Here is a 55,488-nt window from a genome sequence, read left to right as displayed (position 1 = left end):
CTCCCGGCGCCTCGCGCAACAGCGGGTTGCGGTTGAACTGGCGGATGTCGTTCCAAGTGAACTCCGGTTCGGCGAAGTATTTGTAGTATTCCGGGTAGGTCCGAATGATGTGGCGGGCGAGCTTGGCCATGTCGCGCACCGACATCAGATGGTCGGGGTCCGGCAGTCCGGTGGCGTTGCGGAAATTGGAGTTGGTCAGTCCGAGCTCGCGCGCACGCGCGTTCAACAACTGGGCGAACGCTTCCTCGGTGCCGGCCATGCCCTCGGCGATGGCGATGCATGCGTCGTTGCCCGACTGGACGATGACGCCCTGGATAAGGTCGGAGAGCGCGATGTCCGAGTTCAGTTCGGCGAACATGGTCGAGCCGCCGGACGGCGCGCCGCCCTTGCGCCAGGCATTTTCGCTGATGTGAAATCTGTCGTCGAGGCTGAGGCGGCCCTCTTCCAGCGCCTGGAAGACAACCTCAACGGTCATCAGCTTGGACAGGCTCGCGGGCGGCACCGGCGTATCGGCGTCCTTTTCCAGAAGCACCGTATTGGTGTCGCTGTCGATCATGATGACGTGCGGCGCGCTGGTCTCGATCGTCTGCGCCCGCAAGCCTGGAACCCACGCAATCAGGGCGACGGCCAGCAACAAAAGTCGGCCGATTCGAAGCACCGTTACAGGATTGCCGCACACCGATTTTGCCTGACCGTGCGTATTCATTGACAATCCGGCCTGCGCCGCCGCACGCCGGTACGTCAGCAATACCAAGGCGACCGGAGCCAATCAACCGCAGCTTGGGATTATTGCGGATTTCGCAATGAAGAAAGAGGCGATGTCACTGCATCATGATCAACCGGGCGTCGCCGACGCCTGCCGCCTGGACGCGGCTGAGCGAGTCACGCGCGTTCTGGCCGTCCGGTATCGGGCCGACGCGGACCCGGTAGTAGGTCACGCCGCCGACCGTGACCGGCGTCACCTCCACCGGGCCGACCGACGCGAGCGCCGATTTCAGCCTTTCGGCGTTATCGGGGTCGCGAAACGAGCCTGCCTGAATCATCGCCGTCGCCGGTGCCGCGGATGCATGGGACATGGGGGGACTGGGAGGTTCCGCGGCGCTGCTGGGTGCCGCTAGGCTGGGGGGTGCCGCGGAGGCCGGCACGGAGCGCAGCGCCAAGAGCGCGTCCGGCGCGGCGCTGGCGAGAAGGATCGGGCGTGTTTCAGCCGGTTTCGGTTTATTGCCGTTCGATTTGTTTCCGGCAAACTGGACATTGACCGGCCAGCCGTCGTCGCCACTCAACGGCGCCGGCCCGAGATAGCTCACCTGCACCTTGGCGGTCCCCTTGTTCTTGAATGCGAGCAGCTCGGCGGCGCGCTTGGACAGGTCGATCTCGCGGCCGCGCGCATAGGGCCCGCGATCGTTGACGCGCACGACGACTTTACGCCCATTCTCCAGATTCTCTACCTTGACGTAACTCGGCAGCGGCAGCGTCGGATGGGCGGCGGACAGCGAATCCATGTCGTAGATCTCGCCGTTCGCGGTGAGTCGGCCGTGAAAATCGAGGCCGTACCAGGAGGCGACGCCGACATTGGTGTAATTCTCGTCCTCCTTGGGATGGTACCATTTGCCGCCGATCTGGTAGGGCTTGCCGACCTTGTAGATGCCGCCGCCCTTTGGCACCGGCTGGCCATATTCCACCAGCCGCGGATTGCCCGCATGATCCAGTTCCTCTTTCCACAGGCTGCAGCTTGCGAGCAGCAAGCTGGCTGAGAGAAGAATGGACAGGCGCGTGAGGTAACGCCCCCGCCCCGGCCGCTCCCAAGATGCGCGGAACGCGACGTGATCGGGCCGGCACGGAAATCCTCGCCGGGACATTCGCAGATTTTTCATCACCAATAAGACCCCTGGCGCCGAGGCCCGGCGTGCCCAATTCCCTGCCGGTCCGCCTGGCGCGAATGGCACCGACGTTTCGGAGGGTCAGAAAATTTTGGAGTTACGCCGTGTTACGCCGCTTGCCTCCCGCGCCCCATGCTACACCTACACCCATGCTGTGGCGGCAAACCTCGCCAATCGTCGCCGCCAAACGGTTAATAAAGCGATAACCGGCGCGGTGCGCGCCAATGCCGGCAAGCAACGCGGGCGAACGCTTTAGAGGGCGGAATGAGCCTGAGCGGAGAACTTTTCGACCTTGTGGCGTCGAAGGAGATTTCGCGGGAGGATTTGGAAGCGGCCGCCCTGTTTACGCTCGACGCGGTGGCAAGCGTGGTCGCCGGCACCAGAACCCCGCAGGGCGAGATTCTGGTGGCCTGGGGACGCAGGATCGGCGCCTGCGGCGAGAACGCGGCGCGCGACGCCGGCCGGCGTGCTTTTCTCTTAGGGGGACTGACCCACATTCTCGAGGTCGACGATCTGCACCGCGAATCGGTGGTTCATCCGGGCTGCATCACGATTCCCGCGGTGTGGGCCGCGGCGGAGTCCGGACTCGGCGAGAGCAGCGGACGCGAATTTCTGTCGGCGATCCTGTGGGGCTTCGAGGCGACGACACGCGTCGGCATGGCCGCGGGGCCTGCCCACTACCGCATCTTCCACAATACCGCGACCTGCGGGCCGTTCGGCTCGGCGATGGCCGTGGCCCGCCTCATCGGACTCGCACGGGCCCAGGCGGTCGACGCCCTCGGCAATGCCGGCACCCAGGCTGCGGGCCTGTGGCAGTTCCTCGATACTGGAGCCATGTCGAAGCATCTGCACGCCGGCCGCGCCGCGGAAGCGGGCCTGGTTGCGGCCGAACTTGCCGCGCTCGGCTTCACCGGAGCGCCGGAAATTCTCGAAGGCGCGCGTGGCTTTTTCGCCGCTCTTTGCCCCGATGCGGAGCCGGCGCGCCTCATCGCCGACCCGCAAGCGCCCTGGCAGCTCAGACAAACCTCAATCAAGCCGTGGCCCTCCTGCCGCCATACCCACCCGGCGATCGACGCGGCGCAGGAAATCCGGCAAGCCCTCGCCGGCGATGGGCGCAAGGCGGACGAGATCGCGAGCATCGAGGTGGAGACCTACGGCGCGGCGCTTGCGCTGTGCGACCGCGCCGAGCCGAAGACGGTCTATGACGCGAAATTCTCGCTCCAGCATACGGTCGCCGCGGCCCTTTGCCGCGACCGGGTTGATTTCGCCGCCTTCGATGAGGAAGCGCGCTGCGAATGCGCCAAGCTGCGCGGACGCGTGAAGGTTGCCGAGACGCCGTCGTTCGAGGGCGCCTATCCGGCCCATTGGGGCGCCCGCGTCAGCGCCCGCCTCGAGAATGGCCGCGTCGTTTCCGCCGAGCGTGGCGACGCCATGGGCGATCCGGAAATGCCGCTCAGCAGCGAACAGATGGTCGACAAGGCGCGTGGCCTGCTTGATTTCGGGCGATATCCCCGGTCCGAGGCGCTGATCGAAGGCATTCTGGCGCTGGCCGACGGCGGCCCTTTGCCGCGGCTTGCGATCTGAACCTCTCTAGCGCGGCCTGCGAGGGTTGCGCGTCGCTGCCCGAATGGTCTAACGCTGAGACATTGCGGCGGAGCGGCGACGGATGGGTGGCCGAGTGGTTGAAGTTGAGGGCGGAAAAGCGAAAGATCCGGTGAATCTTTCGCCCGCTCGAAAGGTCTTGAAAACCGGGCGCGCCAGCGCCTCGCGATAGGGCCACGGGGTGCGGACCTGCGGATGGGTGGCCGAGTGGTTGAAGTTGAGGGCGGAAATGCGAAAGATCCGGTGAATCTTTCGCCCGCCCGAAAGGTCTTGAAAACCGGGCGCGCCAGCGCCTCGCGATAGGGCCACGGGGTGCGGACCTGAGGATGGGTGGCCGAGTGGTTGAAGGCACCGGTCTTGAAAACCGGAAGGCGGGCAACCGCCTCGTGGGTTCGAATCCCACCCCATCCGCCAAACTGGGCATGATATTGATCGCCATGCGGCGTTGGCGACAATGCAGCCGGAAATGAGGGGGCCATGGCCGAATTCGTGAACTATGCCCGCGAGGGGAACGTCGGCGTCATCACCATCACAAACCCGCCCGTCAACGCGCTCGGCGTCGGTGTGCGCAAGGGGCTCGTCGACTGCCTCAACAAGGGCAACCAGGACCCCGAAACGGCGGCGCTGGTGCTGATCGGGGCCGGGCGAACCTTTCCGGCCGGCGCCGACATCACCGAATTCGCCAAGCCGCCGGCCTCCCCGACGCTTCCCGAGGTCGTTGCCGCCTGTGAAGACAGCGCCAAGCCGGTGATCGCGGCGCTGCACGGCAACGCACTTGGCGGCGGCCTCGAGGTCGCGCTCGGCTGCGACTGGCGCTGCGCGAGCGAAAACGCCAAACTCGGCCAGCCCGAAGTCAAGCTCGGCATACTGCCCGGTGCCGGCGGCACGCAACGCCTGCCGCGGCTGATCGGCGCGGAGCGCGCGCTTACCGCCATCGTGAGCGGCGATCCCATTTCCGCGCCCGAGGCGCTGGAATGGGGTCTCGTCGACAAGGTCGTCGAGGGCAATCTCCTCGCGGGCGCGGTTGCGTTCGCCGAAAAGATCGTCTCCGAGAAACGCCCGCGCCGGCGCGTCCGCGACATGACCGTCGCCGCGCGCCCGGAGCTGTTCGAGCGTTTCCGCCAAACCGTCGCGAAAAAGCAGCGGGGCTTCATCGCGCCGCGCGCATGCATCGATTCGGTGGAGAACGCGACGCAGCTTTCCTTCGACGACGGCTTGGCCGCGGAACGCGCCATGTTCGCCGAGCTGGTCGCATCGCCCCAGGCGGCGGCGCTGCGCTACATGTTCTTCGCCGAGCGTGATGTCGCCAAGGTCCCCGGCATCGACAAGGACACGCCGCTGCGCCGGATCGCCTCGGTCGGCATCGTCGGCGCCGGCACCATGGGAGGCGGCATCGCCATGAATTTCGCCAATGCCGCCATCCCCGTGACCCTCGTCGAGGCGGCCGAGGATGCACTCGACCGCGGCGTTTCCATCATCTCCAGCAATTATGCGGCAAGCGTCGACAAGGGGCGTCTGACCGAGCAGCAAGCCGACGCCCGCCTTGGGCGGCTGACGGGATCGCTCAATTTCGAGGATCTTGCCACCGTCGATCTGGTGATCGAGGCGGTGTTCGAGGATATGGCGCTGAAAAAGGAGGTTTTCGCCATTCTCGACGGCATCTGTCGGCCCGGGGCCATCCTCGCCACCAATACCTCCACTCTCGATCTCGATGAGATCGCCGCGTCGACCGGCCGCCCGCAGGACGTGGTCGGCACCCATTTCTTCAGCCCCGCCAACGTGATGAAGCTCTTGGAGATCGTCCGCGGCGAAAAGACCGCCGACGATGTGCTGGCCACGGTGGCGCAGCTTGCGCGCAAAATTTCGAAAATCGGCGTCGTGGTTGGCGTCTGCGACGGCTTCGTCGGCAACCGCATGCTGCACGCTTATTGGAATCAGGCCTATTCGCTGCTTCTGGAAGGCGCGTTGCCGCAGACCGTCGACAAGGTGCTCTACGACTGGGGCTGGGCGATGGGGCCGTTCGCGGTCATGGACCTTGCCGGCACCGACGTCAGCTGGCGCGTCCGCCAGGCCAAGGAAGCGTCCCGCGACAGGTCCAAGCCCTATCCCGCCGTCGTTGCCGACCGGCTGTGCGAGCGGGGTCGCTACGGCCAGAAGACCCGGGCCGGCTGGTACCGCTACGAGGAGACGAGCCGCGCCCCCCTGCCCGACCCGGCGGTGGCGACGCTGATCGAAACCCTGTCGCAGGAGATGGGCGTAAAACGGCGCCAGATTGCGGCTGAGGAGATCGTCGAGCGCTGCCTCTATGCGCTGGTCAACGAGGGCGCGCGCATCCTCGAGGAGGGCGTTGCCGCGCGGGCGAGCGACATCGATATCATCTATCATTACGGCTATGGCTTTCCGAGATATCGTGGCGGGCCGATGTTCGCAGCCGATGCGATCGGTCTCGACAAGGTGCTTGCCGGCATCCGCACCTATGAGAAGCGCCAGCCGGGCTTGTGGACGCCGGCACCGCTGATCGAGCGCCTCGCCGGAGAAGGAAAGAGTTTCCGCGATCTGTGAGCGGTTCGCCATGGCGAAAAATCCAAGCGTGGTGCGGCGGCTGGGGGCACTGCAGAGCAAGGTCGCGGCCTGGCGCACGACCGGCGAGCGCATCGCCCTCGTGCCGACCATGGGCGCGCTGCACGAGGGCCATCTTGCGCTGGTGCGCCTCGCGACCCGCCGTGCCGCCCGCACCCTGGTCTCGATCTTCGTCAACCCGACCCAGTTCGCGCCCAATGAGGACTATGCGCGTTACCCCCGCGACCAGCGCGGCGACCTCGCCAAGCTCGCGCCGCTCGGCGTCGACCTGGTGTTCGTGCCGTCGGCCGCGCTCATGTACCCGGAGGGCTTCGCCACCTCGGTCCACGTCGCGGGCCCTGCGGAAGCCGGGCTTGAGGACAAGTACCGGCCGCATTTCTTGGGCGGCGTTGCCACGGTGGTCTGCAAGCTGCTCACCCAGTGCCGGCCGGACATAGCCGTCTTCGGCGAGAAGGACTATCAGCAGCTTCTGGTAGTGCGGCGAATGGCCCGCGATCTCGATCTCGGCGTTCAGATCGTCGGCGCCAAGACGGTGCGCGAGGCCGACGGCTTGGCGCTTTCCTCGCGCAATGCCTATCTCGACGCCGGCGAGCGCGCCATCGCGCCGGGTCTCAACGCCGCCCTGCGCGACGCGGCCAGGCGCATCGCCGCGGGTGGCGATGTCGAAAGCATCATGGCTGCCGCCCGCGCCGGCCTGACCCGCATGGGATTCCGCGTCGATTATGTCGAGGCGCGCAACGCCGAGACGCTCGCGCCGATTTCCGAGCCTCGGCGCGAACCGATCCGCCTGCTTGCCGCCGCTTGGCTCGGCAGGACCCGGCTCATCGACAATATCCCCGTCGGAACAAAATCTTAGAGAAGTCCCAACGCGGCGAGCTGACGCCGCAGCTCGGCCGGCATTTCGTCCGCCCCCTTGGCCGCCATACGCAGGTCGAGTGGCGCGTCCTTCGCCGGATAGTAGCGCCAGCCCTGAAACGCCCGGAACGGCCGCGGCGCCACGGCGACGAGATCGGAGTCGAGCACCAGATGGCAGCGGCGGATGCCGTCTGCATCGGTGAACGGCCGGATGTCGACCAGCCGCTGGCGGGCCTGCACGAACCCCTTGATGACCCAGTAAAGCGAGCCGCCGCCGAGCAGCTCGTCGCGGCGGCGCGGCATCATCCGCGTGGTGTGCTTTAGCTCCGCCGGCTCGCCCCGGCGCCGATAATCCGCAAGCCGCGCCGCCTGCCACTGGGCAAGATCGTCGATCGACTCGCAACCGACGCAGAGCTTGATGAGGTTGAGCGCCATGACAGCAGTCTATCCCAGCCTTCGTGCGACAATCTATGGCTTGACGGCGGCGGCGATCGTCGCCAAGTCTGAATAGCATCTGGGATGACCCTGAACTCGGAGGAACTGGTCATGAGCATTGCCCGCGTCACCGAAATAATCGCCTCCTCGCCGACGAGCATGGAGGACGCAATCCGCGTCGGCATCGAGCGCGCCTGCAAGACCCTTGAAAACGTAAAGGGGGCGTGGGTGCAGGAGACCACGATTCAGGTCGAGGACGGCAAGATCGCCGAATACCGGGTCAATCTGAAGGTCACCTTCATCCTGACCGATTAGCGCCTTTCCGGCCCAGCTTGGCTCGTTTGATCGGGAAGGGCTTTAGCCTGCGCCAATCTCGTCATATTTGGAAATCGGCGGCTCGGCACGCGCGGCCTCAGTGAGTTCGTTCCATTCCGGCAGCGCCATTACCGCGTTCATATAGGCGCGGCTTTCGGCGGTCACCGGGACCTTGTAGACGTGGAAGCGGCTGACAACGGGTGCGTAGACGGCGTCTGCGGCTGACAAGCGGCCGAACAGGAACGGCCCGGCCGCCCCCTCCCCGGCCCGGCAGTCGCTCCACATTTGCTCGATGTGGGCGACACTCGCCTTGACCTCGTCCGACATGGCGATCGGTTTCGGCGTGCGCCGTAGATTCATCGGGCATTCGCGCCTCAGTGCGGCGAATCCCGAATGCATTTCAGCGCAAATCGACCGCGCCCGCGCGCGCGCCGCCGCATCGGCCGGCCACAGGCCCGCTTGCGGATGGCGCTCGTTGAGATATTCGATGATGGCAAGCGAATCCCAGACCGCCAGCGCGCCGTCCTTGAGCACGGGCACAAGGCCTGACGGCGAATGTGCGGCAACCAGCTCGGCCGTATCCGACTTGTCGAGCCGGATAACGATCTCGGTGAATTCCGCCCCGACCATCTTCAGCGCCAACCAAGCGCGAACCGACCAGGAGGAATAGTTCTTCGACCCCATCACCAGAACGTACATGGCCTTCTCCCTCGTTCCGCCGTCTTTCCCGCGGTCAATCCCAGTAATCCCGCGTCAGGATCACATAAAGCGTAATCAGCTCGAGCCGGCCGACCAGCATCGACAGCACGAGCAACAGCTTCGCGGAATCGGGAATGCCGGCAAAGGTCGTCGCCGGGCCGACCAGCGGGCCGAGGCCGGGCCCGACATTGCCGATGGCCTGGGCGACCGCGCTTGCAGCGGAAACGAAATCGAGCCCGGTCGCCATCACCGCCAAAGACAACCCGGCATAGGTCAAAAGATAGAGGAAAAAGAAGCTGTTGATGGAATTCCTCATCGGCGGATCGACGGATTGCCCGCGGTAGCGAAGGATCACGATCCGGTTGGGCGAAAGCGTGGTGCGAAGCTGGTTCGCGACCGCGCGCAGCATGATCTGCCAGCGGAAGATCTTGATGCCGCCGGCGGTGGAACCGGCGCAGCCGCCGATGAAGAACAGAAAGAAAAAGACGCCAGCCGCGAAGCTCCCCCAGGCGCTGAAGTCCACCGTCGAATAGCCGGTGCCGGTCAGGACCGCGGTGACGCTGAAGGCGGAATCGCGCAGGGCGTCGGCAAGTGGCACGCCGCGAAACAGGAAATTCCATGCGGTGACAACGAGGATTGCCGCCAACAGTGTCATCAGCAGGCCCCTCACCTGCTCGTCCCGGAACGAGGCGGCGCGCGGCTCGATCACGATCCGCGCGAAGAAGATGATAGGCATGGCGGCCAGCGCCATGAACACGATGGTGACCGTCTCGATGGCGACCGAATCGTAATCGCCGATCGAGGCGTCGTGGGTCGAAAAACCGCCGGTCGACAGCGTCGTCAGGGCGTGGTTGACGGCGTCGAACGCCGACATGCCGGCAATGTGAAGCGCGATCGCGCAGATCAGCGTCAGGCTCACATAGGCCGCGGCCATGACGGTCGCGATCTGGCGGGCGCGCGGCAGGATCTTGCCCGAAATATCGGAGGATTCGGTTCGGAATAGCTGCATGCCGCCGACCCTCAGCGCCGGCAGCACGACCATCGCCATGACGACGATGCCGATGCCGCCGAACCACTGCAAAAGCGAGCGCCACAACAGCAGGCCGGGCGGCAGATGGTCGAGACCGACTAGGATCGTGGACCCGGTCGTCGTCAGCCCCGAGACAGTCTCGAAATAGACGTCGACGATGTCGATGCTGAGCGAGGAAAGCGCCAGCGGGATCGAGGCGAAGATGCTTACGATCAGCCAGATCGAAACGGTCAGGAGATAGAAAAGAGTCCGCCCCGGCGGCACTTTGTCTGTCTTGTTGGCGATCGCCAGCAATGCGCCGAGGGTGAAAGTGAGGAGCGCCGAAACGGCGAAGACCATCGCATCGGGATTGTCGAAGGCCAGATCGACCAGCGCCGGCAGGATCATCAGCATCGCCAGCAGGCAAAGAAGAAGCCCGTTGACGTAGAGGATGAACTGGATGCTCGCCCGAAGCATGGCCCTCGTCCCGGATGAGTGTCCCGGCGAGGGGCGCCGGCGGGGACGCGGCGGAGACTAGAACCTAATTCGGCTTCGCAAAAGCATTCTGTTTCGATCCGGTGGAAGCGCTGCAAAGGCGCCGCAAGCGGCGCCCGCAAGACAGGGTCGGGCGCGGCCGGCGGGCCTTTCCGCCGGAGCCGAGAAGCCTAGAGCGGTTCATGGTTATAGGGAACCATTTGACCGGGATGATTTTGCGCCGTGGCCAGGCGCGGCTCGCCGGGCGATGCGGTGCATCGGTCAAGAGCCGCAACACCGCCACGGCGCAAAAGAACCCGGCCTTCGGTGGGCCAAATCGGCCCACCGGGTTCGTTGCGGCGCTCGCCCGATATCCCGTATCGCGCGTCGCGGCCCGCGCCTGCCCGGATGAACCGACTTGGCCCATCGAATCGATCCCCTATAACCATGAACCGCTCTAGCCACCGCGCCGGCGGTAACAGCAGCAGCACGCCAGCGACTGCAACAAGGAGATGTTGCAGCATGTTAGGAGTCCTTCCCGCCCTGGTCGACGCAATCGACCGGGAACTGTCAATAATGCGGCTCCCGGTCGGGAAAGGGCTGCGTCGTGCGACCCAAATTGGCCTCCGGCAGCATATTGACGGCGTCGGCGGTCAACACCAGCTCGACCCCGTCCTCGTTTTTCTCGTACATCCTGGCGGGAATGCGGACGGTTTTCGTTCCGAGACCGAGGAATTCCGGTATTTCCACATAGAGATGTCGGATTTCCCCGTTTGCGGCGGTGGAGACCTTGACCACGTCACCCACCTCACGGCCGTCGGTGCTGTAGACCCGAAGGCCGACTAGAGTGCTCGGATACACTGGCTGCCCGCCTGTGCCTTCCGCCTGCCCGAGGTCGCCAGTTGCGGCGTGTTGCCGCGGCAGCGGCTGCAGGCTCTTCGGAATGACAATCTGGTCCTCGGAACCCTGGCCCTCGGGAAGGGCAAGCCGGGTGCCAACCACGATCACGGAAATGCCCGCGGCCATCAGGGAGATGGCTGAAATGAATATGATCGATTCACGCATAATCGACTTACGCATGATCTCACCTCCTATCTTGACCGGGCGTCCTCATGACTTTGCAGGTGAGCTCGCGCCCGACTGTGCATTAAAACCCTGTGTCTCGCGGAAGGGTTCCTTCAAATCTTGTGTCAATCCCGAAACCGGATGTGATCCTGACCGAAGGCCATGCTTGCATGTAGTTCTTGTCTCGCCAGGGAACTGGCTCGCGATTTGCTGGTCTAGGGCGGTTCATGGTTATAAGCATCGAGGAATGTCGCGAGGTGGGCGCGCAGCCGTCTCACGGTCCGTCTACAGATCGCGCCGAAACACCTCAGCCGTCTAACATCGCTACTCGCCGAGCGCGGCGGCCGTCGGAAGCGGGCGCTCCTCGACTGGCTGCTGGTCGAGAGAGACCGTGATCGCCACACTCACTCCGTCTTCTCCAAACTCGATCCGGGTCTCCCCGCCGAGATTCTGCCCGATGCCGTGTTCGATGAGATCGGTGCCGAAGCCCGACTTCATCCGTTTCTTGGCGGGAATGTCCACTCCGGTCTCAACCCACTTCAGCGCGAGCTTCCCGCCCCTCACACGCCACGACACGCTCAGGCGCCCGGCGGGTTGTGACAGCGCGCCATATTTGGCGGCGTTGGTGGCCAGCTCGTGCAGGGCCATCGCCAGCATCGACGTACTCTGCGGCGGAAGCAGGACATCCGGTCCATTGATCGTGACTTGGTTCGAGCCTTCGGTCTGGAACGGCTCTAGCTCGCGCCGTACCATGGCATTCAAGTCCGCGCCGGACCATTGCGTGTCGAGCAGGAGCTCGTGTGCCCGGCTCAGTGCACGGAGCCGCTCGCCGAGCACGCCCGCCATCCTGGCCGCCTCCTCGGTCGACGCGTGACGGCCGCTCGCCTGAACGAGGGAGTGAACGATCATGAGCACGTTTCTGACGCGGTGATTGAGTTCGCGGACAAGCAGGGCCTGGCGGTCCTCCGTCCGTCGCCGCTCGGTGACATCGCGGAAGATCAGCACCGCCCCTACCGCCAGATTGCCCGCGCCCATGATAGCGGCGCCACTATCCTCGACGGGGATCTCCGTTTCTTCCCGGGTGATCAGAAGATGAACCGCGTTCTTGACGGTGCTGCGCTCGCGCAGGGCGACGAGCCCGGAACTGTCGACGGGCTCACGGCTGGTCTCGTCGATGGTCTGGAAGACCTCCCAGATCGGCCGTTCAGTCGCATCGTCGCGGCGCCAGCCCGTCAGCTCCTCGGCAACGCCATTCATGATCAGGACCATGCCATTGGCATCCGTGACGATTACGCCATCGGCAATGCTCGCTACTGTCGTCCGCAGCCACTCGCGCTCACCGTGCAGTTGCGTCAGGGCCCGTTGCCGGTCGAAATCCGACCGCGCCAGGGCACTCCCAGTCAACCACACGATAGCGATCAGAAAGATGATGGAGGACACCGACAATAGAGCCGATGAGACGGAACTGTCGTAATAGCCGGCCACCACCCCGCGATGCTGCAGCCAGCCGAGCGCGATCGGCACCAAAATAATCCACGGCAGAAGTGCGCGGATCATCTGCCCGCCCAAGGACCGATCCATCACCGCCGCGGCGATTCCGCGTTCCGGCATTGCGGCGAAGGTGGCGATGGCGATGAGAAGGACCATGACCGCGCCATGCGCCGGTATCGCCGTCAATGGGAAGGGGTAATAGAGTGCCGGCACGCCGTAGATGTAGCCGATGAGAACCAGGAGTGTCTGGACGATGACCGCAGCAAGCATGATGTCGGCCAAGATCGACCAAACACGGCGGCGCCGCGCCAGAAAGAATGCGCCCCCAATCAACACGAACGAAAGCGCCGAGAACGGTGACATGCGACCGGGCGAGGACGTGTATGCCGGGTACGCAAGTTCACGAAAGACGAACTCATCGATTCTGAGATCCCAGCCGACAATGTCCTGGCTCAGCGTCATGCCGCCTCCCAGCATCAATGCCATTCCGAGGAACCGGGGTACGGCGCGCAACGCTTCGCTCGTGAACGCCAGCAGCCCGGCGCCGACAAGGATCAGGCCGATAGCGGAATTCGACTTCATCTCAATGTTGTTGGGTAGGCCCTGTCGCAGCAAGGGCTGATCGAAATACCAGCCCAACAGAACGAGGACGCCGACGGCGATCGCCATCACCGCAACCGCACGCGCAAACAAGATCGATTTGGCGGCAGCGGTCCTGTTGGCCAAAGCTTCGCCGCCCGACGGCCCAACCATACACATCCCCCTTCCATGGTCTTGGGCGCGGCCGACAGCCCCTGAGAACCAGCAATATGGGCCGCTCGCGACATGGGCCTCATGGCGCGGCGCGTGCCCCACCAATCTTATACGCTTCCAGCCGGCATCGACAGCCGTATTGGAAAGGGCAGGCTGATCCTGGTTACCGCCCGCCTAACCCCGCGGCGGGGTGGGTTTGGCGTGACTCGCTGCGATCATGAGTCCACGCTGCGGCGTACTTCTCCCCCGACATCCACTTCAGGATTTGCGGCAGCGTCCTCCATGGGAGCGGCGTCAGATTCGACTGCACTTTGCTCCGACATGTGCAGCAACTGGGCCAATCGCGCCCTTCCGCGATTGACCCTGCTCTTGATCGTCCCGACGGCGCAGCCGCACACCTCGGCCGCCTCCTCGTAGGAAAGGCCCGAGGCGGCCACCAGCATGAGAGCGGTGCGTTGAGCCTCCGGGAGCCGGGTCAAGGCATCGCGAAGATCCTTCAGGTCCATGTGGCCGGGCTGTTCCGGCTGCGTTGCCAATCGGCCACTGAGTTTTCCGTCGATGTCTTCGACTTCGCGTCGGCGTTTCCGCCTCTCCGAAAGAAACGTGTTGCGCAGGATCGTGAAAAGCCAAGCTCGCAAGTTGGTACCTTCCTCGAAGGAATTGAGCTTGTCCCACGCCTTGACCATCGTCTCCTGGACCAGGTCATCGGCTTGTGTCCTGTCACCGCAAAGCGATATGGCGAACCCTCTCAATCTCGGAATTTCGCCAATCAGCGCATCCCGAAGCGATGTTCGGATGGGGGGGCCCATTCGCTTACTTCGGTTTCTTTCCGTTCTCCGCTTCAAGTCTTTCAAGAAGGCGAAGCAGATCGTCCGGGATGGGTTCGTGGGCGATTTCGTCAAACAGGGCCTTCAACCCCTGGCCAATCCGGGCCTGCACCGCCGGTGAAAGGCTCTCGTGCCTGCGGCGGGTCGAGACAGAGTCGCTGTTGGCGGCCAACGGCCTCATTTTTCTCTCTTTCTTCTGCTCCTGGGCCGGATTTCCTTTCCTTGCGTTTTTCACCCGGTCATTGTCGTTGTTTCCACGGTTGGTCAATCTCGTCACCGTTCATCCGACCGCCAAATCACAAAGAAATCGAGCATCCGATTCGGCGAAACCCGAATGTCACTCTTGTCGGGCAATGCTCTTGGCCTATGTTAAACGACTGAACGCCTGCTATTGTTTCATGCGCGGAACCGAAGGCCACAAGTGATGTTATAGGAACCCATCCGGGGCCCCGGTTCCAGTTGATCGTAATTCATGCCAACGGGATCACCAACATGTCCGTATCCGAGACGATAGCAGCGCACTTGCCGTATCTGCGCCGATTTGCGCGAACCCTCTGCGGCAGCCAGGCCAGCGGCGATGCCTATGTCCGGGCGTTCCTGGAAGTGCTTATCGAGGATCCCGCTGCCCTGCCGACCGATCTGGACCCGCGCGTCGCGACCTATAAGACCTTCCTTAGACTATGGAACATGATGGACGTAAACCTCGAAGTCGACCCGCCCGGCGCCCGCAGCTCCGGTCACATCGACCGCAAGCTTGAAAACATTGCGCCGCTGCCGCGGCAAGCATTTCTGCTGCGCTGGGTCGAGGGATTCTCGCAGCAGGAGACCGCACGGATTCTCGGCATCGCCCTTTCAGAGGTGCAGGAATTGATCGACGCGGCTGGGCGAGAGATCGCGGGAGAAGTGGCGACGAGCGTCCTCATCATCGAAGACGAGCCGATCATCGCCATGAATCTTAGCGGTATCGTCGAGTCCCTCGGCCATGGCGTAAGCGCAATCGCGCGCACGCACAGCGAAGCTGTTCGGGCCGCCAAGGACAAAGCGCCGGGCCTTGTCCTCGCCGACATCCAGCTCGCAGACGGGTCATCCGGCATCGACGCGGTGAACGAGCTGCTCGGATCCTACGAGGTTCCGGTCATCTTCGTAACCGCCTACCCGGAACGTCTGTTGACCGGCCAGCGACCGGAGCCCACCTACCTGATCTCCAAGCCCTATGATGCCGACGCGGTCAAGGCCGTCATCAGCCAAGCTCTGTTTTTTGAGAACAAGGCTCATCGTGCCGGTGGTCAGGTCTCGTCCGATTAGGTTGGCCGTCCGGCTTTGACGTCCTTCAAGGTCTTGGTGTCGCTGGTAAATCCAAGCTCAATGAACGGTACGGCTACGATAATCGCCGGAGCGCTGGCGCTGATTTGGTTTTGCAGCCATGACGCGGCGGCGAATTCGAAAATTCAGTGCGGGATGGCGTCTTGGTATGCCCATACGGGCCGAACGGCAAGCGGCGAAAAGGCCGATCCGAACCTGCTGGTGGCGGCGCATCGGACGCTCCCTTTCGGGACCCGTGTGGAGGTGAAGAACCTGCGCAACGGCCGCGCCATTATCGTCCGGATCAACGATCGCGGGCCGTTCATACGAAACCGGGTCATCGACGTGTCGCGCGCGGTCGCCGAAAAGCTTGGCTTCCTGTCTCGCGGCACGACCAAGGTGCGCATCCGTCAGGTAAACAGCGAAGCGGGCGGCGAATCGGCGGCGTGTCCGTAACGATCGCGATCCGCGTCAATTCTTTTCGATGGAAAGATTTGGAATGTCGATCTTGAGTTCGACCCGGTTCTGCCGTTCCTGGTAGTAGAGGTATCCGAGCACGGCCACGGCGACGACAAGGCCGCCCAGAACGAAGTTCTGCCACGGTTTCATCTGTGTCCCCCTGCATTCACTCGGACCTTTGTACAGCCGGCGATGTCTCCGGCAAAGCGGCTTGGCTGCCGCAATTGCGCCGAACCGGGTCCGGCGCGCGAAAAGGGCCCGGTGAGCGCCAGATTTCTGGCACATCGCCGGGCCGATTACTGGTGAGTTGACGAGGTTCCAATACCGGTCAGGGAAACTCATAGCCCTTGCGCTACTGGGTTTGGGTCGGGCTTGGCTCTGGGGATTCGGCTGGCGGCAGACTTGATGCCTCCACCGGCGGCTCTTCGCCGATGTGCACGAAGGCGGGCGCGGCCGCGAGCTCCTCCTGGGTCACGTTAAGGACGATGATCATTTTGCTGTGGTCAGCGTCGTCCTCGGCCTCTGCGGACTGCGGCTCGTTACCGGCCAGCGAGCCTGGGGCCTGACCCGGAACGGCGGGTGGCTCGGTTCCGGCCGGCGGGGCCGTTGACAGGCCGGCGCCCGGCTGCGGAGACGGAGACGGGGCCGGCTCAACGTCCTTTTGCTCCTCGAACTGCAAGGCCGCGAAGTCGACGCCGACATCCTTCCCGCCGATGCCCAGGAAGCCGCCGACACCGATCAGCACCGCCATGATTTGACCCTCCTGATCGAGGATCACGTCGTTGATGCTGCCGAGAGACTGTTGCTCGGTGTTGTACACGGTCCTGCCGATCAGCGAGCTCGCCAGCCAATCCGATTCCTGCTGCGCGGTGACAAACTCGACCGCCTCAGACTCCGCCGGCTGCTGCTCGGCGGCCTGGTCCTGCGGCGCTTGGTCCTGCGGCGCTTGGTCCTGGGGCTGCTTCTCGAGAATCGTATCGGAACCCTGCGGAGCCGTTTCCTGCTGCGGAGCCGTTTCCTGCTGCTTTAAGAGCGGTTCGGTGCCTTGAGGTTGATCGCCGTACTGTTGTGCCAGCGCCGGGGTCACGGCGAGCGCCGCGGCCAGCGCGGTAGACGTGAATAAGCGGTTCATGGTCCTAGACCTCCTTGTTGGTGGATCTTGACAACGTTCCTTCGAACCCTTTCGGGATCGCGTCGCCAAAACGCTCCACGCGGAGGCGTGGTTCCCAAAAAAAGCGATTATTGCGAATTATTGCAGGAGAATTGATCAGGCCGCCCGTGCGTCGGTCCTAAACGGCAGATGCTCCAGTCCTACGCCGCTATTTCAAGCCGGCAGGACGGGGAGCTTCCGACGGCTTGTCATCGCCAAGCGACAATTGCGGCTGCGATCCGGAAACGCGCTGGCTGTGTGCAGCTTCCATATCGGCTTTCTCGGGCGTCTCGGCGATCACCGAAGGCGATGTGGTCCCGTAAAGCACCCCTGCCCCGGCCGCATCGCCGGCCTGGAGGCTTCGAAACGTCTCGCGATACTTAAACGACATCAGCTCTCCCTTGGGGCCGGGATGATCGAGGCCGATCGCATGGCCGATTTCGTGCAGTAGCGTGTAACGCAAATCGTAAATGTCGATATTGCCATCGAAGCCGATCTTCCATGGCCGCTCGGGATTGAGGCAGATCAGCGCCTTGCTGATTGTGCGGGTCCGACCGTCGGAGGCGTCGGCATAGTCCACATTGGTGAAGGCCCAGCCGCGAGGCGCGTCCTGGGCGCCGATAAGAATATCGGCGGCCGTAGGATCCTTTGCGTCGCGAAAGCGGATATTCGCCGCCACCTCCCATTCCGCGAAGGCGGCCCGGAGCTCGGACTGAAAGACCGAGGCAGGGATTTTCGAGGCGGAGAGAAGACGGTCCAGCGGACGCAACGCGCCACAGTTGCGGGCGCCTGGAAAGGACATAGACTGCGGTACAAGGGCATAGCTTACCGTAGCCGCGGTACCGAGATGCGGGTTTCCCCACTTCACAAAGTGGCTTTCGAATTGCAAGAGCTTGTATTGCGAGGCGGCCGATGCCTCCTGGCCCGAAAGCCCGAGAGCAACGGCAAACGCCAGTCCAAGCGCGAATTCCCTCATAGAGCCCCCGCCCACACAGATGGTCACAAATTCGAACCCGTCAGCCGATACGCCCAACTATCACGCATAAGATGAGCTTTCAACCTTTTGAGGAATCAGGATGATCAAGCTTTGCCAAAAATTTCGTTAAGATACAAATATTTTAATATCGCAGATAGCGAACGAATTGCACCGTGAGCATCGCGTGGTGCGCTTTTCACCCGCCGACTACGGTCCAACCCTATGAAATAGAGGAAGAAAAAGCTGGATAGGATCTTTCCGGCCCCGCTGCGGAACCAAGCCGTGCGACACGCGTTTAAGGATGACTGGACACGCTATCGGGAGTGAGACATGTTGGGTTGGGCTTTGACGTTCCTCATCATTGCGCTAATTGCAGCAGCGTTCGGCTTTGCCGGAATTGCCGGAACGTCGGCCTGGATCGCCCAGGTTCTGTTCATGATTTTCCTGATCGCGCTCATCGTGTCGGTGGCCCTGCACCTCGTGCAACGCGCCGCGCGGTGACCTATGGCCCCGGCCGGCGTCCCCCGCCCCCTGCCCCCCCCCGCGCCGGCAGGGGCATTTCCTCGTGTCACGTCCCTTTGGCGGCGACGGAACCACCGGGCGTTGGCTGCGTCGACTTCGAGACGGGATCATGTCCGGCATGCGACGGCGCACCCCGGGAACAAGGAAACGGAGAACCGAAATGGGTTTCGAATATGGTGGTTTGCTTGGATTGATCGTCTTGGTCCTCGATATCTGGGCCGTTATCAACGTCATTCAGAGCCGTGAATCGACCGGTGCGAAGGTACTGTGGAGCTTGCTGATCGTCGTTTTCCCAATCATCGGTTTCATCATTTGGCTGCTCGCAGGGCCGCGCAGCGGCCTCGCGCATGCTTAGAGCCGTTTCAGGTCATGTGGAACCAATTCGATCGGGGGCCGCTTTAGGCGGGTCGGCGGCAAAAGAAGCAAAACGCAAGAAGGTGAACCATGAGCAAGAGAACACAAGCGGGCTCGACGCGTAAGAAACGACCCGAAACCGGCACACCATCCCGTGCGGACAAGCCCGACACGGGCAGCATGGCACAACGAATGGCCGCATGGGGCCGCAACGTCGACGAGCTCAGGGCCCGCGCGCAGCAGACGGGCGACGCCCGGCTGGACCAGCTCTCGCGCGAGCTGGAAAACAGATATCAGGCGGTTCGCGCCGAGTTTGGGGCGCTGGCAACAAAGGCCATGGACAACGCGGAAAAAACGTCGCGCGAGGTTTCGCAGAGCCTGAATGCGACCGCGGAGACGGCCAAGACCGGCAGCAAACGGACATGGACCGACACCAAGGCTGCAAGCGCGGAACTAGGCAGCGGCTTTCGCCGGGCTTGGGAGGAGTTGAGAGATGCCGTCAATCGCGCCAGCAATGAGTTTGACCCGGGTAGGTCCTGAGCCGGCAAAATCGGAGGAAATGCGATGGTTCGCAAACAAATCGATTTCGAAGCCGCCAAGAAGGACCCGTCGAGGGTCTTCGAGCATCCGGCGGACGTGCTGCGCGCGGAAAGCCTGAGTATGAACGAGAAAAGAGACATCTTGCGCGTCTGGGAGGAGGACGCCCGTGAGCTCCAGGTCGCCGCGGAAGAGAATATGGGCGGCGGCGAGCCCGACCGCCTGCAGGACGTACTTGAGGCGAGAGCCGCCCTTGAGCCGTGCCGGCCGGACAGCGGCAGCGCCCATGGCGGCAAGCAGGGTTATCACTAGATCACGATGATTTGGGATCGAATCGATCAAAAATCATAAAACGTGATCGATTCTAATAAGATAGAGCAGGATGCGGGCGGAAAACCGGTTCCCGCTTTTCCTCATCCCTCTCTAGTGGCGCGCTTGGGGTGGCACTGATACGCCGATCGGATCAACCAGCAAGGCCACGATTTCGGCTGACCAGCGCATACAACAGCTAGGCGGCCGGAAAGGCGGCATCCTGGGAACCTATTTTCATCGAGCGCGTTTGATGCGCACGGGGGCTTCGCGTGATTAAAGGAGCACCGAAATGAGAATAATGAAGAACCAAATGGCCGCCGTGGCCCTGCTCGCGGCCCTGGCGGTTCCCAGCGCAGCGGTGGCACAGCAGGCCTATGCCACGATCGACCTCAACATGCGCGCCGGCCCCGGTCCGCAATTTCCCATCGTCTCGGTCATTCGCGCCGAGGAGGGCGTAACCATTTACGGATGCACCGAATCCGGAAGCTGGTGCGACGTAAGCTGGGGACAAGAGCGCGGCTGGGCCTATGCGGAGTATCTCGCCTTTGACGTGGCCGGTAGTCCGGCTGTCGTGACGCAAGTCGCCCCCGACTCGGCTCCATCCGTCGTCACCTACCAAACGACGACCTATTGGGACGAGCATTATCGCGATAGACCCTTCTATTCTGAGCGCCAGCGCTACGTCGCTGTTTCGAATGGCTCGTCGGGCGCAGCCGTCGGCGCGGCCGGCGGCGCGGTGACTGGTGCCGTCGTTGGCGGACCGGTTGGCGCGGTTATCGGCGGTGTCGCCGGTGCCGCCATCGGCGCGAGCATAGACCCGCCGGCCCGGGTGGAGAGCTACGTTGTCAATGAGCCGGTCGAGCCGGTCCTGCTCGAGGGCGAAGTCGTGCTTGGAGCCAGGCTGCCCCAGGTCGTCGCGCTGCAGCCCATTCCCGACTACCAGTATCAATACGCCATCGTGAACGGTCAGCGCGTCCTCGTCGATCCGCGGACGCGCACCGTCGTCCATATTTACAGATAGGCTGGCACGAACAGCGAAAACGATCCGGAAGGCCGTCGTCCAACACGGCGGTCTTCCTGCATTTCGTTACTTTTCTGACGTTTCGGTACGCCAATTGAGGAACAAACGGCCCGGCCCCGCTTCGCCTGACACCTTTCAACCGCAGCAAACCGAAAGGGTCGGAGCCGCTCGCGGGGCATTGTCACGTTAATCGAGAACAGGCCGAATTTGCCGCTCGTCCGTGAGACCAAACAGTTGAAAACGAACATCGCGACCATCAGCGAGTCATCACGATTTCGCTGAAAGCGAATTACGTGACAATGCCAGTAGCAAATCACCCGAATGACGGCCAGAACGTTATCTAGAGCGGTGGCAGCTCAAATTTGGCTACGCTACGCACCTCAGCCGTCCACAGACAAACTTGAACTGCAACCGGGCTTGACGCTCAAGCCGTTTCCGAGAGGGCCCTAAGTCGAGGGTGAGCCGTCGGCGGGCTCGCAGATGCAACCATCCGGAATGTCATCGAACGAGGCGTAGTTCATCGAGTAGAGCCGGTGATAGAGCCCACGCTTCCGCAACAGCTGGCGATGCGTGCCGGTCTCGACGATGCGCCCCTGGTTCAGGACGATGATCCGGTCCGCGCCGCGGATGGTGGCGAGCCGGTGGGCGATGACGATGCCGGTGCGCCCCTTCAGCAAGCGCTTGAGGGCAAGCTGAATCTGGCGTTCCGTATAAGAGTCGATGCTGGCCGTGGCCTCGTCGAGCACCAGGATACTCGTATCGGCGACGAGGGCGCGGGCGAAGCTGATGAGCTGGCGCTGGCCTAGCGAGAGATTGCCGCCGCGCTGCGCCAGCACGGTGTCGTAGCCCCTGGGCAGGTCCCCGATGAAGCCGTGCGCGCCGACGGCCTTGGCCGCCTCGATCACGTCCTCCATAACGGCCTGCTCCTTGCCGTAACGGATGTTCTCGAAGATCGTGCCGGAGAACAGGAAGGGCTCCTGCAGAACCATGCCGACATGCTTGCCCAGCGAATGCTGGGTGATGTCACGGACATCGTGGCCGCCTACCAGGACCTCGCCGTCCCAGACGTCGTAGAAGCGATGGATCAGCGAGGTGATGCTGGTCTTGCCGGATCCGGTCGGCCCGACAATGGCGACAGTCTCGCCCGGTTCCACCCGGAAGCTGATGTCGTTGAGCACCGGCTGGCCCGGAAGATAGCCGAACGTAACATTATTGAACACGATGGAGCCGTCGATCGCCTTGAGCTCGAAGGCATCCGGCTTGTCGCGGATGTCGACCGGCACGTCCATCACTTCGAATATGCGCTGGCCCGATGCCATGGCCTTCTGCATGACGGAGTACTGGATCGTCAGCGAGCGAATCGGGTCAAAGAACCGCTGCACGTAAAAGATGAAGGCAACCATGACGCCGAGATCGAGCGAGCCGCCGAGCACCATTCCGCCGCCAACGACAACGACGATGGCCATGGCGGTGGCGGTGAGCGTGTCGACGATGGGAATCATGATCTGCGAGAATTTCGCCGCCCGCAGGTGGGACCTTAAATTGTCCCGTGCCTTGACTTCGAAACGGTCGAAGTTGACGCGCTCGCGCAGCATTTCCTGCACCGTGCGAACGCCGTTGATGTTCTCGGCCAACGCCCCGTTGACGACAGAGCTGGTCTGACGCGCCCACATGAACGCCTTCTTGGCCATGGGCAGCCAGATCATGCGCACGATCAGCAACGTCAGCACCACCGAAAGGGTCAAGAGCCCCAGCTGCCAGTCGAGCCACAGCAAGACGGTGACGATGCCCAACAGCAGCAGGATGTCGCCGACCGCCGTCACCATCGTGTCGAGGAATTCCTGCAGTGCGCCGACGTCGCCCTGTAGGCGGGACATGAGCCGCCCCACCTGGGTTTTGTCCATAAACGACATCGACAGATGCTGAAGGTGCACGTACATGGCCCGGCGCAGGTCGAACAGGATGCGCTCCGCCGTCTTGCCGACGATGGTCTCCTGCACGTACATGGCGGCAAGGTTGATCGAAATGATCGCAAGGAAGCCGAGCGCGATAAGGTTGAGAAGCCCGCCATCCATGGCGCCCTGGCCCAGCGCCTGGTCGATGGCCGCGCGGATGACAAGCGGGATCGAGAGTTGGGTCAGGGTGAAGGCTATGACGCCGCAAAGCGCGATGGCAAGCTTGGGCCTGTACGGCCACATGAAAGCGAAGAAACGGCGGATGACCCGGCCATCGAACGCGGCGCCGAAAATCTGCTCGTCACTGCCTTCGGTCAGACCGCGTGGAGCACTCGCGGAACTTGCAGCGGATGAAGAGGTATTGGCCATATTGCCTTGTTCCCTTTGCGCTTAAGCGGTCTGGGGCTCGCGCCGGGGGACATCGATATCCGGATCGTTGCCATACGCCACCTGGAGATTGTAGAGCTCCTTGTACCGGCCACCCTGCCTCATGAGCGCCTCGTGGGAGCCGCGCTCGACGATGCGGCCTTTGTCCATGAACAGGATCTCGTCGGCGTGCATGAGCGAGCTCAAGCGGTGAGACACGATGATGGTTGCCCTCTCACTGGTCATTTCCTTGAGCGCCGCACGGATACGGTGTTCCGTCGCCGCGTCGACCGAAGCCGTCGAATCGTCGAACACAATGATGGATGGCGTAAGCAGCATGCTTCGCGCGATCGAGAGCCGCTGGCGCTGCCCGCCGGAAAGAGTGACGCCGCGCTCGCCGATCAGGGTCTCGTAGCCGCGTGGCAGACGGGCGATATATTCGTGCAGTTGCGCGGAATCGGCGGCGTCGACGACGCGTTCCCTTTCCGCGGCCGGGTCGCCGTAAGCGACATTGTTGTCGACCGACGCGGTGAACAGAAATGTGTCCTGCTGCACGACACCGACCGCCTCGCGCAGAGAATCTAGGGTCACGTCGCGGATGTCCTGGCCGTCAATGGCGATCCGTCCGCTGGTGACATCGTAGAAGCGGGGGATCAGGTGGGCGATGGTCGACTTGCCGCTGCCCGGCGGACCGACGATCCCCAGCGCCTTGCCGGGGCGGACTTCGAAAGAAACATTGTGAAGAGCGGGAGTCTCGTCGGCTTCGTCCTGGTAAGCGAAGCCGACATTATCGAACCGAAGCACACCTTCGGTCAGCTTCAGAGGCTTGGCGTCGGGCTTGTCCTTGACCGCCGGTTCCATGTCGAGAATCTCGAAGACACGGCCGCCGGAGACCAGGGCCCGCGCGGTGGAATTCACGATCATGCCGATCTGGCGCACCGGCTGCTGCAGGATCGCCATGAAGGCCAGGAACTCCGCCAGGGTGCCCACGGTGATCGCACCGGCGATGATCTTATGGCCGCCGACCCAGAGCACCAGGCCCATGGCGGCGTAATAGGAAAAGGACATGATCGCGGCATTGCTGTAGCGGATTTGGATACGCCGCATGGCCATGGCAATGGCCTCATCGGAGGCGTAGTCGAACCGCTTAAGCTCGTGGTCCTGGGCCGCGAAGGCACGCACCACGCGGATGCCGCCCAGATTCTCCTCCATGATGCGGGTTACAACCGACAGACGCTCCTGCAGGGCGCGCCAGATGCGCCGCAGCCAGAGGCGCGATATGGCAGCGCGCCAAGCCACGATGGGTACGAAACTGAGCGCCAAAGACCCCAGCAGCAGGTCCGCGCTCATCAGCTTGTACCCGCCATAGCTCAGGAGAACGACGAGGACGATGGTCCTCAGCATCGCCCCGTCGACGAACCGGCGCACACCCTCGATGTCCAGCATGCCACGGGTGATGAGATCGCCCGAATGCACGCGATCGTGGAAGGCAAAGCTCAGGCGCTGCAGCTTCTCGAAATAGGCCAGCCGCAGCTCGTAGCCGATGCTCTGGCCGATGGCCTCGCCCTGATAGTTGTGGAGCATGGTAAAGACGCCGCGCAGCACGCCGGCGCCGAACAGCAACAACCCCGCTGTCCACAGCGCCGCCTTCGCCTCCTCCGGACTTGTCGCCGTCGAGGCCAGCAGGCCTTGGGCATAGTTAACGGCCGATCCGAGATATTGCGGGATCAGCAACTGGAAATAGGCAGCGATTACGGTGCAGACGACCCCGACGGTCATGCGCAGGCGGTGGCGCATGGCCATGCGCAGAATCCGCATCACTGCGTTCACCCCACGGGGCGTCAAGAGCTTGTGTGGCTCCGATTTTGCGCCACCAGCGGGTTTTCCGGTCTTTTTCTGCAATGCCTTTTCGACGACGGTTTTCCTCACACGGGCTTTCCGTTTCAACCCTGACCCGGACCAATCCTGACCGTACACGAGGCGTAACCAGCGTCAACGGATCGTCGTCCGAATTTTGCGCTGCAAGCGCGTCATTTCTCAGGCGCGTTCCGCTGCCTTACGGGGCGGCGATATTTTTCGGTGAGGGTCGGTTCAACCTCTGACTCATCGAAGAGGCCGGGAATAATCCCGCGCCACCCGGATCTGCCGCGCATGGTCACGAAATCACCGTCGGAAAGAGTGGTCCGCTGCAACATATGGCGGGGGACTCCGCCCGCCGCCGCCTCGATGAAGGTGGCCAATAGGTCGCATGCTGGACGATCTCTCGTGGGAAGCGATGACGGTAATAGGATAGGGCGCGCGCAGTCAAACGATATCACGTCCAAGGGCCGATCCGGAGTTGCCGTGACAGCACCGTCATGACAGCACAGCCGTGGCCTCGATCTCCACTTTCGCACCATCCTCGACGAGGCCGGCCACCTGGACCAGGGACATGGCCGGAAAATGGCGCCCGATCACGCGGCGATAGGCTTCACCGACCTCTCGGGTTCGGGTCAAATAATCCTGCTTGTCGGTGACGAACCAGGTCAGACGGACAATGTGCTCCGGCTTCCCGCCCGCTTCCGCCAGGATTGCGACAATGTTGCGGAGCGCCTGTTCGACCTGGCCGACGAATTCGCTGGTCTCAAAAACCTCCTCGCCGTTCCAGCCGACTTGGCCGGCGAGGTAGACGGTACGGCCTTCAGCAACGATACCGTTGGCGTACCCCTTTGCAGCCTTCCAGTCCTTGGGGTGAAGCTGTCGATGCATACTACCTGCTCCTCAGACGAAAGCGCTGGATCTTTCCGGTCTGTGTTTTCGGAAGCACATCGACGAATTTGATCGAGCGCGGATACTTGTAGGGCGCGATGGTTGCCTTGACGTGCTCCTGCAGCCGCTTGACGCGGGCTTCATCGCCCTCGACTCCTTGTGTCAACACGACATGCGCCTCGACGATCTGGCCGCGGTCGGGATCGGGCGCGCCGACAACGGCGCATTCGACGACATCGGGATGGGAGAGAAGGGCCGCTTCCACCTCCGGCCCGGAGATGTTGTAGCCGGACGATATGATCATATCGTCGGTCCTGGCGACGAAATGGAACAGCCCATCCACATCCTGGGTGAAGGCATCGCCGGTCAGGTTCCAGCCGTCCCTGACATAGTCAAGCTGACGCTCGTCGGAAAGGTAGCGACAGCCGGTCGGACCCTTGACCGCAAGCCTGCCGATCTCGCCGCGCGCCGCCTCGTTCATATTGTCGTCGACCACCTTGGCCGAATAGCCGGTCACCGGGCGTCCCGTCGCGCCAGGGTGGGCATCGCCGATCCGGTTGGTGATGAAAATATGCAACATCTCCGTGGAGCCGATTCCGTCGAGGATCGGCGTGCCGGTCTTCTCGACCCATTCGCGATAGATCGGCGCGGGCAGCGTCTCGCCGGCCGAGACCGCGAGGCGAAGCGAAGACAGATCGGCGCCATCGTCCATCGCCCGCATCATGGCGTGATAGGCGGTCGGCGCCGTGAAGCAGATGGTCGCCTTGTAGGTCTCGATGATGTCAATGAGGTTGGCCGGCGAGGCATTTTCGAGCAAAGTCGCCGTTGCGCCGAAGCGCAGCGGGAAGATGGCGAGCCCGCCAAGGCCGAAGGTGAAGGCCAGGGGCGGCGAGCCGACAAAGACGTCTTCCGGCGTCACGCTCAGGACTTCACGGGCATAACCGTCGGCGATGATCAGAAGGTCGCGATGAAAGTGCATCGTCGCCTTGGGCTGTCCGGTCGTACCCGAGGTGAAGCCGAGCAGGGCGACATCGTCGCGTCCGGTTCGAACCGCATCGAATTTCACCGGCTTTTCGAGCGCCACCTGATCGAGCTCGGCGTCATGGTTGGTGGTGCCGTCAAAACAGACGATGCGTTTGAGGAACTTGCTAGTCTCAGCGCTTTTTTCCAGCTCGTCGCTCATTCGCTTGTCGCACAAGGCAAGGCCGATCTCGGCCTTGTCGACGATCTTGATCAGTTCCCGAGCCCGCAACAGCGGCATGGTGTTGACCGCGACCGCTCCGACCTTGGTGACCGCCAGCCAGGCCGCCACCATTGCCGGGTTGTTGCCGGAGCGGATCAGCACCCGGTTTCCCGGTTGGACGCCGAAATGCTCGGCCAGCGCATGGGCTAGGCGATTGCTCCAATCCGACAGCTCTTTATAGGTTCTGCGCCGGCCGTTGCCGATCAGGGCGACACGATCGCCGAACCCCTTCTCGACCATCCGGTCGGTCAGCTCGACCGCTGCGTTGAGACGCTCCGGATATTGGAACTCTGGCCGGTCGAGGATCAGCTCGGGCCATTGGCCGAAGGGCGGCAGATGTTCGCGCGTGAACGTGTCGATATGCGCTGACGGCCCCAACATATGCACCTCCGTGCTCTGCCAGCGTGTTGCAGTTTTGCGTCCCGGTCAATGCCATCCCTGATGGGGCGCGACCTGGCCAACCAGATCAAGCAATTCGTCGGCATCATCTCGTCCAAGGGAGCCAAGCAGTTCGTTGATCCAGTCCTCATGGGCGGCGGCCATTTCGGCGAATTTCTTTCGTCCCCTCTCGGTCAGAGAGACGCGGGTGGCGCGGCGGTCATTTTCGATCGGCACGCGAACGATCAGGCCGTCCAAGACCAGCCGCTCGACGATCCCCGTCACATTGCCGTTCGAGACCATCAACGCGCGCGAAAGGTGCGTCATGGTCAACCCGCCTTCAGAGCGATAGAGCCCGGCCAGCACATCGAAACGGGGCAGGGTGGTACCAAACTCGCACCTCAGGCGCTCGCGGACTTCGGCTTCCAGATAGCGCGTCGTTCGCAGCAACCGTATCCATAGCCGCAGGCGCTGCTTGCTGAGCGGGCGGGAGCCGCCATGGGATTTTCGCTTCATGGTCTCACACGTGCAGGGTCAGGGCCTCTCCCCGTTCCGCCAATCGGCGAAGCTGATCGCGCCCGGCGTAATAGGGCTTTGGCCATTCGGTCCTGACGTCGCGAAGCGCGGTCGCCGCATGAAGCGTCCAATACGGGTTGGCGAGATGGGCGCGCGCCAGGCAGCAGAGGTCGGCGCGGCCTGCCATGAGGATCGAGTTGACGTGATCGGGCTCGTAGATGTTGCCGACCGCCATGGTTGCCATCTTGGCCTCGTTGCGGATCCGGTCGGAAAACGGGGTCTGGAACATCCGCCCGTAAACGGGCTGTGCCCTGATCGAGGTCTGACCGGCGGAAACATCTATGATATCGACGCCGGCCTCGCCAAACATGCGTGCGATCTCGACCGCCTCGACCGGTGTGATGCCCTCCTCGCCGACCCAGTCATTGGCGGAAATGCGCACCGAGATCGGCTTGTCTTCGGGCCAGACCGCGCGGACGGCTTCGAAAACCTCGAGCGGAAACCGCATCCGGTTCTTGAGCGTGCCGCCATATCGGTCCGTGCGCCGATTGGTCAATGGCGTGATGAAGGCCGACAGGAGATAGCCATGGGCGCAATGCAGCTCCACAAGGTCGAATCCGCAGCGCACGGCCATCTGTGCGGAGGCCACGAACTGGTCCCGGACGATCTCCATGTCGGCGCGGCTCATCTCGCGCGGGACCTGATTTGCGTTCGACCAGGGAACCGGCGACGGCCCCATCACCTCCCAATTGCCCTGCTTAAGCGGCGCATCAGCCTCTTCCCAGCCAAGCTGGGTCGAGCCTTTCGGTCCGGAATGGCCGAGCTGGATGGCGATCTTGGCCCCGGTTTCGCGATGGACGAAATCGACGATCCGCGTCCAGGCCGCTTCGTGCTCGGAGGCGTACATCCCGGTGCATCCGGGCGAAATCCGCCCTTGCGGCGAGACGCAGGTCATCTCAGTATAGACGATGCCGGCGCCGCCCTTGGCGCGCTCGCCGTAATGGACGAAGTGCCAATCGGTGGGGCAGCCGTCGACGGCCATATATTGGTCCATGGGCGAGACGACGATCCGGTTGGCCAGCGTCAGCCCGCGAAGACGGAACGGCGCGAACATGGGCGCACGCGGCTTGTCGGAGACCGCGCCGGCCCGCGCCAGGAACCAGCGTTCCGCGTCTTCAAGCCATGCCTTGTCCCTGAGCCTGAGATTCTCGTGGCTGATGCGCTGTGAGCGGGTCAGCAGGGAATAGGTGAACTGGACGGGGTCGAGGCCGAGATAGCGCTCGATATGCTCGAACCAATCGAGCGAATTGCGCGCCGCCGACTGCAGCCGCAGCACTTCCAGACGCCGCTCTTCCTCATAGCGACTGAATGCCGCCTGCAGGGACGGTTCGCTCTGCAGATACTCGGCCAGCGCGATCGCGCTTTCCATGGCCAGCTTGGTGCCGGAGCCGATCGAAAAATGTGCCGTCGCCGCCGCGTCCCCCATCAGCACGATGTTCTCGGTCGACCATTTTTCGCACAGCACGCGGTTGAAATTGAGCCAGGCCGAGCCCCGGAGATGCCGCGCGTTGGTCATCAGGGAATGGCCGCCCAGATAGGCGTTGAAGATCCGCTCGCAGACCTTGATCGACTCCCGCTGGCTCATCTCGCCGAAGCCGAACTTCTGGAACGTCTCCTCGGAGCATTCGACGATGAAGGTCGCGGTGTCGGCTTCGAACTGATAGGCGTGCGCCCAGACCCAGCCATGTTCGGTCTCGACGAAGATGAAGGTGAAGGCGTCATCGAATTTCTGATGCGTGCCGAGCCAAACGAATTTGCAGGCCCGCACATCGATGCTCGGCTTGAAGACCCTTGCGTGCTCGGCGCGGACTTTCGAGTTGATCCCGTCGGCCACGACGATCAGGTCGTAACCCGCATAGTCGCTGCTCGACCCGATTTCGGTCTCGAAGATGAGCTCGACGCCCAGTTCGCGGGCCCGCCGTTGCAGGAGGATGAGCAGTTGCTTGCGGCCAATCCCGCAAAATCCATGGCCGGTCGAAACGGTCCTGGTGCCCCGGTAATAGACGGCGATATCGTCCCAGTAGGCGAAATGGGCGCGAATCGCCCCAGCGCTGTGTGCGTCGTTGGCGGCGAGATTGTCGAGCGTGTCGTCGGACAGGACCACGCCCCAGCCGAACGTGTCGTCTGCCCTGTTGCGTTCGATCACGGTGATCTTGTAGCTCGCATCGCGCAGTTTCATGCTGATCGCGAAATAGAGCCCCGCCGGCCCGCCCCCGAGGCAAACAATGCGCATGTCCGTATCCCGATTGTGGATCGCTGCTCGTAGGATAGGGCAAGCGGACGAAATATTTCAAGCTTAAAAGTTTAAGCTCAAAATAACCTCAAACTCAATCGCGGACCGCCGCCGGGAACGTTCCGGTAGCACTCAGTCGATTGAGTCAATCAAGGTCCATCGCAAACCCAAGATCGGCCGGTCATTCAGCCTCGGTAAGATTGACGCCGATGAGACGATCGAGAAGCTCGGTGTCGCCCAGAAGCCGGGCCGAGGCTCCCTGATGGGTGATTACCCCGCGTTCGATGACAATCGCCTCGTGGGTCAGGCTGAGCGCGATCGCGGCGAGCTGCTCCACCAGGATCAGCGCCATGCTGTCCTCCGCGGCCATCCGGCCAATGGCGCGGGCGAGTTCTTCCACGACGATCGGCGCCAGTCCTTCAAGCGGCTCGTCGAGGAGAAGCAGATCGGGATTGGTCATCAGCGTGCGGGCGATCGCGAGCATCTGCTGCTCGCCCCCCGAAAGATGGTTGCCCTTCTGCTCACGCCGCTCGGCAAGCCGCGGAAAGAGATCGTAGACGCCGGCAAGCGTCCAGCGTCCAGGCCTGGCGGCGACCGTCAAGTTTTCATGGACGGTGAGCGAGGCGAAGACGTCGCGTTCCTGCGGGATCCAGCCAAGGCCGGCGCGGGCGCGCCGGTGCGGGGGGCTCTTGGTGATGTCGCGGCCGCGCAAGGTCACGCTGCCGCGGATGAGCTGGGTATAGCCCATGATGGTGAGAAGCAGGGTCGACTTGCCGACGCCGTTGCGGCCGAGGATCGCAAGACTGCCGCCTTCCGGCACGGCAAGCGAGATGCCGTCGAGCACGACGGCCTCGCCGTAGCCGGCGCGGATCCCGGAAAGCTGGAGCAGGGGCTCAGCCATGCGCCGTCCCCCGATGCGCGCCGACGAGATAGACGTCGCGGACGCGGGCGTCGGCGGCGATTTCTTCGGGCGTGCCTTCCGTCAGGATGCTGCCGCCGACGAGCACGACGATGCGGGTTGCGAAGCGGAAGACAAGGTTCATGTCGTGCTCGATGAAAAGCACCGTGATGTCCTCCGACAGGTTGGCGATGGCGCTAAGAAGCTCGGCGCTCTCGCCGCGGGGAATGCCGGCGGCCGGTTCGTCGAGCAGCAGCACGCTGGGGCGGGTCGCCAGAGCCAGCGCGATCTCCAGAAGCCGCTGCTGGCCGTAGGCGAGCATGTGGGTCTCCCGCGAACAGTCGTCAGCGAGCCGGAGCGAGGCGAGGATGTCGTAGGCTTCTTGCACGGCGGCTTCGTGCGCCGCTAGGCTTCGCCACCATTTGCCGGCCAGCCCGCGTCGGGGCGGTCGCATCGCCGCAGTCAATCCGGGATCACCGGCACGAGCAGATGGGAATCGTATTTTCCGCCCGTGTGGATGACATGCTCGCCTTCATTCAGCAGGTCCTCGTGGCGGGCATAGACGCTCGGCTTCGGGTAATCGTAGATGTCCGAGCCCTGGACGACGAGGCGCAGGCTTTCGCCGGCATCGAACCGGGTCCCCGACGGCCAGATTTCGATCTCCAGCGGCACGATTTCGCCGGGCGCTATCTTCAGCTCGCGCTGGTGCCTGAGCACCGGCTGGAACGGCGTCGAGAGCGCGGGGTCGAGCTCGCGGTGCGAGACGCGAAGCCAGCCGAGCGCCACCGGCCCGTCCTCGAACTGGGCGTAGTAGGCAAAGGGCACGACGGCGCCGCTTGCATCCAGTTTCTGGATTGCGACGAAGAGATCCATGTCGTCGCCCCTGTCGGTCGTGACCCACAGTTTCAGCTTCATGTGGCCGACAAGTTCGGTCGGCTGGTCGAAGGCAATATCGAAGACGGCGCGGCCCGCATGCTCCCCGCGTTTCGTCGCGTCGTAGTCGACACGGCTTTCGGCGCCGACAGCTTCGTGCGTCATCCGCCCCGATCCGGCATCGAGATAGAGGGCCGTATAGTCGCCGCGCGCGATCGGCCATTCGGCCTCGGCGCGAAAGTCGCCGACGTAGTAGCGCCGGCGCACCTCCAGCCGCACGCGCGGCCAGTCGGCGATCTCATTGTCGATCCCTTTCAGGAAATGGTCGAAGAAGACCTGCTGGCGGCGGACGCTTTCAGGGTCATAGTAGTGCGCCCATTTCTTGCGGCCATGCACCTCGAGCCATTTCTGCTCAGATCGGATATGCTTGAATCCCTCGAGCGTGCCGCGCGTGTGCAGCGCCTGGTCAGTCCAGCTCGCCACGACGAAGGCCGGCACGGCGACTTTCGAAAAGTCCGCCGTCTTCGACCTCCAGAAATCGTCGTAGAAGGGGTGCTCCGCCGTTTCCCGGCGCAGATCCTCCACCCGGTTGACGCCATGTCCCCAGCGCCCCGGCAGATACGGCCAGAACGAGGTTTCCGGGATGCCGCCGTGGCGGGCGACCTTGCGGTAGGTGTCGGTCCAGCCCTCCCAGGGATTGATGGCCGCCAGGTGCGGCGGGTTGAGTTCGGCAACCCGCCACTGCGAGGAGGTGAGGTAGGAGACGCCGGAAAGCCCGACCTTGCCGTTCGACCAGGGCTGCGTGCCGGCCCATTCGATGACGTCGTAAAAGTCCTGCGCCTCTTCAGGCGACAGATAGGTGGCATCGCCTTCTGAATACCAAGTGCCGCGCGGATCGACATTGATGACCACATAGTCGCGCCGCACCCAATAGAACGGGTCAGGCGCCTCGAACGCGGTATAGCGCGACAGATGCTCGTCATTGACATCGGCCCTCGGGAAGTTTCGGCTGTAGCGGGTGTGGCCGTGCTTGCCGTACGGTCCCCAGGCGATTATCGGCGGCGCCCGTGACTCGTCCGCCGGCCGATAGATGTCGGCATAGACGGTCACACCGTCGCGCAGCTGGATGGCAACGTCGTTTTCGATCAGAACGCCGTCTTCGACCCTCCTCCGATGGCGCGGCGGGGCGCCGCCTTTTTCCTCCGGGCGCGCCAGCGGAGCGCAGAACAGATAGTGCGGATCATGTTCCCGCATGCCGCGCCTCCCCGTTAGGACCGGCGCCGCAAGATCGGAGGCCGGCCCCTTTTCCGTTGGGGCAGTATTATGCGCGTCGATTGACGCGCTTGAAAGGCTCGGCCCTTTAGAAGCGGCAGCATCCTTCGGTGAAGTCCGCTCGGGCGCTGTCACATAGGCGACGGTAGCAGGGAAACGCGAGTAAGGCCGAGGCATGGGCATGCGTTCGGTCGGCCGGTCCGACCTAAAGGTCTCCGTTCTGGGGCTTGGCTGCAACAATTTCGGTGGGCGTCTTGCGCGGGGTGCACCGGTCCCCGAGGGATCACGGCTTGCCAAGACGAAGCCGCTCGCGGACATGTTCATGACCGACCGCAATTTCGAACTGGCGGAGCGCTACCGGACCTTCGCCGCCGCACGCGGCCACAGCCTGCTCGATCTTTCCATTTCCTGGCTTCTCGCGCGCAAGCCGGTGGCCAGCGTCATTGCCGGCGCGAGTTCACCGGAGCAGCTTGAAGCCAACGCAATGGCGGTCGGCTGGGCGCTTTCGTCCGAGGATCTTGCCGAAATCGACCATTTGGCGGAAGCCAGTAACAGTAGCTGAGACGAGAGGCGCTTGGCGTGACCGAAACCGAAGGCCGTGCGTTAATGATAATTCCATCCTGCCAGGGAACCATTTCCCGATTCGCGGGTTTAGAGATGCGTCCAGGGGCAACACCTAGACAAGCGAGGAAAGGAAGAAGCTATGTGGAAACATTTCGTGACCCTGGGCGCCCTGGCGTTCGCGCTTTCGGCTGCTCCAGCGTTTGCACAGCAGACACCGTCTGAGAGTCCCCAGCAACCGCCGGCCGCCTCCGAGCAGGCCGCCCCCATGGGCGACCTCACAGGCCTGGAGGTCTACAGCTCCGACGGTCAGAGGCTTGGCACCGTGGCCAAGGCCGAAGCCAACGCCGGATCCATTCAGATCGATATCGGCGGTTTCCTTGGCATCGGTCAGCGGACCGTCGAAATCAGTGCCGACCAGTTCAAACAGATGGACAATCGCGTCGAGCTGTCATTGACCGCGGAAGAGGCGTCGCAGCTGCCCGAGGTGACGGCCCAGTAAAGAGCTCACAACCTCGAATGACCGGTGCAGGCCGCATCCCCCTCCCCGCGTGGCCTGCACCACTTCCGCACTCCGGGCTCGATGTCTCAGATGGATTGGTTTTTCCGGTTAGGCCGATGCTCCGGCCGCGCCGCCGTAGCCGGCAGGGGACTGGTGAGATGCCAGACAATAGCGACGATAAAATCGCGGCGTTGCGCTCGCAAATTGAACAGCGCCTTCGAGAGCAACTAGCGCGACATAAGAGGACCAAACCACACATCGATCATTGTCAAATAGTGGACATGCAGATCAAACAGGAGTGCGAACGGCTAGAGCTGATGGCTTTCGATTTCGATAATGAGGGCAAATTTGGCACGGCCAACGTCGTGCGATTGCTGATTGATGACTACTTACCCAAACTCGCGCACGAGCTGAGGCGGCCCTGGTTGTTAGGTTGAGACGTTTTCCTGAAGCGTTCCCATCTTTTTGGAGATTTTGGCGACCCTGCTAAGGTGTATCGGATTTATTGACGACGCCACAATGAACTCCTGCTCTGTTAGCAAGTGTGCTTCCTCCGGCGTCCTGCCGCCAAGCGCGGAATGCAGACGCATGGTATTGCAGAACGCGATCCGGTTCTTGATGACGCGGCGGTCATGAAAGCACCCGCTCAATCGACAAGGTAGACCGCTTCGTGCTTCAGCGACCACCCAAGCTGCTCGGCGAAGGTGTGGTTCATGCAGCGCCTGCGGACCGTGGCCGCAGAGGAGGACGCTGATCACAGCAACATGATCATCGTTTTGAATGCATCAAGGGAGGAGCTCGAAGCAGCCCCGACCTTCGCCTATCTGGATGACCGGCACATGTCGCTGGCGGATCCAGATGGCTCGGCGAAGCCCGCGAACGAGACGGGCTCGAGCCAGCAGAAGAGCAACTAGTCTCCCGCTCAGTCCAATGCTGATCGACTGATCCGCGATCGGCCCGGCGGGCCGCCGGATATCCGGCGGCCCGCCGGGCCGTCTTTGTCGGCTTCCATTGCCTCGAGCGAAACAACATCAACAGGAAAGACCTCGGCGCCCAACTCCGCAAGGGTGGGACGTGTCGGCCTGATGAATTTCGCTCACCACTTGGCGTCATCACGTTTAGGCGTGGCCGCCGCACGATAACGCAATGAGAGCTAATGAAGCGAGAGAGAGGAATTCTTTACGCGGCGAAGGCCGACGTGTAACCTCTTCATGGCGTGACTGGATTAGGTTGGATTAGCCGGGGAGATTGGGGTCGATGGGCTTGACGCGCCGTGATCTGTTGGTGGCCGGCTCTGTCGGGGGTGCCGCGTTTGCGAGTGCCATGCTCTTGCCGCAGCGTGCCCGCAGCCAGGACGACACTCTGGAACTCGTCAAGCAGCTGATGGGACGGCCGGCGGTGGAATCCGATCGCGTGCACCTCGCGATGCCGGCGGAGTTCCCGACAGGCTATACCGTGCCCATGGAGCTCAGCGTCGACAGCCCGATGACCGAGGCCGACCATGTGAGGCAGGTCCACGTCTTCGCGCCCAAGAACCCGATCGTCGAAGTCGTCAGTTTTCGTTTCGTCCCGCGGCGTGGCGTCGCCCGCGTTTCGACGCGCATCCGCCTTGCCGAGCCGCAATATGTCGTTGCCGTGGCCGAGATGAATGACGGCAATTTGCTGATGGCCAGGACCTGGGTCCATGTCGCCACCAATGGCTGCGCCTGACATCCGTGAGGGAGGCGGAATGTGACCACCCCCACACCGCGCGTGATCGTTCCAAGCTCTGCCGCGGAAGGCGAAATCTTTTCCGTCAGGACCATCATCAGTCATCAGATGGAGACGGGGCTGCGGCTGGATGAGCGTGGCGAGGTGATTCCGCGTAAGATCATCAACAGGTTTATCTGCCGCTATGGCGGCGTCGAGGTGTTCGGCGTCGACCTGCACGAGGCGGTTTCGGCCAATCCCTTCTTCGAATTCCACCTGCTGGCGACGGAAAGCGGGCGGCTGGAGTTCATCTGGGAAGAAGATGGCGGTGCCGTCTATTCCTTGGTGCACGAACTCATTGTCACTTGAGATGCCCTGGCAACCGAAAGGCAAGAGCGCGCGTTTCCGCGAGGGAATGGGGTCTCGAACGCTGCTGCTCTTCGCACGTCCGATTGCCGCAGGCTTGGTCCTTCTCGCCAGCCACGCAGGCGCGGGGGCTGATGACGGCCAGGGCCCCCAGATCGCTGCGATGTGCGCGTCCTGTCATGGCCCAAGCGGCAGCGACCGGGGAATTCCCGCTATCGCTGGCTTGGATGAGGAGAAAATTATCAAGGCAGTACGGGCCTATCGCGCGAACGAGCAACCGAGCCACGTCATGCACGCCGTCGCTTTAGGGCTGACCGAGGCGGAGCTTACCAGCGTGGCACGCTATCTCGCAGCGCTTGGAAAGGACGCGACCCTGCCATGACCGTCTTGACGCGTCGGCAGTTCAGCAGCCTGACAGGGGCGGCGTTGTTGGCCCCCCTTGCACCGCGGATTGCGCGCGCCCAGGGCAAACCCCGGGTGGTCGTGATCGGCGGCGGCATCGGCGGCGCCACGGTCGCCCGATACCTCGCCGGGACCGCGGCAATCGACGTGACGCTGGTCGAACCGAAGCGGCGATACGTGACCTGCTTTTTCAGCAGTCTCTACCTTGCCGGCCTTCGCTCGCTCAATTCGCTCAGCCATGGTTACGAGACGCTGGCGCAGCAATATTCCGTCAAGGTCGTCCCCGACCGGGCGACGGCGATCGATCCGGCCGCGAAGACCGTTGCCACGGAAGGCGCCGGCAAGTTGCCCTATGACCGGCTGGTGCTTGCTCCGGGCGTCGCCTTCAAATTTGACGGCATCGAAGGCTATGACGAGGCGGCCAGCAAAATCATGCCCCATGCATGGAATGCCGGACCGCAAAGCGAGCTGCTCCGCCGGCAGATCGAAAGCATGGAGGACGGCGGCGTGTTCGTCATCGTCGCCCCGCCCGATCCGTTCCGCTGCCCGCCGGCCCCTTACGAGCGCGCGTCCCTGATCGCTTATTATTTCAAGCAGTACAAGCCGAGATCGAAGATCCTGATCCTCGATGCGAAGGACCGCTTCTCAGGCCAGGAGCTGTTTCAGGACGCCTGGGCGCGCTACTATCCGGGCATGATCGAATGGTTGCCTGCCCAGTTTACCGGCGGCGTCACGGCGGTTGACGCGAAAGCTCGATGGGTGGTGACGGCAGGCGAAACATTCAAGGCCGCGGTTGCCAACGTCATCCCGGCACAGATGGCCGGGGATTTGGCCCGGCAGTCCGGCCTTGCCGACGCATCCGGTTGGTGTCCGGTCAATCCGGTCAGCTTCGAATCTACTCTGCTGCCCGACATCCATCTTGTGGGCGACGCGATCATCGGCGGCGACATGCCAAAATCCGGCTTCTCCGCCAACAGCCAGGCCAAGGCTTGCGCCTTCGCCATCGCGGCCTCGCTCACCGGGTCTGAGCGCTTCCCGCCGCATCTGTTCAACTCATGCTACACGTTCCTGGCGCCCGACGATGCGTTCACCAATGCCATCAACTTCGCGCCCGACGGCGGGAAGATCAAAACCGTCAATAGTTTCATCAGCAAGGTGGGTGAAAGCGCGGAGTCCCGCCGCCGCATCGCCCACCAAGCCGTCGGCTGGTACGCGGCGTTCAGCCAAGACGTGTTCGGCTGAGCCGTTCAGCTCTCCTTGATCGGCGGCCCGACGATGATCGGAACGCCGAGGTCACGACGGGGGCTGTCGACTGTCGCATCCGGGGCTGAACCTGGAACCGCCGGAGGTGCGGCTTCGGGTAGCCGCTCCAGCCGCAACGAATTCACCACCACGAGGAAGCTCGAACCGGCCATGACGGCCGCCGCGAGGATCGGCTGCAGAAGCCCGAGTGCGGCGGCAGTCAGGGCGATGAAATTGTAGCCGAAGGCCCACATGAGATTGGTAAGGATGGTCGCCCGCACCGCGCGGGCCACGTCGACGACCCAGGGCAGCATCCACAATCCGCCCTGCGGCAGCACCAGCGCCGCGGTCTCGCGGGCGAGATCGGTGGCCGAGCCGACCGCGATGCCTACATCCGCCGCCGCCAGCACCGGGCCGTCGTTGAGGCCGTCGCCGACCATCGCCACCAGGCCGTGGCTCTGGCGGAATCTGTCCAGGGCGCCCTGCTTGTCCTCCGGCGAAAGGCCTGCCTGAATCTCCCCGAGCCCGACCGCCGCCGCAATCCGCCGCGCCGCCTGCGCCAGATCGCCGGTCATGAGTGTCATGCCAAGGCCGCGGTTTCTGAGCGCTTCGACCGTCGCGCGCGCCTCCGGAAGCGGCGAGTCGTCGAGTGACAGCACGGCATGGACGCGGCCGCCCCACCCAACGTAAACGACCGAATAGCCGCTCGTCTCGAGCGTCTGCGCACGTTCCTTAAGGGCCGGCGCAAGCGGCCAGCCGAGATCGCTCATCAAGGCGCCGTTGCCGGCCGCCACGGGCTCGCCGTCGGCGCTGCCCAAGATGCCGCGGCCGGGCACGATGCGAACGTCGCTGGTCGCTATCGGTTCGAGATCGCGCGCCGCCGCGGCCCTGGCGATGGCACGGGCCAAGCCATGCTCGGAATGTCGCTCCAGACCGGCGGCGCGCGCCAGCACCGCGTCCGGTCCGACGCCCTCGGTATCAATGGCGACGAGGTGCGGCCTGCCCGAGGTGAGGGTTCCCGTCTTGTCGAAGGCCATCAGTCGCACGCCTGCCAGAGCCTCGATGACGCCGGGGTCGCGGACCAGGCAGCCGCAGCGCGCCAGCCGGCCGATGCCGATGGAGGTCGCGAGCGGCGCCGCCAGCCCCACCGCGCACGGACAGGCCACCACCAGCACCGCGAGTCCGACGAGCAGCGCCCGGTCGAACGGCAACCAGGTTGCCCAATAGGCGACGCTCAGCCCGCCGAGCGCCAGAACGAAGGGTACAGAGACCGTAACCACGCGGTCGGCAATGCGGTGGATCGGACTGCGGCGCGACAGCGCCTCGCGAACGGAGCGACAAATCTGTGCCCACCGTGTCGCAGTGCCGGCGCCGCTGCTTCGGATCAGCAACGGGCCGTCGAGATTGATGCTGCCGGCAATCACGGACGCGCCGGCACTCTTCGGGATCAGCCGGCTCTCGCCGGTGATCACCGCCTCGTCGGCGTGGGAAACGCCCTCGATGACCATACCATCGATCGGTATGCGCTCCCCGGGCCGGACCCGCACCAGCGCGCCGGCGGTGACCTGCCGCACCGGGCAACGCGTTTCCACGCCGTCATCGACCACGGTCGCGATTTCGCTTTCCGCCTCCAGGAGAGGTTCGAGGTCGCGCGCGGCCCGGGCGCGCCCGGAAGCTTCGAGATAGCGGCCAACCGTAAACAGCATCAGCACCATCGCCGCGGTGTCGAAATAGACATGCGCGCCGCCCTCAATGACGGCAACAGCGGAGTAGAGGTAGGCGGCACCCACACCGATAACGATGAGCGCAGAGGATGTCAGACGCCCCGCAAGACCATGGTGCAGAGTCTCGCGCAAAAACGGGCCTCCGAGAATCACGACCGCCGGGGTGGCGAATATCCAAAGCAGGAGGTGAATCCACGGCAGCATATGGGCATCGACGCCGGTGAACGTGTCCGTGTAGAGCAGCAGGCTGAAGAGCATGATGTTCATGGACAGAAACGCGCCGACCCCGAGGCGGATCAGCAGCCAGGCTGCTTCCGATTCCTCGCTCCTGCCGTGCTTCACCTGAAAAGCGATGCAGCAGCCGTAGCAACAGAAGGCGCAATCCTCGCCGTTCAGCGTGCGCCGCATGGCGCGCCGCCCGACCGGCAGCAGGCAATGGCTGCACAAGGCCTCTGCCTGTACCGTCATATGAGATGGTCTCCATGCAGCATGCCGACGGGAAGGACGCCGCGCCCGAGGGTGATCAGGCCGAGTAGCAGAATAAAGCTGCCGGCAACCCACACGCCGCGTTGCCGCCAGACAGGTCCGAGCGCCCGCCCGACGCCGCCCATCATGAGCATTGCCGGAAAGGTCCCGAGCCCGAACGCCGCCATGGTGAGGAAACCGGGAAGCGCGCCGGCGGTGCTGGCTGCCTGAGCCACGAAGGCATAGACAAGAGGGCAAGGCAGGAAGCCGTTGAAGACGCCGAAGGCAAGCGGAGCCGCGGGACCCGGCGCCGTGAGCAGGTAGCGCAGCGAGCCGGCAAAAATGCTTCCGCCGAGGCCGACCGTGACCCGATGCAGCCCCTGCAGCAGGCCGAAGAACTGCAGCGCCATCGTGACCATGAGTAGCCCGGCGACGATCGCCAGGATGCGCTGGGCGGCATCGAGGGAGCCCCCCAGGAGCGGGGCCGTCGACACGCCCTCCGTGGTGCAGATCACCTGCCCCAATGCCCCGGCCAGCCCGCCCAGGAAGCAGTAGGTGGTCAACCGGCCGCTGTTATAAAGAAGGTGGCGTACGATCGTGGCGCTGGGTCCATGCCGGTCACGGCCCAGCGCGCAGGCGAAACCGCCGCACATGCCGATGCAATGGAAGCTGCCGGCGAAGCCCGCCGCGAAGAGGACCAAATAGTGAGTCATGGCAGCTTCTCTCCTGTCGCCGCCCGGACCCTAACATACCAACACACCGGGAAGGCATCGGGCCCCGCTACCCTACTTCCAGACGAAGTAAGCCACCCAGATGAAGAAGCCGATGTGAAATACCGCGCCGCCGACGAAGGCTATAACTTGCATAATGCTCGCATCGGAGAACGAGAAGACTGTATTGGCAAGCATGCTCTCCTCCGGATCAGAAATAGGTTTTGGCCACGTTGAGCGACAGCTCGGTGAACAGGAAGAGCAAGTTCAGCGCCGCTATGGCTAAGACGATCCTGGCTGCCAACATTTCCCGCTCCACTCCTTGGACTTTTCAGTTCGCGACTTGCAACGAGCGGCGATCGTCAAATCCGTCCTGGCCCCACGCCGCCCCAATATTGGTAACCGTAGTAGAGCGCCCAGGCGAAAAGGACGATGTAGACGACCAGCAGCCACACCGGAATGTATCCGTGATGCGCCTCTATATAGCCACCGGCATACTCCTCCATTTCCTCGTGCGAGCTCTCGGCCGCCGCCGAATTAGGCTGCTTCGCGCTCGCGGGATCGCCGCTCTGCCTGTCGCTCATTTTCCATTTCCCTCTCGTAGAACCTCATAGACACCTCATCGGCATTGCTCATGGCGCCGGAGAGCACGCCCCAGATGAAGAGGCACAACGCGCCAAGGCTCATCATCAGAGCGCCGACATAGGGGCCGGTGACTTCGAAACCGAACATCGTCATTCTCCTTGGGCGAGGCGTCCCCCGCCGGGCTCTTGCCCTTCTTCGCCATGGCCGACCGTCATGCCCCCGCCTGGAGCATAGGCCTTCTCCGGGGTAGGCGCGTCAAGCTCGAGGTCGTTGAGTGCCGAGCGATCCGCGTTCGATAGGGTCAGCGGCTCGAGCGTCAGGGGGTCTTTGTAAGCGGACAGCGCGAGAACGTAGTAGGATAGCGCCCAGCGGTCCTCCTCTGGCAGTGAATCCTGGAAAGACGGCATGGGCGTGCCGCTCAACCCGGTCGACATGGTCCGGAAGATGTCTTCAACCGCCGGCCCAGACTTGAACTGGCCGCTGGTGAGATCCGCGGGCGGAATCGGGAAGCCGAGATCATCCTTCAGCCCGGGCGCTTTCTCGCCATCGCCCTTGCCGGTGTCGCCATGGCACTCCCAACACTTAGCGACTTGCCAGACTTCCTTGCCGCGCGCGAGGAGCTGTTCGGAAGGAGCCGGCGGCTTTGTGATAAGCAAGGGAGCGCCCGGCGGCTCCTCGATGAAGAACGCATAGGGGTTCGATGGAGACGACCGGTCGACCGCCAGCTCGTACTTGATATACTGAATGACCGCCAGCCGATCATTGATCGGCAATTCGTGCCACGCCGGCATCGCCGTACCGCGCACCCCGCGCGTGATCGTGCGCAACAGATCACCGTCGGTCGGCAGCGGCTGCCGGGTCAGCCTGAACTTGAAGACCGCCGCCGTGAAGTCGCGCGGGCGCTGCTTGTACATAAAGGTGGCAGCTGGCCCATTGCCGTTGCCGCTGACGCCATGGCAGCCGAGGCAGCGCCGCTCGTAGACTTCCTTGCCGTAGGCAATCCATTCCTCCGAACGCGGCAGCGTGACATCGATGACCTCCAATTGCTGCGGTTCGAACAGGTCGCGCCACTTGCCGCGGTTCATGCCGAGCTTCTGAACATAGGCGACGAGAGCCTGCAGCTCTTCCGTCTCGGCTGCAATTCTGACCGTATCGCCTTCGTATTCGTCATTCGGCGTCAGGATGACCGGTGCCTTTTCGCGCGCCTCCATCGGCACGAACAGGAGCCCGTCGGCGTTCGGCGTCAGCGCGATCCGCTGTTCGCTGGCAAAATTGAACAGCCGTTCGGTGACCGGCGTTCTTTCCAAGGTGCGGTTGCCTGCGTCGTCGTCGACGACCTGCACCGGCGCGGCGGGCTCTTCGAACATTCCGCGATAGGGCGCCATCACTGAATCCGGCGAGAGCATCCGCGGATCCCAGAAATGGGCGAGATGCCACTCGTCGCCGTATTTGAGCCCGACCCGCATCAGGTCCGGACCGATGCGTCGCGTCCCGAACAGATGCGGCACGTCGTAAGCAAATTCGCCGGACTCCGTCACCGGCCCCCAGCGGCGGGTCTCGCCGGTCACCGGGCGCACGTATTGGGAATGGCAGTACCAGCAGCCTTCGCGCAAATAGATGTCGCGGCCAAGCTTTTGCAGCGGTGTGTAGTCGGTGGCCTCCGATACCAGCCATTTGAGCTGGCCGAAATCGGTGCGGACAACCTTGGTCACTTTGGTGGTGCGCGCCGAAGGTTCGACGAAGGGCAGGATGCCTTGGGTGAACACCGCGAGGAAGAAGAAGCCCACGCCCGCCACCAGGGCGACAAAACGCGCGCTCATCGGGCTGCCCCGCCCTCAGGCGCCGGGCTCGCGCCGCGCGCCCCGACGGGCTCGCTGCCCTCCGCCGGCCGCGCGAGCGCCGTCATCATCAAATTGATGACCAGCAGCGACATGCCGATGTCCATGCTGATCCCCGACAGGGTGCGCACGAACCAGTAGGGCTTCATGTGCAAGATGGAGTCGACCCATTCGACCCCGTTCATCCACTGGAAGCCTTGGTTCAGGCCGCCGGCGGTGAGCACCAGGCCCATGGTGGAAATACCGGCGGTGATCAGCCAGAAGGACCAATTGCCCATGCGGAACGACCAAAGCTCGCGTCCCCACACCCTCGGCCACGTATAGACGAGGCCGCCGATCGCCCAGACCACGAAGGTCCCGAACACGGTGAGGTGCGAATGCGAGATGACGAAGTCGGTGAAATGGGTCGGCTGCTGGACCTGACGCAGCGCCTCGGTCGAGCCCTGGAAGCAGCCGAAGAGATACATGATCGAGCCCATGATCAGGAACTTCGCCGGCAAGTTCCTGCCGAACTCGTGCCACTTGCCCATCATGGTGCCGAAGAAGTTCACCAGAACCGTCCACACCGGAATGATTAGCAGCATGGAGGTGACGATCGCAATCGTCTCGGCCCAGTCGGCGATCGGGCTGTAGAGGTAGTGATGGATGCCGACAAAGGGATAGAACAGCGCCAGTGACCAGAAGCCGACGAGCGACAGCTTGTGGGCGAAAAGCGGATTGCGCGCGCTCACCGGCAGGTAATAGTAGATCAGCACATAGCCCGCCGGGGTAAGCCACAGCCCGACGATGTAGTGTATGTAGAGGCCATGGAAGGCGGCGCTGTTGATGCCCGAGATCGTGTAGGGCAGGATGAAGCTGCCGAGCACGAGGTTCATGGTCGTCCAAATGAACGCCCCGATCAGGTACCACAGCGCAACGTAAAGCGGAGGTTCCAGACGCTGGGCTATGGTGATCAGGAATTGCACGGTGGCGATAGCCACGACGGCGAAGATGGGAATTTCGGCAAAGAGCGGCAACTCGCCGGCTTCCAGTCCGTGATTTTCACCGAAGGCGAGCGAGATCAGAGCCGCCGCCAGCACTAAGTTCCAGACCCAGGCCAGCGGCACGCCCAGTTGGGGCCACGGGACCCGCACCCCGCAAAGACGCGGCACCAAATAATAGCATTCGCCGATGAAGAGCGCCGAAAAGGCGCCAAAGATGACGCCGTTGACATGGATCGGCCGCAGCCGGCCAAACGTCAGCTCCAGATTCCCGGTCCCCAGATACTCCGGATAGTTGAACAGGCCGGAAATGGCGACGCCGACCGATGGCGTCACTATCAGCCAAAACATGCCCCAATAAAGCCAGATCCGTACAACCGGCCAGTCGACCAGCTCATCCAAGTCGACATCGGCAAACTTACCACGCAGCACCACGCCCGTCTCTGCCATGGCCCGCCTCCTCCCTCGATCGCGCGGTCTCGCGCCGCGCCAACCTATTTGATCGAACCTCCGACCGCCCGACATCGGGAACGATCCCGATGTCGGGCCGATGCGGGCCCCGGGGGCACACTGCTATGTAAGCCGGCGTCCCGCCGGCCATCGAAGAAACCTAATACTTGCCTGGCACGAGCACCGAACCGGCGTTCGACCAGGTGATGTAGGCTTCCAGGGCCTTCATCGCGGCCGACTCAGGATCGATCTTCTCTCCCTGGTTCGGCTTCTCGATGCACCAGTTGATCATGTCCCGCAGCGTCGCGAATTTACCAATCTGCGCCTGGAACTTCGGGTACGAGTGCGGGTGGGTGTCCGCGGCCATCGGATGACACATGGCGCAAGCCCACCCCGTGGTGGAGAGGGTAACGCCCAGCTCCTGCGCGATCGCTGCATCGCCATGGAACAGAAGATCTCCTTTTTTGACCTCGTCCATGAACGCCTCTTGATAGTTTTTCAACTGCTGCGGTGTCACGGGATCCTTGTGGGCACTGGCCGGCCCGACGAGGGCCGCGGCCGCGAAGGCTCCGGCGATGGCGGCAGGCCGCAGAAAGCAGAGGAATGTCGATTTGGTTGTCATAGTCATCCCTCCTTCTAGAATGGCCACATATTGTCGGCGATCCGCGGCCTCAGGGTCTCCTCGATGCTCTTGGCGTAGTCCGCTTCGGACTGAACGAAGACCTCCTTGCGGCCCCACATGATGTATTCGGCCTCGACCCGGTCATTGGCCGCCACATCGATCTTGCCCCAGCCGACACCATCGAAGTGATCGCCGGGGTCAACGCGGATCATCGGCTTGGTGAGCTTCGGCACGCCCTCCGGCGCGTAGGGCCACGGCCAAGAGGTCGCCAGCATGCCGATCGAGCGCAGGGTGCCGATCTCGTTATACAGCACCTGGTGCACGTGACCGTGGATGTTGGTGACCTTGGTATATGGCTTCAGAACCTCATTCACGTCACGCCAGTCACGAACCCAGAAGTTCCAGGGCGGATAGTATTCGTAAAGCGGATTGTGGGTGAAGATGATGATGGGGCTCGCCGCATCCCAGCTGGAGAGCGTCTTCTCCAGCCAGTCAAGCTGGTCGCGGCCCACGCCGGCCCACGCCCCGGCAACGGTGCCGTCGAGGGTCGCCATATGACCCATCCGCTCCTCTGGCGTCATGTTCTTCGCCGTCCAATAGTCCGGTCCGCGGCTCACCGTGTCGAGCCCGATGAAGCGCACGCCCTTATGGTCGAACGTCCAGGTGGGATCGCCAAATAGCTCGCCCCACTTCTTACCCATGTCGAGATACCAGTCGTGTTCGCCCGGTATGTAGTGCTTCGGGATCGTGATATCCTTAAGCAGGTCGACACCCAGCTCCAGTTCCTCGACTGTTCCGAGCTGAGCCAAGTCGCCGCCGAAGATCAGGAAGTCGGCTGGCGGATCCATGGCCTGGACATCTTTCGCCGCGCGCACGACCTTGTCGACGAAACGCGTGTTGAGCGACCTCGGATAAAGATGCGTGTCCGAAATCCAGGCGAACTTGAAGGGCGCCTCGGCGGCGTTGGCGACATCGATCGTGTTGAGCAGCGGCCACCATGCGAAGGTCTGCCCTACTGTGGCGGCGCCGAACAAAAGCGATTTGTGAATTAAGGTACGACGAGTGATTTGGAGCGAGTCGTCGGGGCGCACTCCGGGCTTTTGCAGTACCGCGTGCATTTTCCGACGTTCGCGGTCAAGCTCATCAGACATGGCATTTCCTCCTCCCTTAAGACCGCTCAAAAAGCATTGGTCACGACATAGGTAAACGCAGCAACGTGTCCGCGTCATTATTTTCTTATTTATTCTCCGCTTTACTCTTCCTTATACTTCAGTCATTCTTGCGTTTTACTGCTTTTTCAGTTCGATCTCTAAATTGGTGGGCTGGCCGCCCTTTATGGTCACGGGCATTTCGACCGGCCCGGTGAAGGGTTGCACCGCCACGAGCGTGTAATCGCCCGGCGGGACGTCGGTTATGCTGAATTTGCCGTCAGGTCCGGTGACGGCGTAGTAGGGGTTATCCACGACGTAAATCCAGCCTTCCATCCAGCCATGCGCGTCGCAATCGACGCGGACCGTGCCGGTGCGCGGCAATTCGGTCGGGATTCGCTGTCCCTGGTTCGGCAAGGCCAGGTTGAAGACGGTGCGCCTGCCGTAATAGCCGTGCGTGTTGTGCAGCACCGGGTCTGAGTTGACGACCTCCAGCGGACCGGCGGGAACGACCTGAACCTCGGGCTCGAAGCGGCATTTGATGTTGTCCAGGACGGGCGTCTGGCCGGCCGTCGGCCATTCCTTGCCGGAGTCCACCTTGACCAGATACACTACCGCGCTCTCGACCGACTGGCCGCTCCCGACCCTGACCAGCGGCTCCTCGCGGGGCTGTCCGCACACCTCGACATCCTTGGTCGGGATGATCTTTTTCGTTGGAACCGTGCCGCGATAGACGACGACACCTTCGATGGAGCCGCCTCCCGTGACTGAGCTCACTTCATAGGCTTGAGCGGGAGCTTGGGTTAGCGCCATCGCGCCGATGACGAGCAGTCCGGACAGAATGAGATACTCCCTCACGCCATTTCCTCTTCGGTCACACTTGAAATTTTTTATTAACTTTAATTAGAATATCTCTAGAATCAAGCGCAAAATGACGCCGTGGGATAAAATTGGGCCGCCCGTGGGATAAGACCAGGCGTTAGAGTGATCCCGGCGGGGCTGGTCGCATGCGCGGCCGGTAACCGGCGGGCGTTTCAAGCGGCCAGGGGGCCGTTCAGGCCTAGCTTGTCGGCGCCACCGAACCGCCCTAATCTGCCGCTGCCAAACACCCGGGGACGGTTGCTCGCGGCTGCGGAGGCATGCGATGTATCGACGGAGAAAACCTCTTCGCGCTTCGATTTTGGGCCTCATGACGCTCACCGGAATGGTGTTGGCGGCCGCGCTCATCATAAGCAAGCTGCCCACGCATGCCGCGACGCCGGTGACGGTCGGCGGACCCTTCACGCTCACGGCCCCGGACGGAACGACGGTGACCGACGAGACCTATCGCGGCAAATGGCTTCTGGTTTTCTTCGGTTACACTTTTTGTCCCGACGCCTGTCCGATGACGCTGGGCGAATTTGCCGGCGCGCTTACGGAACTCGGTCCGGACGCCGCAAAGGTGCAGCCGATCTTCATCACCGTCGATCCTGAACGCGATACGCCTGAGGTGATGGGGCAATACACCGAGGCATTCGATCCGCGCATCGTCGGACTCACCGGCACGCCGGAGCAGATCGCCGCCGTGTCGCAGGAATATGGCGCCTACAGTTTCAAGCACAAGACCGGCGCTAACAGCGAAGCCTATCTCGTCGATCATAGTACTTACATTTACATTATGAATCCTCAGGGCGACTTCGTGCAAGGGTTAGACTTTAACACGCCAAGTAATGACATTGCAGATACTTTGCGTACTATTATGGCGGAATCGGGCGGATGAGGGTAGCTCTGGCGCGATTCGTGGATGGGACGAATTTCCAGGTGTATGGATCAGTTCGCATCACGATGAGCCCCGCCGCCCGGCTTCGCGCGTCTGGCCGGGGACCGCGCGGGGAGCACGTCAATGACCCAGCCGTGGTGAAGAGGAACCGAGCGGCTAGGCATTGCACCCCCACCCTGCCATGAGAGCCTCAATGATCGATCGGCACGTTGCAGCAATGATCGCACGGGTCGACATGTGGATGCGGTTCGGTCTGCCACGGGACAATCTTGCCGACGCGGCCGGGTAACGCCGTGTCGGCGCCAATCGCGTCGTCGCAAACAGCGCTAACAGGTGCCAGGGAGGAAAGTCGTGCAAGCCAAGGAAATCAAATTCTCGTTCGAGGCGCGCGACAGAATGCTGCGCGGCATCGAGACACTCGCGCATGCGGTAAGAGTCACGCTTGGACCCAGGGGGCGGAACGTCGCGGTCGATCGGTCCTTCGGGGCGAAGATCACCAAGGACGGGGTGACCGTCGTCAGAGAGATCGAACTCGGCAACCGTTTCGAGAATATGGGAGTCCTTCTGGTGCGGGAGGTCGCCGCAAAGACCTCCTATCAGGCTGGCGACGGCACAACCACCGCGGTCGTGCTTGCTCACGCGATCGTTAGGAACGGCGCCAAGGCCGTGGCCGCCGGCATGAACCCCATGGACTTGAAGCGCGGCATCAATCGCGCGGTCGAAGCCGTCGTCGCGCAGCTCAAGAAGAACGCCCGCAAAGTCACCTCGAATGTGGAGATCGCACAAGTTGGCACCATCTCGGCCAACGGCGACACGGAGATAGCAGGCTACATTGCCGACGCCATGCAGAAGGTCGGCAATGACGGGGTGATCATGATCGAGGAGGGGACATCGCTTAATACCCTTCTTGACATCGTCGAGGGCATTCAGTTCGACCGCGGTTACATCTCCCCCCATTTCGTCACCAACCGGAACAGGCGGCTGGTGGAGATGGAAAATGCCTACGTGCTGATCAGCGAGAAGAAGCTTTCGAGCCTCGACGAATTGCTGCCGCTCTTGGAGAAGGTTGTTCGGGCCGGCCAGCCGTTGCTTATCATCGCGGACGATTTCGGGGGCGAGGTCACGGCCGCGCTGGTGGTCAACAAGTTGCGCGGCAGTCTCAAGGTCGCCGCCGTCAAGGCCCCGGCTTACGGCGACCTCCGCAAGGCGATCATGCAGGATATCGGGTTGATGACGGGGGGAACGGTGATCTCGGAGGATCTCGGCCTCAAGCTCGAGAATTTGTCCCTCGATGTCCTCGGACTCGCAAAGAAAGTGACGATCGACAAGCAAAACACCACCCTCGTCGAGGACGGCGGCAAGAGGGCGAACATAAAGGCCCGCATCGCCGAGATAAGGGCCCGGCTTCAGGAAACAACCAGCGACTACGACCGTGAGAAGCTCCAGGAGCGGCTTGCGAGGCTCTCCGGCGGCATCGCCGTGATCCGCGTCGGTGGCGCCACCGAAATCGAGGTTAGGGAGAAGAAGGATCGCATCCGCAACGCGATGTACGCCACCCGAGCCGCGGTCGAAGAGGGCATACTGCCGGGTGGCGGGGTCGCCTTGCTGCGGGCCAGCAAGATTGTCGGCAATCTCCGGACCGACAATGACGATCAAAATGCCGGCATCGAGATTGTCAGGGACGCAATCACCTGGCCAGCGCGGCAGATCGCGATCAATGCCGGAGCGGACGGCTCTGTCGTTGTGGGCAAGATCCTCGAGAGCAACCATTATGCCTACGGCTACGATGCCCAATCGGGCGAGTACGGGGATCTGATAGCCCTTGGCATTATTGACGCCACCAAGGTCGTGCGCTCGGCGCTTCAGGGCGCGGCTTCGGTGGCGAGCCTCCTCATCATGACCGAAGCCATGGTGGCCGAACTGCCAGGCCCGCCGCCGCCCGAGCTTCCCGGTCACCATGATCACGATGATCATCTCGATATCGAATTCTAACCCGGATCTCTCACAGTTGGCGGACCCTGGTTTGCCGTTTCGGCGCGGCAGATGCATGTCTGTCCGAATATTCGACCCTCATCCCCGGCACCCTGGAGGCCGTCGAGGAATGCGGCCGGCTGGGCATGAAGATCGGCTCGACCACCGGCTATCTCCCGGAGATGATGGAGATCAACCAGAAGGACGCGGTCGCCTGGGCGCGCGCGGAGGACCTGCACGGGCGACTGATCGAATGCGCGGTCGAAGGCTTTGCGGAGTCCGGAGGTGCGCGACCCGGTGTGTGGCAAAACCACCGATCTGGCCGAGCCCACAGCCATGGTTGATCACCGCGGTTGGGGATACTTTTTCTGCTCGATCACTTGCCGCGACGCTTTCCTGAGGGATCCCGAATGGTTTGCGAATGGGCGAGCGGCGCTTCGTCCGAGAGGACGGCGAAACGAAGGCTGATCCATGCGAGAGCGTCGGCCCAATTCCCCGTTCGGGCGAACAAGAGCCCGATCGGTCGATCATGGGCAGTCGGGTTCAGGCGTCCATGCGACAGAGACGCCGTCGAAATCGGCAGCGCACCTCGGTTCGGGCTGGAGCGGCCGGACGGAGCCGGCCGTTCGCGTGGAGTTTGCGGTCACCCCTGCGAATTGCGGACGTCGTGTCCACCTGCGAGGTCATCGAGGATCGGGCAATCCGGGCGATGGTCGCCGCGGCACGACTCCACCAGTTCGCGCAGTGTCCGCCGGATGGACTCAAGCTCGGCGATCTTGGTCTCCACGCGGAGAAGATGGTCCCGCGCGATGCGCCTGACCTCGGCGCTCGCGCGCTGCTTGTCATCGTAGAGCGAGAGCAGCGTCCGGCAGTCCTCGACGGTAAAGCCGAGGCCGCGCGCACGGCCGATGAATGCCAGCGTGTGCAGGTCGCGCGGCGCAAAACGCCGGTAGCCGTTTTGCGCCCGCTCCGGCCTGACAAGCCCGATATCCTCGTAGTATCGAATCGTCTTGGCCGGAAGCCGGCTGATATCCGCAACGTCCTTGATGTTCATTGCTCGGTCCTACTTGACGCGTGACTGGCGATAATTTGGGGTTTGCCGCCGCTGGAAGGTCAAGTGCGACAATCTGTCTCTTTCGGCGTCCGAGAATCTCGCCCCCCAACCGTTGACCTTCCAGTTAATGGAAGGCGCATATCGCTGTGTGCGCCAGGCCCGGGCGAACATCGGGCCTCTGCCGGTGAGTTTTCGAATTGAGAGGAACGAACCGATGTCTGCCCACGAGCACCACGCCGCCGCGGCCTCAACGGCTCAAACCGTCATTCGCGACCCCGTCTGCGGCATGACCGTCGACCCGAACGCGGGCAAGCCGACGCATGAGCATGACGGGCATCTGTATCACTTCTGCTCGAAGGGTTGCCGCGAGAAGTTCGCCGCGGCGCCCGGCGACTATATCGAGGCCGAGGACCTCGTCTGCGGCATGACGGTGAACCGGGCGAGCGCCCGGCACATGACGAAGCATGCCGGGGAACGGTTCTATTTCTGCTCCGCCCGCTGCCGGGAGAAGTTCGAGGCCGAGCCGGAGAAATACCTTGGGGATCGCCCGGTACCCGAGCCGATGCCGAAGGGCACGGTCTATACCTGTCCGATGCACCCCGAGATCGAGCAGGTCGGCCCCGGCGAATGCCCGATCTGCGGCATGGCGCTGGAGCCCAAGGGCGTGCCGACCGGCGAGGAAGGTCCGAACCCGGAGCTTGTGGACTTCAGGCGCCGGTTCTGGGTCGCCGTGGCGCTGACGGTGCCGCTGCTGGTGCTGACCATGCCGCCCTATCTCGGTTACGCCCAGATCCGCGAGTTCTTCGGCGAGGCGACCTCGCTGTGGATCGAACTCGCGATCAGCGCACCGGTGATCCTGTGGGCCGGCTGGCCGTTCTTCGTGCGCGGCTACAGATCGTTCCGCACCATGAACCTCAACATGTTCAGCCTGATCGGCATGGGCGTCGGCGCGGCCTTTATCTTCAGCGTCGTGGCGGTGCTGGCGCCGCAGATCTTCCCGGCCGGGTTCCGCGACGCAGAAGGCAATGTCGGGGTCTATTTCGAAGCCGCGGCGGTGATCGTCACCCTGGTGCTGCTGGGTCAGGTGATGGAGCTCACCGCGCGCGAGCGCACCGGCTCGGCGATCCGCGCCCTGCTCGATCTGGCCGCCAAGACCGCGCGGGTGATCCGCCCGAACGGAACCGAGGAGGAGATTCCCCTCGAGGAGGTCAAGGTCGGCGACCGGCTGCGGGTGCGGCCGGGCGACAAGGTGCCGGTGGACGGCGAATTGGTCGAGGGCCGCTCGTCGATCGACGAGTCGATGCTCTCGGGCGAGCCGATACCGGTGGAGAAGGTCGCCGGCGACCCGGTGACCGGCGCCACGATCAACGGCACGGGGTCTTTCGTCATGGAGGCCAAGCGCGTCGGCGCCGACACGACACTGGCGCAGATCGTCGAGATGGTCGCCAACGCCCAGCGCTCGCGCGCGCCGATCCAGAAATTCGCCGACATGGTGGCCGGCAAGTTCGTGCCGGCGGTCATCGCCGTCGCCATCCTCTCCTTCATCGCCTGGTCGATTTGGGGGCCTGATCCGGCTTACGCCTATGCGCTGGTCTCGGCGGTGGCGGTGCTGATCATCGCCTGCCCCTGCGCCCTGGGCCTCGCAACCCCGATGTCGATCATGACCGCCACCGGGCGCGGCGCCCAGGCGGGCGTGCTGATCAAGAACGCCGAGGCGCTGGAGCGTTTCGCCAAGGTCGACACGCTGATCATGGACAAGACCGGCACCCTGACGGTCGGCAAGCCGAAACTGGTCGCGGTGCTGCCCGAGGCGGGGCATGAGGAGGACGAGGTGCTGCGCCTCGCCGCCAGCCTGGAACGAGGCTCGGAGCATCCCCTGGCCGAGGCGATCGTCGCCGGGGCCGAGGAGCGTGGCGTGAAACTTGCGAATGCGGAGGATTTCGAGGCGGTGACCGGCAAGGGCGTGAAAGGCGTTGTCGACGGCAAGTCGGTGGCGCTGGGCAACGCCAAGCTGATCGTCGATCTCGGGCTTGACGGCGGTCCGCTGGACAAGACCGCCGACGCCCGCCGCGACCAGGGCGAGACGGTGATGTTCGTGGTGCTCGAGGGCAAGATCGCCGGCCTGGTCAGCGTCGCCGATCCGGTGAAGGAGACGACGCCCGCGGCGCTGAAGGCACTGCACAAGCTGGGCTTCCGCATCGTCATGGCGACCGGCGACAATGAGCGCACGGCGAAGGCGGTGGCTGGAAGGCTCGGCATCGACGAGATCCGCGCCGACGTGCTGCCCGAGGACAAGGTCCGCATCATCAAGGAGTTGCAGGAGCAGGGCCGCAAGGTCGCGATGGCCGGCGATGGCGTCAACGACGCCCCGGCGCTGGCCCAGGCCGATGTCGGCATCGCCATGGGCACCGGCGCCGACGTGGCGATCGAGAGCGCCGGCTTGACGCTGGTGAAGGGCAATCTCGACGGCATCGTTCGCGCGCGCAAGCTGAGCCGCGCGACCATGCGCAACATCAAGCAGAACCTGTTCTTCGCGCTGATCTACAACGCCGCCGGCGTGCCGATCGCGGCCGGAATCCTTTACCCGTTCCTCGGCATTCTGGTGGGGCCGATCATCGCCGCGTTCGCGATGAGCGCGTCGTCGGTGTCGGTGGTCAGCAACGCGCTGCGCCTGCGTTCGGTCAAGATCTGAGAAAAGGATCGACCATGGCGCAGCCATCCGCCGTGATGGCGCTGGAGTGGGGACCGGAAGGAAGCGCGGGGCGAGGGCAAGCGGGCATAAGGATCATCCACTGGGAAGCGAAAGGAACGGGGCATGATATCCCGCTCCACGCGGTCGGCCGGGCTGTGTCAAAGGAAACTGGCTTGAGGCGGTGGGGCGGTTTGCGTAGCGTCTGGGGATGACAAATCCATTCCGCTATTTCAAGACTTCGCCTGAGATCATCCGCCTCGCGGTGATGATTTATGTCCGCTTTCCCCCTGTCGTTGCGGCAGGTCGAAGATCTGCTCCATGAACGCGGCATCGACATCGGCCATGAAACGATACGGGCCTGGTGGAACCGGTTCGGACCGATGTTTGCGGCCGAGATCAAAAAGAAGCGGTCGGCGTCGATGCGGCGCATGCCGCAGTGGTGCTGGCATCCGGATGAGGTTTTCGTTCGGATCGACGGTGAAATCCACGACCTCTGGAGGGCCGTCGATCATGCAGGAAAAGTCCTTGAGGCGTTTGTCACAAAGAAGCGAGATCGCGGGGCTGCACTCAAATTTCCGAGGAGAGCCATGAAGCGATATGGTCGTCCAAGGGCGATGGTGACGGACCGGTTTCGCTCATACCGGGCAGCCATGAAGGAGGTCGGCAACGAGGCGCGCCAAGCGACCGGCCGCGGGCTGAACAATCGGGCCGAAAATTCACATCAGCCGTTCCGGCGACGAGAGCGCGCAATGGCGAAATTCAGGAGCGCGAAATCGCTGCGGAAATTCGCCTCGATCCACTCTTCAATCCACAACCATTTCAATCAGGAACGGCATCTCTACAATCGAGAAAACTTCAAGGAGAACCGTGCCGCCGCTCTCACCGAGTGGCGCCAACTTGTGGCTTGATCGTGGGAGATCCCCCGCCTTCGTAGACTGGGTCGCTTTCCTCTGACAAAACCACCCGAACCGCTTCCATATCCGGTCAGGAGTTTCGGCCGCGCTCAGACGACCCGCACCTCGCCCAGGAATTCGTCCACATTTGCGCGCAGAGCAATTGCCTGCTCGGCGAGGGCTTCCGCCAGTTTGCTCACATGCTCGGCGGTATCGCCGGTGTCTTCGGCTGCGTTGTTCACTTCGGTTATGTTTTCAACCCCGCTGCGCGAGCGGTTCGCGGCGCGCTCGACATTCTCGGTGATCTGGCCGATCACCGCGTGCTGCTCCTCGACCGCGCTGGCGACCAGCTCGGCGATCCGCGACATCTCCTCGATGACGCCGCCAACGGTGGTGATGGCCTCCGCCGCGGCCCCGGCGGTGCCTTGGATCTCCTTGACCTGCGTGGAGATTTCCTCGGTCGCCTTGGCCGTCTGGGTGGCCAGCGCCTTGACCTCGCTGGCGACGACCGCAAAGCCGCGCCCGGCCTCGCCGGCGCGGGCCGCCTCGATGGTCGCGTTGAGCGCCAGGAGATTGGTCTGCTCGGCGATGTCCTGGATCAGGCCGACGACCTCGCCGATGCGGTTGGCGGCGTCGGACAGGCCGCGCATGGTCTTGGTGGTCTTGTTCGCCTCG

Annotated in this window: 57 protein-coding genes, 1 tRNA gene and 1 pseudogene (1 of these 59 only partly in view); 26 read left to right on the top strand and 33 right to left on the bottom strand. The window is 63.1% G+C overall.

The genetic code is table 11. The features are described 5' to 3' along the window. Positions 1-706, bottom strand: partial view of a D-alanyl-D-alanine carboxypeptidase family protein gene (locus tag Q8P46_08600; protein MDP2620222.1) — the 5' portion only. 494 nt of this gene lie to the left of the window's left edge; only the first 706 of its 1,200 coding nucleotides appear in the window; it begins with the start codon at positions 704-706; its stop codon lies off the left edge, out of view. Positions 707-821: 115 nt separating this feature from the next. Next, positions 822-1,745 carry a septal ring lytic transglycosylase RlpA family protein gene (locus tag Q8P46_08595; GenBank protein ID MDP2620221.1) on the bottom strand — a complete coding sequence of 308 codons (924 nt, stop codon included), beginning with the start codon at positions 1,743-1,745 and terminating at the stop codon, positions 822-824. 399 nt (positions 1,746-2,144) lie between these two features. On the opposite strand from Q8P46_08595, the gene Q8P46_08590 reads away from it, so the two are divergent. The 4 genes from Q8P46_08590 to panC all read left to right on the top strand — a co-directional run bounded on the left by Q8P46_08590 (position 2,145) and on the right by panC (position 6,918). Next, the gene (locus Q8P46_08590; GenBank protein ID MDP2620220.1) at positions 2,145-3,464 is read left to right on the top strand and encodes an MmgE/PrpD family protein; all 1,320 of its coding nucleotides are present in this window, start codon (positions 2,145-2,147) and stop codon (positions 3,462-3,464) included. A gap of 342 nt (positions 3,465-3,806) precedes the next feature. Further along, positions 3,807-3,896 (top strand) — tRNA-Ser (locus Q8P46_08585). 63 nt (positions 3,897-3,959) lie between these two features. After that, the gene (locus tag Q8P46_08580) at positions 3,960-6,044 is read left to right on the top strand and encodes a 3-hydroxyacyl-CoA dehydrogenase NAD-binding domain-containing protein (protein MDP2620219.1); all 2,085 of its coding nucleotides are present in this window, start codon (positions 3,960-3,962) and stop codon (positions 6,042-6,044) included. Positions 6,045-6,054: 10 nt separating this feature from the next. Next, positions 6,055-6,918, top strand: a complete 864-nt coding sequence (panC, locus tag Q8P46_08575) for a pantoate--beta-alanine ligase (GenBank protein ID MDP2620218.1) — start codon at positions 6,055-6,057, stop codon at positions 6,916-6,918. Here the strand turns inward: panC and Q8P46_08570 are convergent. Continuing rightward, positions 6,915-7,352, bottom strand: coding sequence for a DUF1489 domain-containing protein (locus tag Q8P46_08570; protein ID MDP2620217.1), 438 nt, complete (start codon positions 7,350-7,352; stop codon positions 6,915-6,917). The two genes, panC and Q8P46_08570, sit on opposite strands and share 4 nt — an antisense overlap. A 111-nt stretch (positions 7,353-7,463) precedes the next feature. Between Q8P46_08570 and Q8P46_08565 the strand changes: the two genes are divergently transcribed. Next, positions 7,464-7,667, top strand: coding sequence for a dodecin family protein (locus tag Q8P46_08565; protein MDP2620216.1), 204 nt, complete (start codon positions 7,464-7,466; stop codon positions 7,665-7,667). A gap of 42 nt (positions 7,668-7,709) precedes the next feature. Here Q8P46_08565 and Q8P46_08560 read toward each other — a convergent pair whose 3' ends face one another. Together Q8P46_08560 and Q8P46_08555 are read right to left on the bottom strand one after the other, a co-directional pair. Next, a complete protein-coding gene (locus Q8P46_08560; GenBank protein MDP2620215.1) occupies positions 7,710-8,366 on the bottom strand; it encodes a glutathione S-transferase family protein in 657 nt (218 codons plus the stop codon). A 34-nt stretch (positions 8,367-8,400) separates the two neighbouring features. Continuing rightward, the gene (locus Q8P46_08555; GenBank protein MDP2620214.1) at positions 8,401-9,852 is read right to left on the bottom strand and encodes a TrkH family potassium uptake protein; all 1,452 of its coding nucleotides are present in this window, start codon (positions 9,850-9,852) and stop codon (positions 8,401-8,403) included. Positions 9,853-10,079: 227 nt separating this feature from the next. Here Q8P46_08555 and Q8P46_08550 point away from each other — a divergent pair, with 227 nt between their 5' ends. Continuing rightward, positions 10,080-10,310 carry a hypothetical protein gene (locus Q8P46_08550; protein MDP2620213.1) on the top strand — a complete coding sequence of 77 codons (231 nt, stop codon included), beginning with the start codon at positions 10,080-10,082 and terminating at the stop codon, positions 10,308-10,310. 109 nt (positions 10,311-10,419) lie between these two features. On the opposite strand, the gene Q8P46_08545 is transcribed toward Q8P46_08550, so the two are convergent. The 4 genes from Q8P46_08545 to Q8P46_08530 form a co-directional block, all read right to left on the bottom strand. Then, positions 10,420-10,929 carry a PRC-barrel domain-containing protein gene (locus tag Q8P46_08545; GenBank protein ID MDP2620212.1) on the bottom strand — a complete coding sequence of 170 codons (510 nt, stop codon included), beginning with the start codon at positions 10,927-10,929 and terminating at the stop codon, positions 10,420-10,422. Between the two features lie 309 nt (positions 10,930-11,238). Next, positions 11,239-13,074: an HWE histidine kinase domain-containing protein gene (locus Q8P46_08540; GenBank protein MDP2620211.1), complete on the bottom strand. Its 1,836-nt coding sequence runs from the start codon at positions 13,072-13,074 to the stop codon at positions 11,239-11,241. A 299-nt stretch (positions 13,075-13,373) separates the two neighbouring features. Continuing rightward, entirely contained in the window at positions 13,374-13,967 is a 594-nt protein-coding gene (locus Q8P46_08535; GenBank protein ID MDP2620210.1) for a sigma-70 family RNA polymerase sigma factor, read from the bottom strand. A 4-nt stretch (positions 13,968-13,971) separates the two neighbouring features. Beyond that, positions 13,972-14,262 (bottom strand): NepR family anti-sigma factor, encoded by a 291-nt coding sequence (locus Q8P46_08530; GenBank protein MDP2620209.1) that lies wholly within the window; start codon positions 14,260-14,262, stop codon positions 13,972-13,974. A gap of 215 nt (positions 14,263-14,477) precedes the next feature. On the opposite strand from Q8P46_08530, the gene Q8P46_08525 reads away from it, so the two are divergent. Together Q8P46_08525 and Q8P46_08520 are read left to right on the top strand one after the other, a co-directional pair. Then, a complete protein-coding gene (locus tag Q8P46_08525; protein ID MDP2620208.1) occupies positions 14,478-15,290 on the top strand; it encodes a response regulator in 813 nt (270 codons plus the stop codon). 15 nt (positions 15,291-15,305) lie between these two features. Continuing rightward, positions 15,306-15,743: a septal ring lytic transglycosylase RlpA family protein gene (locus tag Q8P46_08520; protein MDP2620207.1), complete on the top strand. Its 438-nt coding sequence runs from the start codon at positions 15,306-15,308 to the stop codon at positions 15,741-15,743. Between the two features lie 15 nt (positions 15,744-15,758). Here the strand turns inward: Q8P46_08520 and Q8P46_08515 are convergent, their stop codons facing one another. The 3 genes from Q8P46_08515 to Q8P46_08505 all read right to left on the bottom strand — a co-directional run bounded on the left by Q8P46_08515 (position 15,759) and on the right by Q8P46_08505 (position 17,872). After that, positions 15,759-15,896 (bottom strand): hypothetical protein, encoded by a 138-nt coding sequence (locus tag Q8P46_08515; GenBank protein ID MDP2620206.1) that lies wholly within the window; start codon positions 15,894-15,896, stop codon positions 15,759-15,761. 202 nt (positions 15,897-16,098) lie between these two features. Continuing rightward, positions 16,099-16,878, bottom strand: a complete 780-nt coding sequence (locus tag Q8P46_08510; protein MDP2620205.1) for a PRC-barrel domain-containing protein — start codon at positions 16,876-16,878, stop codon at positions 16,099-16,101. A 187-nt stretch (positions 16,879-17,065) separates the two neighbouring features. Beyond that, complete coding sequence (locus Q8P46_08505) at positions 17,066-17,872, bottom strand: matrixin family metalloprotease (GenBank protein ID MDP2620204.1); 807 nt, start codon at positions 17,870-17,872, stop codon at positions 17,066-17,068. Positions 17,873-18,202: 330 nt separating this feature from the next. Between Q8P46_08505 and Q8P46_08500 the strand changes: the two genes are divergently transcribed. From Q8P46_08500 to Q8P46_08480, 5 genes are all read left to right on the top strand, one after another. Further along, positions 18,203-18,373: a DUF1328 family protein gene (locus Q8P46_08500; GenBank protein MDP2620203.1), complete on the top strand. Its 171-nt coding sequence runs from the start codon at positions 18,203-18,205 to the stop codon at positions 18,371-18,373. A gap of 181 nt (positions 18,374-18,554) precedes the next feature. Then, positions 18,555-18,749: a PLD nuclease N-terminal domain-containing protein gene (locus tag Q8P46_08495; GenBank protein ID MDP2620202.1), complete on the top strand. Its 195-nt coding sequence runs from the start codon at positions 18,555-18,557 to the stop codon at positions 18,747-18,749. 89 nt (positions 18,750-18,838) lie between these two features. Further along, on the top strand, positions 18,839-19,288 hold the full coding sequence (locus Q8P46_08490; GenBank protein ID MDP2620201.1) for a hypothetical protein: 450 nt from the start codon (positions 18,839-18,841) through the stop codon (positions 19,286-19,288). Between the two features lie 24 nt (positions 19,289-19,312). After that, entirely contained in the window at positions 19,313-19,597 is a 285-nt protein-coding gene (locus Q8P46_08485; protein MDP2620200.1) for a hypothetical protein, read from the top strand. A gap of 289 nt (positions 19,598-19,886) precedes the next feature. Further along, positions 19,887-20,618: a DUF1236 domain-containing protein gene (locus Q8P46_08480; GenBank protein ID MDP2620199.1), complete on the top strand. Its 732-nt coding sequence runs from the start codon at positions 19,887-19,889 to the stop codon at positions 20,616-20,618. A gap of 446 nt (positions 20,619-21,064) precedes the next feature. Here Q8P46_08480 and Q8P46_08475 read toward each other — a convergent pair whose 3' ends face one another. The 9 genes and pseudogenes from Q8P46_08475 to Q8P46_08435 form a co-directional block, all read right to left on the bottom strand. Then, on the bottom strand, positions 21,065-22,942 hold the full coding sequence (locus Q8P46_08475; GenBank protein ID MDP2620198.1) for an ABC transporter ATP-binding protein: 1,878 nt from the start codon (positions 22,940-22,942) through the stop codon (positions 21,065-21,067). 21 nt (positions 22,943-22,963) lie between these two features. Next, positions 22,964-24,757, bottom strand: coding sequence for an ABC transporter ATP-binding protein (locus Q8P46_08470; protein ID MDP2620197.1), 1,794 nt, complete (start codon positions 24,755-24,757; stop codon positions 22,964-22,966). Positions 24,758-25,294: 537 nt separating this feature from the next. Beyond that, positions 25,295-25,687, bottom strand: coding sequence for a RidA family protein (locus Q8P46_08465; protein MDP2620196.1), 393 nt, complete (start codon positions 25,685-25,687; stop codon positions 25,295-25,297). A gap of 1 nt (position 25,688) precedes the next feature. Further along, positions 25,689-27,311 carry a benzoate-CoA ligase family protein gene (locus Q8P46_08460; GenBank protein ID MDP2620195.1) on the bottom strand — a complete coding sequence of 541 codons (1,623 nt, stop codon included), beginning with the start codon at positions 27,309-27,311 and terminating at the stop codon, positions 25,689-25,691. Between the two features lie 45 nt (positions 27,312-27,356). Continuing rightward, positions 27,357-27,824 (bottom strand): MarR family transcriptional regulator, encoded by a 468-nt coding sequence (locus Q8P46_08455; protein ID MDP2620194.1) that lies wholly within the window; start codon positions 27,822-27,824, stop codon positions 27,357-27,359. Positions 27,825-27,828: 4 nt separating this feature from the next. Next, the gene (locus Q8P46_08450; protein MDP2620193.1) at positions 27,829-30,117 is read right to left on the bottom strand and encodes a bifunctional salicylyl-CoA 5-hydroxylase/oxidoreductase; all 2,289 of its coding nucleotides are present in this window, start codon (positions 30,115-30,117) and stop codon (positions 27,829-27,831) included. A gap of 181 nt (positions 30,118-30,298) precedes the next feature. Continuing rightward, positions 30,299-31,018, bottom strand: a complete 720-nt coding sequence (locus Q8P46_08445) for an ABC transporter ATP-binding protein (protein MDP2620192.1) — start codon at positions 31,016-31,018, stop codon at positions 30,299-30,301. After that, positions 31,011-31,397 (bottom strand): annotated as a pseudogene (locus Q8P46_08440) (ATP-binding cassette domain-containing protein). Before Q8P46_08440 ends, Q8P46_08445 begins: the two are co-directional and overlap by 8 nt. A gap of 80 nt (positions 31,398-31,477) precedes the next feature. Beyond that, entirely contained in the window at positions 31,478-33,142 is a 1,665-nt protein-coding gene (locus Q8P46_08435; protein ID MDP2620191.1) for a CocE/NonD family hydrolase, read from the bottom strand. Positions 33,143-33,335: 193 nt separating this feature from the next. On the opposite strand from Q8P46_08435, the gene Q8P46_08430 reads away from it, so the two are divergent. The 8 genes from Q8P46_08430 to Q8P46_08395 all read left to right on the top strand — a co-directional run bounded on the left by Q8P46_08430 (position 33,336) and on the right by Q8P46_08395 (position 37,922). Continuing rightward, positions 33,336-33,722, top strand: a complete 387-nt coding sequence (locus Q8P46_08430) for an aldo/keto reductase (protein MDP2620190.1) — start codon at positions 33,336-33,338, stop codon at positions 33,720-33,722. 141 nt (positions 33,723-33,863) lie between these two features. Continuing rightward, a complete protein-coding gene (locus Q8P46_08425; GenBank protein ID MDP2620189.1) occupies positions 33,864-34,223 on the top strand; it encodes a PRC-barrel domain-containing protein in 360 nt (119 codons plus the stop codon). A 158-nt stretch (positions 34,224-34,381) separates the two neighbouring features. Further along, positions 34,382-34,660, top strand: coding sequence for a hypothetical protein (locus Q8P46_08420; protein ID MDP2620188.1), 279 nt, complete (start codon positions 34,382-34,384; stop codon positions 34,658-34,660). Between the two features lie 276 nt (positions 34,661-34,936). Beyond that, the gene (locus Q8P46_08415) at positions 34,937-35,137 is read left to right on the top strand and encodes a hypothetical protein (protein MDP2620187.1); all 201 of its coding nucleotides are present in this window, start codon (positions 34,937-34,939) and stop codon (positions 35,135-35,137) included. A gap of 343 nt (positions 35,138-35,480) precedes the next feature. Next, a complete protein-coding gene (locus Q8P46_08410; protein MDP2620186.1) occupies positions 35,481-35,933 on the top strand; it encodes a thiosulfate oxidation carrier protein SoxY in 453 nt (150 codons plus the stop codon). 21 nt (positions 35,934-35,954) lie between these two features. Continuing rightward, entirely contained in the window at positions 35,955-36,281 is a 327-nt protein-coding gene (gene soxZ / locus Q8P46_08405; protein MDP2620185.1) for a thiosulfate oxidation carrier complex protein SoxZ, read from the top strand. Then, positions 36,235-36,660, top strand: coding sequence for a hypothetical protein (locus Q8P46_08400; GenBank protein MDP2620184.1), 426 nt, complete (start codon positions 36,235-36,237; stop codon positions 36,658-36,660). The genes soxZ and Q8P46_08400 overlap by 47 nt, the downstream gene beginning before the upstream one ends. Beyond that, complete coding sequence (locus Q8P46_08395) at positions 36,657-37,922, top strand: NAD(P)/FAD-dependent oxidoreductase (protein MDP2620183.1); 1,266 nt, start codon at positions 36,657-36,659, stop codon at positions 37,920-37,922. Before Q8P46_08400 ends, Q8P46_08395 begins: the two co-directional genes overlap by 4 nt. A 5-nt stretch (positions 37,923-37,927) precedes the next feature. Here Q8P46_08395 and Q8P46_08390 read toward each other — a convergent pair whose 3' ends face one another. The 10 genes from Q8P46_08390 to Q8P46_08345 all read right to left on the bottom strand — a co-directional run bounded on the left by Q8P46_08390 (position 37,928) and on the right by Q8P46_08345 (position 47,302). Continuing rightward, positions 37,928-40,114: a heavy metal translocating P-type ATPase gene (locus Q8P46_08390; protein ID MDP2620182.1), complete on the bottom strand. Its 2,187-nt coding sequence runs from the start codon at positions 40,112-40,114 to the stop codon at positions 37,928-37,930. Beyond that, positions 40,111-40,824: a sulfite exporter TauE/SafE family protein gene (locus Q8P46_08385; protein MDP2620181.1), complete on the bottom strand. Its 714-nt coding sequence runs from the start codon at positions 40,822-40,824 to the stop codon at positions 40,111-40,113. The genes Q8P46_08390 and Q8P46_08385 overlap by 4 nt, the downstream gene beginning before the upstream one ends. Positions 40,825-40,896: 72 nt before the next feature. Continuing rightward, entirely contained in the window at positions 40,897-41,019 is a 123-nt protein-coding gene (locus tag Q8P46_08380; GenBank protein MDP2620180.1) for a hypothetical protein, read from the bottom strand. A 164-nt stretch (positions 41,020-41,183) separates the two neighbouring features. After that, complete coding sequence (locus Q8P46_08375) at positions 41,184-41,405, bottom strand: hypothetical protein (protein MDP2620179.1); 222 nt, start codon at positions 41,403-41,405, stop codon at positions 41,184-41,186. Continuing rightward, the gene (locus Q8P46_08370; GenBank protein ID MDP2620178.1) at positions 41,359-41,553 is read right to left on the bottom strand and encodes a hypothetical protein; all 195 of its coding nucleotides are present in this window, start codon (positions 41,551-41,553) and stop codon (positions 41,359-41,361) included. Before Q8P46_08370 ends, Q8P46_08375 begins: the two co-directional genes overlap by 47 nt. Positions 41,554-41,555: 2 nt before the next feature. Next, positions 41,556-43,226: a cbb3-type cytochrome c oxidase subunit II gene (locus Q8P46_08365; protein ID MDP2620177.1), complete on the bottom strand. Its 1,671-nt coding sequence runs from the start codon at positions 43,224-43,226 to the stop codon at positions 41,556-41,558. Continuing rightward, positions 43,223-44,674: a cbb3-type cytochrome c oxidase subunit I gene (locus Q8P46_08360; GenBank protein ID MDP2620176.1), complete on the bottom strand. Its 1,452-nt coding sequence runs from the start codon at positions 44,672-44,674 to the stop codon at positions 43,223-43,225. The genes Q8P46_08365 and Q8P46_08360 overlap by 4 nt, the downstream gene beginning before the upstream one ends. 160 nt (positions 44,675-44,834) lie before the next feature. Next, complete coding sequence (locus Q8P46_08355; protein MDP2620175.1) at positions 44,835-45,296, bottom strand: hypothetical protein; 462 nt, start codon at positions 45,294-45,296, stop codon at positions 44,835-44,837. 14 nt (positions 45,297-45,310) lie between these two features. After that, positions 45,311-46,447: a metallophosphoesterase gene (locus tag Q8P46_08350; GenBank protein ID MDP2620174.1), complete on the bottom strand. Its 1,137-nt coding sequence runs from the start codon at positions 46,445-46,447 to the stop codon at positions 45,311-45,313. A gap of 135 nt (positions 46,448-46,582) precedes the next feature. Next, entirely contained in the window at positions 46,583-47,302 is a 720-nt protein-coding gene (locus Q8P46_08345; protein MDP2620173.1) for a carboxypeptidase regulatory-like domain-containing protein, read from the bottom strand. 331 nt (positions 47,303-47,633) lie between these two features. On the opposite strand from Q8P46_08345, the gene Q8P46_08340 reads away from it, so the two are divergent. From Q8P46_08340 to Q8P46_08330, 3 genes are all read left to right on the top strand, one after another. Continuing rightward, positions 47,634-48,203, top strand: a complete 570-nt coding sequence (locus Q8P46_08340) for an SCO family protein (protein MDP2620172.1) — start codon at positions 47,634-47,636, stop codon at positions 48,201-48,203. A 351-nt stretch (positions 48,204-48,554) separates the two neighbouring features. After that, complete coding sequence (gene groL / locus Q8P46_08335; protein MDP2620171.1) at positions 48,555-50,195, top strand: chaperonin GroEL; 1,641 nt, start codon at positions 48,555-48,557, stop codon at positions 50,193-50,195. Positions 50,196-50,320: 125 nt separating this feature from the next. Beyond that, entirely contained in the window at positions 50,321-50,518 is a 198-nt protein-coding gene (locus Q8P46_08330) for a hypothetical protein (GenBank protein ID MDP2620170.1), read from the top strand. A 299-nt stretch (positions 50,519-50,817) separates the two neighbouring features. On the opposite strand, the gene cueR is transcribed toward Q8P46_08330, so the two are convergent. Then, positions 50,818-51,228 carry a Cu(I)-responsive transcriptional regulator gene (cueR, locus tag Q8P46_08325; GenBank protein MDP2620169.1) on the bottom strand — a complete coding sequence of 137 codons (411 nt, stop codon included), beginning with the start codon at positions 51,226-51,228 and terminating at the stop codon, positions 50,818-50,820. Positions 51,229-51,442: 214 nt separating this feature from the next. Here cueR and Q8P46_08320 point away from each other — a divergent pair, with 214 nt between their 5' ends. Next, positions 51,443-53,920, top strand: coding sequence for a heavy metal translocating P-type ATPase (locus Q8P46_08320; protein MDP2620168.1), 2,478 nt, complete (start codon positions 51,443-51,445; stop codon positions 53,918-53,920). Between the two features lie 272 nt (positions 53,921-54,192). Next, positions 54,193-54,828 carry an IS6 family transposase gene (locus Q8P46_08315; GenBank protein MDP2620167.1) on the top strand — a complete coding sequence of 212 codons (636 nt, stop codon included), beginning with the start codon at positions 54,193-54,195 and terminating at the stop codon, positions 54,826-54,828. A gap of 95 nt (positions 54,829-54,923) precedes the next feature. On the opposite strand, the gene Q8P46_08310 is transcribed toward Q8P46_08315, so the two are convergent. Continuing rightward, positions 54,924-55,488 (bottom strand): methyl-accepting chemotaxis protein (locus Q8P46_08310; GenBank protein MDP2620166.1); only part of this gene is annotated, 565 nt, incomplete at its 5' end.

The sequence above is a fragment of the Hyphomicrobiales bacterium genome (assembly GCA_030688605.1).
Taxonomy (GTDB): Bacteria; Pseudomonadota; Alphaproteobacteria; order Rhizobiales; family NORP267; genus JAUYJB01.
The sequence above is the reverse complement of the archived record's forward strand: the minus strand, read 5'-3'. Positions and strand labels throughout refer to the sequence as shown.

Excerpts from the sequence above, each read along its gene's own strand:
- Q8P46_08590 (MDP2620220.1), top strand. The coding sequence starts at position 2,145 with ATGAGCCTGAGCGGAGAACTTTTCGACCTTGTGGCGTCGAAGGAGATT.
- Q8P46_08580 (MDP2620219.1), top strand. The coding sequence starts at position 3,960 with ATGGCCGAATTCGTGAACTATGCCCGCGAGGGGAACGTCGGCGTCATC.
- panC (MDP2620218.1), top strand. The coding sequence starts at position 6,055 with ATGGCGAAAAATCCAAGCGTGGTGCGGCGGCTGGGGGCACTGCAGAGC.
- Q8P46_08570 (MDP2620217.1), bottom strand. The coding sequence starts at position 7,352 with ATGGCGCTCAACCTCATCAAGCTCTGCGTCGGTTGCGAGTCGATCGAC.
- Q8P46_08565 (MDP2620216.1), top strand. The coding sequence starts at position 7,464 with ATGAGCATTGCCCGCGTCACCGAAATAATCGCCTCCTCGCCGACGAGC.
- Q8P46_08560 (MDP2620215.1), bottom strand. The coding sequence starts at position 8,366 with ATGTACGTTCTGGTGATGGGGTCGAAGAACTATTCCTCCTGGTCGGTT.
- Q8P46_08555 (MDP2620214.1), bottom strand. The coding sequence starts at position 9,852 with ATGCTTCGGGCGAGCATCCAGTTCATCCTCTACGTCAACGGGCTTCTT.
- Q8P46_08550 (MDP2620213.1), top strand. The coding sequence starts at position 10,080 with ATGATTTTGCGCCGTGGCCAGGCGCGGCTCGCCGGGCGATGCGGTGCA.
- Q8P46_08545 (MDP2620212.1), bottom strand. The coding sequence starts at position 10,929 with ATGCGTAAGTCGATTATGCGTGAATCGATCATATTCATTTCAGCCATC.
- Q8P46_08540 (MDP2620211.1), bottom strand. The coding sequence starts at position 13,074 with ATGGCGATCGCCGTCGGCGTCCTCGTTCTGTTGGGCTGGTATTTCGAT.
- Q8P46_08535 (MDP2620210.1), bottom strand. The coding sequence starts at position 13,967 with ATGGGCCCCCCCATCCGAACATCGCTTCGGGATGCGCTGATTGGCGAA.
- Q8P46_08525 (MDP2620208.1), top strand. The coding sequence starts at position 14,478 with ATGTCCGTATCCGAGACGATAGCAGCGCACTTGCCGTATCTGCGCCGA.
- Q8P46_08515 (MDP2620206.1), bottom strand. The coding sequence starts at position 15,896 with ATGAAACCGTGGCAGAACTTCGTTCTGGGCGGCCTTGTCGTCGCCGTG.
- Q8P46_08510 (MDP2620205.1), bottom strand. The coding sequence starts at position 16,878 with ATGAACCGCTTATTCACGTCTACCGCGCTGGCCGCGGCGCTCGCCGTG.
- Q8P46_08505 (MDP2620204.1), bottom strand. The coding sequence starts at position 17,872 with ATGAGGGAATTCGCGCTTGGACTGGCGTTTGCCGTTGCTCTCGGGCTT.
- Q8P46_08500 (MDP2620203.1), top strand. The coding sequence starts at position 18,203 with ATGTTGGGTTGGGCTTTGACGTTCCTCATCATTGCGCTAATTGCAGCA.
- Q8P46_08495 (MDP2620202.1), top strand. The coding sequence starts at position 18,555 with ATGGGTTTCGAATATGGTGGTTTGCTTGGATTGATCGTCTTGGTCCTC.
- Q8P46_08490 (MDP2620201.1), top strand. The coding sequence starts at position 18,839 with ATGAGCAAGAGAACACAAGCGGGCTCGACGCGTAAGAAACGACCCGAA.
- Q8P46_08485 (MDP2620200.1), top strand. The coding sequence starts at position 19,313 with ATGGTTCGCAAACAAATCGATTTCGAAGCCGCCAAGAAGGACCCGTCG.
- Q8P46_08480 (MDP2620199.1), top strand. The coding sequence starts at position 19,887 with ATGAGAATAATGAAGAACCAAATGGCCGCCGTGGCCCTGCTCGCGGCC.
- Q8P46_08475 (MDP2620198.1), bottom strand. The coding sequence starts at position 22,942 with ATGGCCAATACCTCTTCATCCGCTGCAAGTTCCGCGAGTGCTCCACGC.
- Q8P46_08470 (MDP2620197.1), bottom strand. The coding sequence starts at position 24,757 with ATGCGGATTCTGCGCATGGCCATGCGCCACCGCCTGCGCATGACCGTC.
- Q8P46_08465 (MDP2620196.1), bottom strand. The coding sequence starts at position 25,687 with ATGCATCGACAGCTTCACCCCAAGGACTGGAAGGCTGCAAAGGGGTAC.
- Q8P46_08460 (MDP2620195.1), bottom strand. The coding sequence starts at position 27,311 with ATGTTGGGGCCGTCAGCGCATATCGACACGTTCACGCGCGAACATCTG.
- Q8P46_08455 (MDP2620194.1), bottom strand. The coding sequence starts at position 27,824 with ATGAAGCGAAAATCCCATGGCGGCTCCCGCCCGCTCAGCAAGCAGCGC.
- Q8P46_08450 (MDP2620193.1), bottom strand. The coding sequence starts at position 30,117 with ATGCGCATTGTTTGCCTCGGGGGCGGGCCGGCGGGGCTCTATTTCGCG.
- Q8P46_08445 (MDP2620192.1), bottom strand. The coding sequence starts at position 31,018 with ATGGCTGAGCCCCTGCTCCAGCTTTCCGGGATCCGCGCCGGCTACGGC.
- Q8P46_08435 (MDP2620191.1), bottom strand. The coding sequence starts at position 33,142 with ATGCGGGAACATGATCCGCACTATCTGTTCTGCGCTCCGCTGGCGCGC.
- Q8P46_08430 (MDP2620190.1), top strand. The coding sequence starts at position 33,336 with ATGGGCATGCGTTCGGTCGGCCGGTCCGACCTAAAGGTCTCCGTTCTG.
- Q8P46_08425 (MDP2620189.1), top strand. The coding sequence starts at position 33,864 with ATGTGGAAACATTTCGTGACCCTGGGCGCCCTGGCGTTCGCGCTTTCG.
- Q8P46_08420 (MDP2620188.1), top strand. The coding sequence starts at position 34,382 with ATGCCAGACAATAGCGACGATAAAATCGCGGCGTTGCGCTCGCAAATT.
- Q8P46_08415 (MDP2620187.1), top strand. The coding sequence starts at position 34,937 with ATGCAGCGCCTGCGGACCGTGGCCGCAGAGGAGGACGCTGATCACAGC.
- Q8P46_08410 (MDP2620186.1), top strand. The coding sequence starts at position 35,481 with ATGGGCTTGACGCGCCGTGATCTGTTGGTGGCCGGCTCTGTCGGGGGT.
- Q8P46_08400 (MDP2620184.1), top strand. The coding sequence starts at position 36,235 with ATGGCGGTGCCGTCTATTCCTTGGTGCACGAACTCATTGTCACTTGAG.
- Q8P46_08395 (MDP2620183.1), top strand. The coding sequence starts at position 36,657 with ATGACCGTCTTGACGCGTCGGCAGTTCAGCAGCCTGACAGGGGCGGCG.
- Q8P46_08390 (MDP2620182.1), bottom strand. The coding sequence starts at position 40,114 with ATGACGGTACAGGCAGAGGCCTTGTGCAGCCATTGCCTGCTGCCGGTC.
- Q8P46_08385 (MDP2620181.1), bottom strand. The coding sequence starts at position 40,824 with ATGACTCACTATTTGGTCCTCTTCGCGGCGGGCTTCGCCGGCAGCTTC.
- Q8P46_08380 (MDP2620180.1), bottom strand. The coding sequence starts at position 41,019 with ATGCTTGCCAATACAGTCTTCTCGTTCTCCGATGCGAGCATTATGCAA.
- Q8P46_08375 (MDP2620179.1), bottom strand. The coding sequence starts at position 41,405 with ATGAGCGACAGGCAGAGCGGCGATCCCGCGAGCGCGAAGCAGCCTAAT.
- Q8P46_08370 (MDP2620178.1), bottom strand. The coding sequence starts at position 41,553 with ATGTTCGGTTTCGAAGTCACCGGCCCCTATGTCGGCGCTCTGATGATG.
- Q8P46_08365 (MDP2620177.1), bottom strand. The coding sequence starts at position 43,226 with ATGAGCGCGCGTTTTGTCGCCCTGGTGGCGGGCGTGGGCTTCTTCTTC.
- Q8P46_08360 (MDP2620176.1), bottom strand. The coding sequence starts at position 44,674 with ATGGCAGAGACGGGCGTGGTGCTGCGTGGTAAGTTTGCCGATGTCGAC.
- Q8P46_08355 (MDP2620175.1), bottom strand. The coding sequence starts at position 45,296 with ATGACAACCAAATCGACATTCCTCTGCTTTCTGCGGCCTGCCGCCATC.
- Q8P46_08350 (MDP2620174.1), bottom strand. The coding sequence starts at position 46,447 with ATGTCTGATGAGCTTGACCGCGAACGTCGGAAAATGCACGCGGTACTG.
- Q8P46_08340 (MDP2620172.1), top strand. The coding sequence starts at position 47,634 with ATGACGCTCACCGGAATGGTGTTGGCGGCCGCGCTCATCATAAGCAAG.
- Q8P46_08330 (MDP2620170.1), top strand. The coding sequence starts at position 50,321 with ATGAAGATCGGCTCGACCACCGGCTATCTCCCGGAGATGATGGAGATC.
- cueR (MDP2620169.1), bottom strand. The coding sequence starts at position 51,228 with ATGAACATCAAGGACGTTGCGGATATCAGCCGGCTTCCGGCCAAGACG.
- Q8P46_08320 (MDP2620168.1), top strand. The coding sequence starts at position 51,443 with ATGTCTGCCCACGAGCACCACGCCGCCGCGGCCTCAACGGCTCAAACC.
- Q8P46_08315 (MDP2620167.1), top strand. The coding sequence starts at position 54,193 with ATGTCCGCTTTCCCCCTGTCGTTGCGGCAGGTCGAAGATCTGCTCCAT.